This window comes from Amycolatopsis sp. NPDC005232 (genome assembly GCF_040607795.1).
Classification (GTDB): domain Bacteria; phylum Actinomycetota; class Actinomycetes; order Mycobacteriales; family Pseudonocardiaceae; genus Amycolatopsis.
Window position 1 is genome coordinate 57,672 of record NZ_JBEXHL010000010.1, and the last position, 57,671, is coordinate 115,342.

Genomic DNA, 57,671 nt, shown 5'->3' on the forward strand with positions numbered 1-57,671 from the left:
CGCGGGTGACGGTGAACGGGTGCCAGTCGAGGTACCCGTCGAGGCCCTCGTAGAGCCCGGCTTTCGCACTGTACGGCTTGCCGACCAGCTGTTCCTCGCCGCTCGCGCCGAACACCTTGAGCGTGGCGACGAGCCCGTTCTGCTTCATGGCCTTGCTCACGGCGATGGCGGCACCGATCGACCCGGCGCCGAGGGTGTTGTGGGCGTCGCCGTGGCCGGCGCCGTAGGTGGGGCCGTAGGCGTCGTAGTTGTAGACGAGCGGGTCGTGCGTCGAGACGCCGGTCTTCTGCGAAAGGCCTGGTAGCGCGTCGTATTCGGCGTTGAAGCCGAGGATGGGCTTGCCGGAGCCGTAGGTGGCCACGAACGCGGCGGGGAAGCCGCCGGCGCCCCATTCGATCGTGAAGCCGTTGCGCCGCAGCAGCTCCGCCGAGTCGAGTGCGGAGTTCCACTCGCGCAGCGACAGCTCGGCGTGGGACCAGACCTTGTCCGACAGGCCGGTCACCGCGCTCGCGTTGTCCCGGAGCCAGTTCAGCGCGGTCGTTTTGCCGGGGCTGTCCTGCGCCACGCCCGTGGGCGCGGTGTACGTGGCCGGGTCGACGCCGATCTTCTCGTCGTAGCCCAACGTTGCACCGAGTACCGGATCGGCGGTGTACATGGCCGCCAGCGTGGCCGCCCCCGTGACCCCGAACGCCTGTAGCGCTCGGCGGCGTCTCATCTGGTAGTCCGAACCCATGACTGTTCCCCTCTTTGACTTGTGCGACGAGCCAAAGAGATCTGACCGGCAAGCGACCCCGGCGACAATGGTCCGGACAAAAGAAATGCCCGGCCGGGCGCAGTTGCGCGCCCGGCCGGACATCACCGAGGGATCAGCGGAACAAACCCGAACCCAATGTGTGGCTGTTGAAGAAGCTCCAGATCACGTCCTGGGCCTTCACCGTCTGCGTAGCCGAGCCCGGGCCGCTGTCCACGAGCTCGCCGGGCCAGGTGTGGCCGGCGCCGAGGATGCGGTAGTGGGTGACCGAGGCGTTGACGGCGCAGTTCTGCCACGAGAACTGGATCACGTCGGAGCCGATCGGGGTCTCGACGGGCGTCGCGGCGCAGTGGTTGTGGTTCGCCCAGTTCTGGGCCCAGTCCATGAGGTAGGGGATGGGCTCGCTGTGGCTGGTGCCGCCGTTGTACTCGATCGTTGGGTCGGCGGTGCCGTGGAAGTCGACGATCGGGGCGGGGACGCTCGACGAGCAGCCCACCGTGGTGCCCGGGTAGAACGCGCCGGCGATCGTTGCGAAGGCGGCGATGCGCATCGGCAGCTGGCAGGCCAGCAGCGACACGAAGCCGGCGCCGTTGGACTTGCCGGTGGCGAAGATGCGCAGCGGGTCCACGCACAGCGTCGCCTGCAGGTGGTCGAGCAGGTCGCCGACGAAGCGGACGTCGTCGACGCCTTCCGCGGCGTACGGGGCGCTCTGCCAGGCGCGCTGGTCGTCGAGACCCTTGGCGCCCACCGGGTAGACGGCGATGGTGTCGAGTCCGTCGATGCCGGAGAACTCTTCGATGTCGCTGCCGTCGCCCTTGCGGCCGTGGAACGCCATGACCACGGGCTTCGGGTGGCCGGGCTGGTAGTTCGCGGGCAGGTGGATCAGGTAGTCGCGGGAAAGCCCGCCGGAGGTGATGGTCTGCGTGACCGTCTGCCCGAGCGGCAGCGAGGTCGACTGCGCGGTGCAGCCCATCGAAACCTTGGGGTAGTTGCGCACGGAGGGGGTCGCGGACGCGGTCTGCGGCACGACCGCCGTGGCGGTCAGCGCAAGCGCGGCGACAGCGGCGAGCTTGGCGAATCTCATTCAGAGCACCTCGTCGAGGAAGGACCGGAGCCGGTCACTGCGGGGGGACTCGAAGAACTCGGTGGGGTGGGCGGCTTCCACGAGCCGTCCTTGGTCGAGGAACACGACCTGCTCGGCGACCTCACGGGCGAAGCGCATCTCGTGCGTCACCACGATCATCGTCATGCCGCGGGAAGCCAGGTCGCGCATCACGGCGAGCACGCCTTTCACGAGCTCGGGGTCGAGTGCGGACGTCGCTTCGTCGAACAACATCACCTCGGGGTTCATCGCCAGCGACCGCGCGATGGCCACGCGCTGCTGCTGGCCGCCCGAGAGCTGGGAGGGCCGGCGGTTCTCGTACGCCGCGAGCCCGACCGCCGCGAGGTTCGCCCGTGCGGTCTCCACAGCTTCGTCGCGAGACACGCCGAGCACCTGCTGCTGGGCGAGCGTCACGTTGTCGAGCACCGTGTGGTGCGGGAACAGGTGGAAGTTCTGGAACACCATGCCGACGCGGGTCCGGATGCGGTCGACGTCGGCGCCCTTGTCGGTGATGGCCTGGTCGCCGATGAAGATGCGCCCGGCCGTCGGGATCTCCAGCAGGTTGGTGCAGCGCAGCAGCGTCGACTTGCCGGAGCCCGACGGGCCGATGATGCACGTGGTGGTGCCGCCCGGGGCTTCGAGCACGATGTCGTGCAGCACCGGGGTGTTGCCGAAGGTCTTGTCGATGTGCTCGTAGCGGACGGTCGTCCCGGTGGTTCGGGCGGTCGACGACGAAGCTGTCGCCGCGGTGCTCGACTGCGTCATACCAGTGCCTCCTCGGTGCGCACGGCCGCCGGCGCGGTCGCCGCGGCGGGCCGGCCTTCGCGCATCCGCTTGTCCCACTTGTTCACCACGTAGGTGAGCGGCACCGTGATCGCGAGGTAGAACAGGCCAGCGGCGACCAGCGGTGAAAGCGAAGCGTTGTTGGTGGACGTGTCCTGGGCGATCGCGAACATCTCCCGCTGCCCGGCGGCGAGGCCGAGCAGGTAGACCAGTGCCGTGCTCTTGATGACCAGGATGAACTGGCCGGTGAGCGCCGGCAGCACGCGGCGGAAACCGATCGGGATCACGATGAGCCGCATGGTCTTCGTGTGCGACATCCCGAGGCTGCGCGACGCTTCGACGATGCCCTTGTCGACGCTCTGGAAGCCCGAGCGGAAGATCTCCGCCATGTAAGCGCCTTCCATGAGCCCGATCGCGAGCGCCGCGTAGCCGTAGGTCCAGTTGCCGAACATCGTGATCCCGGCCAGCGGCAGACCCTGGCCGATGAGGTAGATGCTCAGAATGTGGGGCAGGCCGCGCAGGATGTCGACGTACCAGCGGCACGGCAGGCGCAGCACCCGGAAGCGCGACATCAGGCCGCTGGCCAGGAAGATGCCGACCACGAGGCCGATCGCGCTCGCGAGCACGGTGAGGAACAGCGTGTTCAGCAGCCCCTCCTTCAGCAGCGTGGGGAGCGTGCTGCCGATGAGGTCGAGGTCGAAGAACGTGTCCCAGATTTGTTTCAGACCGTCCATGGCACTGTCCTTTCAGGACCCGTCGGCAGCGGTGACGCCGGGGCGCTGCTGCATGCCGGGGTAGGCCTTGAGCATGTCCGACGGGATCGCGACGCCCTTGGGGTTCCACTTGTCGAACAGCTTCGTGTACGTGCCGTCGGCGATCACGGCCTTGAGCGCGTCGTCGAGCGCTTTCTTCAGCTCGGGCTTGTCCTTGGCCACGGGGAACGCGGTCATGCCGCTGGTGATCGCCGGCGAGGCCTGGTAGTCGGGGTGCTTCTCCAGGAGGTCGTTCGTGGTCGCGACACCGGTGAACAGCCCGTCGACCTGGCCGGCCGTGAGCGCGTTGGAGCTGGCCGCGATGTTCGGGAACTCCTTGACCGTCACGGTCGGCACGCGCTTCTTCACGAGCGGGATCAGCTCGCTGCCGCGGGTGATCGCGATGGTCTTGCCGCCCGAGGCGTCCACAGTGGCCAGCGCCGCGCTCTTGCGGGAGATCAGCTGCGCCTGCCCGTAGTTCACCGCGGTGGTGAAGTCGGTGACCTCCTGGCGCGGCGGTGTGACGAGCGTGCCGAACGCGGCGGAGTCGTACTTGTGGTTGCGGATGTTGGGCAGCATGCTTGCGAAGTCGGTCGCCGTGTAGTCGGCGGTCAAGTTCATCTTCTGCGCCATCGCCTGCGTGAGTTCGATGAGGAAGCCGGTGGGCTTGCCGCCGTCGATGAACGACGTCGGCTTGTCGTCGGAGCGGAAGGCGAAGTGGACCTTGCCGGGGGTGGCGGTGCCGAGCGGGTTGGCGGCCTGGTCGTCGCTGCCACCGCAGGCGGTCAGCGTGAGGCCGGCCGCGAGCACGAGGGTGGCCACTCCGAGACGGCGTCGGGTCGGGGCGGTCATGGCGTCTCCTGGGGAATGCGGGTGAGGGTGGGGGCGGTCTGGCGTTCCGGCAGGTCGAGGAACTCCTGCAGGAAGCCGCTGATGCGCTCGACGGTGGCTTCCACCAGCCGAGCACCGATGTCGACGGACGACTTCGTGGCGTCGCCGAGCGTGCCGGTCTTGCTCAGGTCGTGATAGGACTGTGGAAAGTGGATCCCCGGCCGCGAGCGGCTGAGCTTGCCCGCCTGGTCGAGGTCGTCGAAGGTGGAGCTGCCGGGGGTGAGCCGCTCGGGGAGCACGAGGTCCGGGTCGGCGAACATCGCCTGTGAGGTCTCGATTTCGCTGGAGTGGCCGCCGATCCGGCTTTCGGACAGCTTCGACACGAGGTCCGAGACCACGGGCGTGATCCCGCTCCACGCGATGTGCAGGTCGGGCAGGTCGGTGCGCAGCCGCGTGACGGCGACCTCGACCGTCGCGTTGTTGCCGCCGTGGCCGGTGAGCACGTAGACCTTGCGCCAGCCGTGGCGGTGCAGGCTGGTGACGAGCTCCACGATCACCTGCTGCAGCGTGATCGGCGACAGCGTGAGCGTGCCGGGGAAGGCCATGTGGTGCTCGGAGACCCCGACGGGGATCACCGGCGTCACCACGACCTTCGGCGAAAGGTGTTGCGCCACAAGGTCTGCGACGACCTCGGCCCGGGTGGTGTCGGTGCGCTGCGCGAGCCCGTGGCCGTGCTGCTCGGTGGCTCCGAGCGGCACGATCGCCACGGGGGCGTGCGGGCGCAAGTCGTCGATCTCGGGCCAGGTGAGGTCGGCGAGGCGGTGTGAACGTGGTGCGATCGGCATGGTGTCTTTCCGGGTCATTCGGCCCGCCCGAGCTGGCGGGCCACTTCGGTGCGGAGTTGTTCGAGGTGGTGGCGGGTGTGTTCCTCCGCGGCGGCCGCGTCGCCGGAGCGCACGGCGTCGAAGATGGCGAGGTGCTCCTCGTAGTCGCGCCGGCGGTCCTCGATGAGGGCGCGCAGGGCTTTCTGCTCCCGGCCACGCGCGGCGAGCAGTGAATCGACGACCTCGAAGAGCACCTGGTTGCCCGAACCGCCGGCGAGTTCGCGGTGGAAATTCAGGTGCGGCCGGTGGTCGGTTTTGTCGCGCTTGGCCGTGTCGAGCGCGAGTTCCAGGCGCTGCAGGCTTTCCTCGCTGCGGTTGACCGCGGTCAGCGCCGCGATGCCAGGTTCGATCGTGAGCCTCGCGTCGACGAGCTGGAGGATCAGCTCGTCCTTCATCGGCGCGGAGTTCGGGTTCGGCATGAGCGTGCGGTGGATGCCGTCGCCCACGTAGATGCCCGAGCCGTGCCGCATGCGCACCGCGTCGGTGGTCTGCAGCCGGCGCAGCGCTTCCCGGATCGTCGGCGTGGTCACGGAGAACCGCTCGGCCAGCACGCGCACGGTCGGCAGGCTGTCGCCCGGCGCCAGTCGCTCGTCGGCGATCAGCTCCAGCAGCCCGTCCACGAGCTGTTCGGACAGCCCGTGTTTCGGGTGCGCTTCGGTCATCGGTGACTCCGTTCTGCGAGTGAATTGACTAAATCACTTGCTCAATTTGAAGTCAAGGATTTCGCGACGAACGTGCATAAGCGCAGGTCCGGAAGGTTTGGGGTGATCTTCGAGTGTTCGGGCTACGCCGTGCCGGCAGTGGCGAGGCGGCGCGCGGCGACGTCCTTCGCGGTGCGTTCGAAGGCCTTCAGGTCCGGTGTCGGGGTGCCCGCGGCGCGGCCCAGCAGAAGCGTCGTACTGGCCTGGCCGACGACCGGGACGGCCACCACGGCGTCGCCGATCCGGCTCGCGGCGCTCTCGCCGACGACCACCACGAGCTGGCCGAGCGCGACGCGGTCGACGATCTCGTCGAGCGACACCGGCGGGCACGTCGCGCGGTAGGCGTCGACCCGGCGCAGCTCCTCGATGGGGACGGCCGCGCGCGTCGCGAGGGGGTGGGACGCGGGCAGGAGGGCGACCGGGGATTCGACGGCCAGCTCCGTGGTCGTGAGGCCGGTGGCGTCGGAGGACGCGCAGAGCAGCGCGACGTCGGCGGTGCCTTCGCGCAGCGCTTGGGTCTGGTCGGTGGTGAACAGCAGCTCGACCGGCGCGGTGGCGGGGCGGTGCGCGTAGGCCTCGAGCAGGTCGGACAGCAGGCCCGCGCCGGTGCCGGAGCGCACAGCGACCACGAGCCGTGCCGGCCGGGCCGCGCGTTGGGCTCGCCGCACCGCGGTGTCCACAGCGGCCAGTGCCGAGCGGCTTTCGGCGAGGAAGACCTCGCCGGCTTCGGTGAGGGAGACGTGGCGGCTCGTGCGGTCGAACAGCCGCACACCGATGCGCCGCTCGAGCCGGGCGATCGCGCGCGACAGCGGCGGTGCCGCGATGCCCAGCCGTTCGGCAGCGCGGGCGAAGTGCAGCTCCTCGGCCACCGCGACGAAGTAGGCGAGCTCGCGCGTCTCCAAGCGATCCATACCTCCAGGGTAATGATCGTCGCCGGGACGGTCATCGTTCCGTGGGTCACGGTGGCGTTCTGTGGAGTCGTCTCCCAGAGAAAGGCCATTTCCATGAGTGACGAACGCGCGGTCCAGGAGGTCCTGGCCCGCTATGTCCGCGCGACCGACCGGCGAGACGGCGCCGCGCAGGGCGCGCTGTTCACCGACGACGCCGAGGTCCGGATCCACGTCCGGACCGGTCCCGACTCGTACGACCAGGTTGGCGAACCGCTGATCGGTGGCGCCGGTGTGCGGTACGCGGTGGAGCAGTTCATGCCGCCGCACCCCGAAGGCGCCACCGGGCACCACGTGACGGCGGATCACCTGATCGAGCTCGATGGCGACCGTGCGCACCTGTCGGCGCAGTTCGTGGTGTTCGAGACGCTGCCCGAGTACGTCGTGCGGCCGATCGAGTCGGGCTACTACGACACCGAGCTGCGCCGCGTCGGCGGCGAGTGGAAGATCTCGCGCCATGACGTGCTGAACGACTTCCTCCCGACGGGGCTGCAGTCGTGAAAGCCGTGGTGCACCAACGGTTCGGTGGTCCGGAGGTGCTGGAGCTCGCGGAGCTGCCGGACCCGAAGATGAACCTCGACGGGGTACTGGTGCGGGTGAAGGCCGCGGCCTTGAACCCCGCGGATCTCGGGCTGCAGGCGGGCGCGCTGGCCGAGGCCCAGGAGACGTACTTTCCCGCGGTGCCAGGGTGGGACGTCGCCGGCGTCGTGGAACGCGCGGGGCCGACGGCGCCCGAGTTCTCGCCGGGCGACGAGGTGATCGGGTTCATCCGCGGAGAGGTCGCGCACCGCAACGGCGGGTATGCGGAGAAGGTGGCCGTGGACGTGCGAACGTTGGTGCGCAAGCCCTCTCGGCTGTCGTGGGCCGAGGCGGCCGGGTTGCCGCTCGGTGGGCTGACGGCGTTGCAGGCGGTTCGGGCTCTCGGGTTGTCCTCGGGCGAGACGTTGCTGGTGCACGCGGCCGCGGGTGGCGTGGGTTCGCTCGCGGTGCAGCTGGCGGTTTCGCGTGGGGTGCGGGTGATCGGGACGGCTTCGGAGGCCAATCACGAGTACCTGCGGTCATTGGGTGTGTTGCCGGTTTCTTATGGTTCGGGTCTTGCTTCGCGGGTTCGTGCGTTGGTTCCTTCCGGGGTCGACGCGGTGCTCGACACCGTCGGGCGGGGTGCACTCTCGTCCACTCCGGACTTGGCGGCTCCAGCCGTGCGGGTGGCGTCGATCGCGGAGTTTTCCGTCCCCGGCACGGTTCCGGTGTTCGCCCGCCTCGACCAGCGGGACCTGCTGGCGCTGGTCGAACTGGCCGAGGCCGGCACGCTCTCGGTGCGCGTGGCGCGGACTTTCCCGCTGGCACAGGCGGCCGACGCGCAGCGGTTGCTGGCGGAGGGTCATGCGCCGGGGAAGGTCGTGTTGGTGCCCTAGCTTGTGAGGAGTTGTTCGGGAATCGTCCACAAGCGACTCGCGGTTTCGGGGTCGAGGGCTTCGGGTGCGACGTCGCAGCGTTCCGGGGTGTTGTCGCGGGCCGGGTCGAATGGTTCGGCTTCGGTGGGGCTCCCCTGGGGCCATGATGCCGGCGTTGTTGACGAGGATGTGGAGGACGGCCCGGCGCCCGGTGAGATCGACGCCGTCGAGCACCTCGGCGGCGGTGGAGTCCCGTGTGAACGGGGTGGTGATGGGCAGTGTCGGTTCCGTTCCGTTATTCGGAGGTTCCTCCGGCTGGCTTGTGTCGAGGGTGACCGGAGGAGTCTCCGATTTGCAGTAGAGGTCGTTCTCGGTGGGCTCGCTGACGGCTCTCGTCGAGTTGTCCACAGTGGTGCCGGATTCGGGCGCGCCTGTGGATAACTCGGCTGTGCCAAGGGGTTTTGTCGGTGGGTGCCGATAGACTGGACATGGGCACGCCCCCTGGGAGGGCGGGGCTGTGTTCGGGCGGAAGCGCGAGCTGTCAGTCGCGGCCCCAGTGGTGAGGTCCGTCGGCGGCGGGGTGGAGGTGCGGGTCGGCAACTTGCGACCCCAGTCGTGAGGCCCCTCGGCGGCCGGGGTGGAGGCGCGGGTGGGCGAGCGGGCGCGAAGGCACCGCGGCAGGAGCTGCGCAAGCGGCGGCGCCACCTCGGGCGGGGGCACCAGGGAGAACCCGCTTCCTGAAGCGGTGATCGCTCAGTCGGGTTCGGTGGGGGCGTGGTTCACTCGGCGCCGGAACTCAGGAAGCGAGTCGAACCATGGTGACCATCACCGCGCGGGGCTGGAGTGTTCACGTCGGGGACACCGAGGTGGTCTTCGGGCGCACGCTGCGGCCCGGCGAGGGCGAGGCGGACCTGCCGCGGGTGTGGGCCGGGCGGGGGCTCGGGCTGCGCGACGAGGACGTGCCTGCGTTCGTGGCGGCGCTGGGTGAGGTGATGGCCACGTCGCAGTTCTGGCACGCTCGGGGCTCCGGCGCGGGGCGCGGGAGCGAGCAGATCTGGTCGGTTCCCCTGACGCGTAACGGGTTCACGTACGTCACCGGACCGTGTGGACGGTGGAACAACACCGCGGGGCACCGGCCGGCGGAGACGTTCTCGGTGGCGCTGGCCGACGTGCGCGGGTTGCGGATCCGGCTGGCGGCGCACCTGCACACGGGGTGAGCGATCACGCCCGGCGCTTGACCAGGAAAACCGCGTGCCGGATGTGGCCGTCGACCGGGCCGGGCTGGTCGGTCAGCCGGTATCCGGCCCGCTCGTACATCGCGATGTTGCGCTTGCTCGAGGCGCCCGTGAAGAGCTCGAAGCGGGCTGCCGATGCGGGCGCCTGGCTCTCCACGTGCTCCAGCAGCCGCCGGCCGAGGCCGCGCCCGGTGAGGTCGGGCGCGACCATCAGGCGGCCCACCTCCCAGGCGCCGCCCTCGAGCCGCCCGCGGACCGCGCCGACCAGGCGCGGGCCCTGCCGCAGAACCCACACCCGCCAGGTGCGGATCCCCTCGCGGACCTCGTCGAGGGTCTCGTGCAGCGCGGGGATCTCCAGGGTGTTGTTGAGCAGGGCTTCCTGCACCCAGCAGCACCGTTGCAGCACGAGCAGTTCGGCGGCGTCGTCGGCGGTCGCTTCGAGCAGGCGGATGTCCACGGTGCCTGTCTAGCGCCCGGGAGGCCGGCGGCGCAATCGAGTTCAGCCGGTGGTCTTCGCCGTGACCGACACCGGCGCCCCGGCGCCGTTGCCCGTCACCGCCGCGATGGTGAACGTGTACGCGGTGCTGGGGGTCAGGCCGTCGATCACGCGCGTCATGCCCTTGGCCGTCGGCTGGCTCACCAGAGCGTCGCGGCCGACGGCGGTGATCGTGCGGCCGTCGGAGACCGTGATGCGGTACGCGAGAACCGGGGTCGCGCCCGTGTTCTTGGGCGGGGTCCAGTGCAGGCTCACGGCGTCGGCGGCCGGGAGGGCCTTCGCGCCGGTCGGGGCCGCGGCGAGTGAATCGGCGGGTGCGCCGACGGTCACCGGAGCCGATGGCAGCGACGCGAAGCCCGCGCCGAGCGCGTTGCGGGCCGCGACTGTGACCGTGTACGCGCGGCCGTCCGTGAGGCCTGGCACCGTCGCATAGCCGGTCCGCAGGAAGTCCGCCGCCGTGACGGTCGTGGTGACCCGATGCGTGCCGTCCGTCGTGGTGAGGACGTAGGCGGTCACGGGTGAGCCGTTCTCTGCGACGGTCGGGTTCCAGGTGACGTACAGCCTCCCCGCCACGGCGAACGTACCCACTCGTGAAGGTGCGTCTGGCGCGGAACGACCGTCGACCGGTCGTTGCAGCACCCACCGGTACGCGGGCTCGATCCCCGCCGCGGACACGATCGACGCGGGCGCCGCGGCCGGAGTGCTCAGCAGGTGGTTGCCGGTCGTGATCACGCCCTTGTTGGTGCCGTCGCGATCGCCCTGTTCCCAGTAGTTGCCCTGGATGAGCGTCGGGTCGTTGTTGCCGAGCGCGTCGCGGTAGTCGACGTGCGGGGTGCCGACGTCGAAGTACGCGGCGCCGTAGAGGACGTTGCCCGAAATGGTCTCGTAGGTGTTGCCGTTGTCGGTGTACACGGCCTTGCCCAGGCCCCACTGGCCGTGGATCACGTTGCCGGTCACCTTTTCGCCGTCGGTGAGCGACGTGCCGGTGATGCCCTGGGTGTAGATGCCGCCGCCGTCGTCGAGGGCGAGCATGTAGTCGTGGATCGCGTTGTCCGCGATCACGTTGTCGTGCGAGACGTTCGGCGTCGCCGGCTGCATGATCTTGTCGGGCCAGCCGCCCCAGCCCACCGAGATGGCGGAGTAGGCGACGTGGTCGATCTCGTTGTGCGCGATGGTGTCGTGCTGCGTGTAGCCGTTGACGATCGGCACGCCGCCGTGGAACTCGCGCGGCAGGCCGTAGAGGTGGTTGTCGGTGACCTGCACGCCACTGGTCACCTCACCTCCTTGCGGCTGGTCGACGCCGCCCACCTCGACGCCATTGCCGGAGATGTCGGTGAAGACGTTCGCCCGCACCGTCGCGTCCTGCGCGCCGTCGCCGAGGTCGAGGCCGGCGGCGCCGAGGTGGGTGAACACGTCGTCGCTGAACTCGACGCGCCGGCTCCGCGACACCGAGACGTTGCCGGGTTCCTTCGTCCAGCTCGCGTACGGGCAGGTGCCGCCGGCCACGAACCCGCACAGGCCTTGGGTGGCATACGCGCCCACGCCGGTGTTCGTGTAGCCCGCCTGGATTTCGGAGAAGCCCTCCGGTGACGACGGCGTGAGCCAGGTCGCGTAGGAGAACTGTATCCCGCGGAAGGCGACGTCCTGGATCGGCGCGGTGGCGGTGCCCCGGCCGTCGACGAGCTTCTCCAGCGCCGGGACCTCGACGTCGGCGTGCCGGAGGTCCTCGTGCGCTCGCGGAAGGTAGTAGATCGTGCGGGCGGAGCGGTCGAGGTACCACTCGCCGGGGGTGTCGAGGAGCTCGCGGGCGTTGTCCACAAAGGACGGTTGACGGCCGTTGGTGAGATCACCCGGGCCGACCATGTTCACGGTGCGGCCGGGGATGTCGGGGAACTCGACGCGCCGGGTGGAGTTGTCCCAGCACGGCTGGGCCATGGTGATCGTGGTGCCGGTCGCCGACGCGATGGGGCAGCGGGGTTCGGTCCACTGGCCGAGGCCGTTGCGCTGGACGTTCCACAGCGCTTCGCCCGCGGTGTAGACGAGTTCGATGTCGCTCGGGTCGTGCCAGTGGGCAAGCGTGTCGGTGGACGCCGTGTACCCGGTGTCGGTGGCGGTGAGCTTGACGGGGAGCTGGCCTTGCGCGCGTTGTTCGCGGACGCCGTCGATGTAGAGCTGTCTCGTGTTGTCCATGCCGGCGGGTTCAGGCGCGGCGAAGAGACCGGCGTGACCGGGCACGGGGCGCCAGCCGGTGACCTGACGGCCGCCGCTGAGCACGGTGCGCCCGGAGCCCTGCCAGATGATGCGGTGGCCGCCGGTGCCGGAGTCGCGGGCGTCGAGGGTGAGCGGCCTGTCGAGGCGGAAAACGCCGGGGGCCAGGTGAATCGTGAGGTCGGTGGTGAGGTGGGGTGCGCGGTCCCGGGCCAGCTGCTGGGCTCGGGCCACCGTGCGGATCGGGTGGGCGGCCGTGCCCGGCGCGCTGTCGGAACCGCCGGGCGCGACGTACACGTCCTGCCGGCCGGGCTGCGCCACGGCAGCGGTTCCCGGGCCCAGCAAGGCGGCGCCGAGGAGAAGCGTGGCGGCGAGAGTGGTGGTGTGGCGGGTCATCGTGGCCTCCGTCGAGCTGGGTGATGTACCGAGCCGTGGGCAGGGCAAAACATAGGATCTCTGCGCGGTGATTGTCGAGGGCTTTTGGTGAGGCTCTTTCTGAATGAACTCGACTGGCCTACTGGTCCTTGACCGATTCCGAGGTAATTCCCATATGTGAAAGGGTGTTCGTGTGCGTGAACTGGTGGTGTTGTAGTGGGAAAACTTCACCAATTCGCACTCGTGTCGAGCGTTTGGCTGGCTCAGTCATCGGATGAATCGTTGACGCTCGACTGCGGCGGGCGTACAACGGTAAACGCTTTCAACCCGGTGCGGCCGCGGGGCCGCCGGGATCCGGAAGGGGTCGTCCGGCATGAACCGAGTTACCAAGGTGAGAGTTCTGGCCGCTGTCATGGCGGTTCTGGCGGGTGGGGTCGTCGCGGCGCCCGAGGCCGTCGCGGCTTACCGGCCACCCGTCGCGGCCACGCCACCGATGGGCTGGAGCAGCTGGAGTTCGCTGCGCACGGCCATCAACGAGCAGGCCATCGAAGCCCAGGCCAAGGTGATGCACGATTCGCTCGCGCGTTACGGCTACGACTACGTCAACATCGATGCCGGCTGGTCCGACCACGTCGACGAGTACGGCCGCAACGCCGCCAACGCCACCCGCTTCCCGAACGGCATCGCGGCCGTCGCGAAGTACGTGCACGGGCTAGGCCTGAAGTTCGGCATCTACCTCGTCCCCGGCGTCCCCGGAGCGGCGGTCGCCGCGAACTCGGCGATCAAGGGAAGTTCGTACCACGTTGGCGATATCGCCGACCCGAGCGTGCCCGGCAACACCGCCGACGACGGGTCCGCACGCATCGACTTCAGCAAGCCCGGCGCCGACGCATACGTTCGCTCGCAGGCCGACTTGCTCGCTTCCTGGGGTGTCGACTACATCAAGATGGACTTCGTCGGGCCCGGCGGCGGCAACGTCGTGGCGGACAACCGCCCGGACGTCCAGCACTGGCAGGCGGCTTTGCGCGCCACCGGTCGGCCGGTCCACTTGGAACTGTCCAATTCGCTCAGTTTCGCCGACGTCGACACGTGGCAGCGCTACAGCAACGGCTGGCGCATCGAGGGTGACATCGAGTGCTACAGCCATTGCGTCGGGCTGACCAACTGGGACGTGCGGGTGAAGCAGCGGTTCACCGACGTGCCGAAGTGGGTGCCCCACGCCGGCCCCGGGCACTGGAACGACCTCGATTCCGTCGAGGTCGGCAACGGTGCCAGTGACGGGCTTTCCGCCGACGAGAAGCAGAGCGTGGTCACGCTGTGGTCCATCGAGGCCGCGCCGCTGCTGCTGGGCACGGACCTGACGAAGCTCGACCCGGCCGACCTCCCGCTCATCACCAACCGCGAGGTGATCGCCGTGGACCAGGCCGGCCGCCCCGCCCACCCGGTCTCGCAGGCGACGCCGCAGCAGACGTGGGTGAGCTCCGACGGCCACGGCGGCTACACCGTCGCGCTCTTCAACCTGGGCAGCACGTCCGCGACGGTCACCGCGAACTGGAGTGACCTCGGTGTCCGTGGGCCGGCGTTGGTCCGGGATCTCTGGGCCCACCGCAACCTGGGTGTCGCGCGGGGTTCGTTCTCGGCGACGTTGGCTCCGCACGCGTCGAGGTTGGTGAAGGTCGTGCCGTTCTGATCGGTGCCGGGTTCGGGCAGGATGGACGCCATGGGGGATTCTGAAGACAGAGTGACGGCGGCTGTGGTGGAGGCGATTGTCGAGCGGGCGCCGCGGGTCGCGGCCGCTGTTCCGGTGGCGGCAGCGGCCGCGCTGGGGCGGTGGCGGCCGGACCGTCGCGTACGGCCCGGGATTCCGGATCCCGAGGCGATTCGGGCCCTGCGGGAGCTGCCGGGCTGGCTGGTGGAACGTTTGCACGGGGCGCTGGAGCTCACCGTGCGCTCGTTGCCGCCTGTGGTGGGGGCCGCGGTGGGGCTGGGCGACGGCGTGGGCGGGACGTTCGCCTTCGCGTCCTTGACCACCGAGGCCGAAGCGTTGCGTGAGGCTCGCTTCTTCGAGGCGCGGTGGCCGGGTGCGGCCGAGGTGATCGCCGGCCTGGTGTCGCGGTTGGTCGGGGACGAGGCCGTCGCCGGGTTGCTGGGTGCCGATGCGGTGGGAGACGAAGAGGCAGTCGCCGCGGCGCACGGGGCGGCGTATCTCGCGGTGGCCGTGGTGACGGCGGCCGCGGTGCTGGGCGACGCGGGGTGCGACAAGGTCGCGGCGCAGGTCGGGCTCGGGCTGGGCGTGGCGTCGGCTCTCCTGCCGAGCCGGAGCATGCCCGTGGTGTACAAGGAAGCGGTGCTCGCCAAGAAACGCGTCGAGTACCGGTTGCCGGCCTTCGGCTCCATGCAAGTGGCGGTGCGCGAACACGTGTTCGCGCTGGCCGAGGGATCGCTCCCCGAGCCTGGGGAATTCGCCGACAACGGACTGGTCGAAGTCGCCGACGGTGGGGTGCTCGTGCGGACCGGGAGGGAAACCGGGGTGCTGGAAGTCCGGATGCGGGTGCTCGCCGAACCGCCGGTGAAGATCGACACGCAGGGCTGGCACGAGGTCGTGGAGGTCAGCTGGCCGGCTCGCCTCGGCGACGCGACCTTCGTGGGACCGAAGCACTACAACCACCGCCGGATCGCGACGCCGCCGCGGCCGGGTGACCTGCGGGTGCGGGTGTTCGCCTACGGCCGCGACGACGTCGAGACCGAGACCTACGAGCTGGTCGTCTGGGAAGCGCCGCCGGCGCCGTCTGTGGTCCACGCACGAGCCGACCGGCTGGGCCACCGGCTGCGCGGCGAGCCGGAGCCCGCGGTGGCCGACCTGCCCGAGGCGGCGTATCGGTGGATCCGCCAGAGCGCGCTGTCGGAGGCGGCCACCGTGACCGTTGTCGTCGGGTTGACGCTGCGGGAGGTGTTGCAGGCGTTCGGCGCGGACATTCAGGAGCCGGAACCGATCGAAGACCTGCTCGACTGCGACCTCGAGTTCGGCCCGTGGGTAACGGTGTCCGAAGTGGACGGATTCGTGCTGGCCGTCGAGGAGAACGGCGTTCGCGGCGTGCAGCGCGAGGTGCTGACCGAACTGTCGCGACGAGGGCGCGCCGCGAGCATGTTCTGGAACGTCAACGCCGTCACGAGGCTCTCCTTCGCTCGCGACGGCGAACTCCTCGCTTCGGCGGAACTCGGGCTGCCGCTCGGCGCTGATCCGGAAGTGGCCGCCGCCGTCGAGGGGCTGGACTTCGACGACTGGCAGGACCGGTATGCGAAGGGCCTGGTGGCCGTCGAGCGGTTCACCGGCCGGGGGCTCACGGTGGACGACTTCGACGAGATCCAGGAGGCCGGCATGGGTTATCCCTTGGCGGACCTGTGATAGCCGGGCGGGTCACGCCGCCGGGGTGAGGCGACACTGGAGCGCATGAACTTCGAAGCACTCCGTGCCTTCGTCGCGGTCGCGGAGGAGGGGCAGTTCCGGCTGGCCGCCGGGCGGCTGGGGATCAGCCAGCAGGCCGTGTCGAAGCGGGTGGCGGGGCTCGAGGGCGAGCTGGGTGTCGTGCTGTTCGAGCGCGTCGCGGCCGGAGCGTCGCTGACGGTGGACGGGCGGACGTTCCTGCCGCGCGCGAAGGCGGTGCTGAGCGCGGTCGCCGACGCGGTGGAATCGGTGCAGCGGGAGACGCGGCCGTTGCGCGTGGACGTGCTCGGGCGCCGGCTGGCGGCCGCCGAACTGTTCCGGGAGTTCCACCGCGAGCACCGCGAGGTGCCGATGGAGATGCTCACTTCCAGCGGCGCGGCCGAGACGTTGCGGGAGCTGCGCGCGGGCGCGGTCGACGCCGGGTTCACGTACCTGCGTGAGCCGCCGGAGGGGCTGAAGCACGTGTACGCGTACCTCGAGCCGTTGCAGATCGTGGTCGGGCCGGGGCACCCGCTGGCCGGGCGGCGCGAGGTGCGCCTGGCCGAGGTCGCCGAGCATCACGCTTGGGTGCCCGGCATCCGGCGCGGCAGCGAGTGGGAGGGGTTCTACGCAGAGCTGTCGGCGGAGTTCGGCGTGAACGTCGACCCGGACGGGCCGAACTTCGGGCTCGAAGCGCTGCTCGACACGCTGGCGGAGTCGCGCACGCTGTTCACGTTCGTCGGAGAGAAGATCCGCATCGCGTGGCCCGAGCGGCACGATCTGCAGCGCATTCCGGTGGTCGAGCCGGTGCCGTGTTACCCGTGGTCACTGGTGTGGCGCCCGGAGACCGGTCACCGCGGGCTGGCCGAGCTGGTCGCGTTCGTGCGGCGCGGGTGGGCGAGTCCGGCCGGCGCGAACTGGGTGCCGGAGCACGTGCGCCGCGAGCTGGTCAGGGTCGCGCGATCATCGTGAAGCCGGTGCCGAACGGGTCCGTCACGGTCGCCATCCGCCCGTACGGCGTCCCCGCCACTGAAGCGACTTCGCCGCCTGCGTCGCGAACCTTGGTGGCCGAGGTGTCGGCGTCGGCTACTTCGAAGGTGGTGGCCCAGGCCGAGGGCGGGGCGTCGCGGAGGTTGAAGATGCCGCCGACCTCGTGGCCGTCGGGGCGGCGCAGGAAGGTGAAGTCGGCGTCGGGAAGGTCGTCGTTGCCGTCGAGCGTGAAGCCGAAGACGGTGCAGTAGAACTTGCGCGCGCCGGCCGCGGCAGGGGTGATGAGGTCGTTGCGCACGAGCGTGTCGGGCTCGTTGACCAGGCGGGCGCCGGGGAACGCGCGCCCTTGCCACAGACCGAAGCGTGCGCCGGACGGGTCCACGGCGAGGGCGGCGCGGCCGCGGTCCCCGACGTCGTGCGGTTCGCGCAGCAGCGTGCCGCCGGCCGCGGTGACGGCTTCGGCGGTGCCGGCGCAGTCGTCCGTCGCGAGGTGGACCTGCCAGCCGGGCGTAGGGTCGGCCGCGTGGTGCAGGCCGGCGACGGGGAGGCCGCGCAGGAGGCAGTCGCCGCCGTCGAAGTCCCAGCCGAAGACGGCGCCGTAGAAGGCCCGCGCGCGGTCGAGGTCGGGCACGGCCAGGTCGATCCAGGTCGGCGTGCCGAGTGGCTGGTTGGTCTCGACGGGGCTCATCGGAATCCTTTCGACGTCGTGGTGTCCGAACGGTAGAACCCCATCCGGCCAGTTTCCGGCCTGATTTGCCCGGTTCGCGGATACTCTGTCGTCCTCGAAGCGGAAGGAGTCCCCTCATGGCAGAGCTGGTGCGTACCGACGACGGGGTCGACCTCGTGCTGCGCCGCACGTTCGCGACGTCGCCCGAAGACGTGTGGGCCGACGTGACGCAGCCGCACCGCACGGCGCTGTGGTTCGGGCCGTGGCAAGGCGAAGGCGCGCCCGGGAAGACGATCCGGGTGCAGCTCGCGTTCGAGGAAGGCAAGCCGTGGATCGACATGCGCGTCGACGCGTGTGAGGCACCGCGGCGGCTGGCGTTGCTGGGGATGGCGGACGCCGGCGGGTGGCCGATGGAGCTGCTCGTGTCCGAAGTGGAGGACGGGACCGAGCTGCGCCTGGTGCACCACCTGACGAGCACCGACGGCATCGGGGAGATCGGGCCCGGCTGGGAGTACTACCTCGACCTGCTGGTCGCCGCGCGCGACGACTCGGCGCGGCCGACGTTCGACGAGTACTACCCGGCTCTGAAGGAGTCGTTCGAGGCGCTGCGGGAATAATTCCGGGGCGGGCGGACTCAGATTGTGGGAACGGGTGGCAGATCGCCGGGCCGCCACCGCATTCTGGAGTGTCGCTCCGTCTACGAAATGGCAGGCAGGATGAGCTCGTCGCCGCTCGACAACCCGGTGTGGGCAGCGCTGACCGGACCGCACGCGCATTTGGCCGAGCAGAAGGGGCAGGTCCTGCGCTATCCCGCGGACGTCGCGCCGTTCGTGGCCCTGCCGGAGCAGCCGGACGAGCACGTCTGGCGTGACGTCGCCGACCTCGCCGGGCCCGGAGCCACGGCCGTGATCGCCGGCGCGACGGGTCCCGCGCCCGCGGGCTGGACCGTGCTCGGGGAAACGCCGGGCGTGCAGCTCGAGGGCACCGGCCTGACGGTGGCGCCCGACGCGGAAGCCGTCCGCCTCACCGAAGCCGACGTGCCCGAGATGCTCGACCTCGTCGCCCGCACGCAGCCCGGCCCGTTCCTGCCGCGCACCATCTCACTGGGCACCTACCTGGGCATCCGCCGCGACGGCGCCCTCATCGCGATGGCCGGCGAACGCTTCCACCCGCCGGGCTGGACGGAGATCAGCGCGGTCTGCACCGACCCGGCGTTCCGCGGCCAGGGCTTGGCGGCGCGGCTGATCCGCGCGGTCGCGGCGGGCATTCGTGAGCGTGGCGAGCTGCCGTTCCTGCACGCCGCCGCGTCGAACGTCGGCGCGATCCGGCTGTACGAGCACCTGGGCTTCCGGCTGAACCGGACGTTGGTGTTCCTCGCGGTGCAGGTGCCCGAAGCGGACAAGCGCTAGTTTCCGGCGACTGGCGAGAATCCGGTGGAACACGGCGATCCAGCCGGTTCCGGGCGGTGAAACGCGAGGTCTAGCGTCAGGGCCGTGAGCAAAGTCTTCCTGTCGATCCACGTGCTGGCGGCGATCCTCGCCGTCGGGCCCGTGGCCGTGGCCGCCAGTATGTTCCCCGCCGCGCTGAAGCGGGGTGATCGCCCGACGTTGGCGTTGCTGCACCGCATCTGCCGCGTGTACGCGTGGGTGTCGATCGCCGTGCCGGTGTTCGGCTTCGCCGTCGCCGGGACGATGAAGGTGACGGGCCAGACGTGGGTCCTCGTCTCCATCGCGCTGACGGCGGTGGCCGCGGTGGTGCTGCTGGTGTTCGTGCTGCCGGGTCAGCGGGCCGCGCTGGGGGGACCCTCGGGCGACGGTGCGGTGCCGGCCGAGTCTGCTGAGTCTTCGGTGGCGACCGCGTTGGACACCCGCGTCGCCGGGCGGCTGGCCATGACGACGGGGGTGTTCAACCTGCTGTGGGCCGTGGTCACGGTGCTGATGATCGTGCGGCCGGGATCGTCTACCGGGGTGTGAGACTCCCCAGCACGTCGGCGAGGTCCGCGGCGCGCACCAACGGGCCGACGTGGCCGGCGTCCAGCGAATGGACGTCGAACGGGTTGGCCGGCGTGAGCGCGTCGGCCTCCTCGATGAACCGGTCCTGCAACGCGAGCGGCAGGCTTTCGTCGCGGGTGAGCCGCACGTAGGTGTGGGGCACCCGGCCCCACGTGGCGGCGTCGGCCCGGTCGTTGCCGGCGTCGAGGGACTCGTCCGGGTCCATGCCGGAGAGGAACGACAGCAGTTCGGCGTCGGTCCCGTCGGCGAGCATCGCCTGTTTCAGGGCGGCGAGGTGCGCGGGGTCGGCGGACCGCCAGTTCATGCGGATCACGCCGAGCTGCGCGGGATCGCCGACCATGACCTTCGCCGCTTCGGCCAGGGCCGTCGACACGTACGCCGGGTTCCGCAGGTAGCCGGCGGGGGTGTCGTCCACGCAGCACCAGGCCGACACGTAGACGGTCCGGTCCAGTAGTTCCGGCACGGCGTTGGCGACGCTCGTGACGGTGAGCCCGCCACGGCTGTGGCCGACGAGGATCACTGGACCGTGGTCGTGCGCCCGCCGCACGACGTTCGTCACCGCCGCCACCACGTCGGCGTGGGTGACCCCCGCGAGTCGTGACGGCTCGGTGGCGAACGTCGCCAGGTCCTGCGCCTGGTACGCCGCCGAGAACCCGGCCGCGCCGTGGCCGGGCAGGTCGACCGCGAGCGAGCGGTGGCCGCGCAGCCCGAGCTCGCGCTGCAGCACGGAGAAGCAGCGGCTGGTCGCGTTGGAACCGTGGACGAGGACGAAGGTGGGCGCCATCTCGGCGATTCTGCCCGAATCGGTCAGGCCACCGTGGCGGTTTTGCTCTGTCCGCGGAGGATGTCAGGCCGTGGCGATGCTGCCTCCGCCGTCGACGCGCAGGATCTGGCCGGTGATGAACCCCGCGTCCTCGGAGAGCAGGAAGCAGATGGCGTGGGCGATTTCCGCCGGACGCCCGAGCCGGCCGACCGGCAGCTTCTCCAGGAACCGGGCTTCGCCTTCGGACCCGGCGGGGGTGCCACGACGGAACAGCTCGGTCTCCGTCGGCCCGGGCGCGACAGCGTTGACGGTGATGCCACTGGTCCCGAGCTCCCCGGCCCAGATGGCGGTGGCGGTCTCGAGCGCCGCCTTCGAACCCGCGTACGTGGTGCGGTTCGCGGTGCCGAGCGTGACCATGCTGGTGACGTTCACGATCCGGCCGCGCCCGGCGGCGAGCATCCCCGGCAGCACGGCCTGGGTCACCTGCACCGCAGTGCGGAAGTTCAGGTCGTAGGCGTGGGCGACGTCGTCGAGGTCGATCGACCCGAGCGGCGCCAGCTTGGCGAAGCCGACGTTGTTCACCACTGCGTCGACGGGGCCTTCCGCGAGGACCTTCTCGAGCGTCGCGGCGGTGGCGTCGCGGTCGCCGAGGTCGACGGCGTGGAAGCTGCCGGGGAATTCGGCCGGCGCGGTGCGCGCCAGGCCGATCGGGTGGTGGCCCTCGGCGGCCAGCCGGTCGACGACCGTCCGGCCGATGCCCTTGGACGCCCCGGTGATCAGCACTCGCATGACTGGTGACTCCTCTTGTCTTGCTCGGTTGCACCATGACGGTAATGTTCTGGGTGAGCCGTGAGAAATGTCCTTCGTGTTATGGCGGCATGCCGCGGCGAACATGGCGGGAGGTCCTCATGACGACGATGCAGCAGCTCAAGGTGCTCCTGGCCGTGGCCGACCACGGCGGCTTCACGGCTGCGGGCGAGCGCCTCGGCATGGCGCAGCCCGCCGTGAGCCGCTCGGTCGCCGCGCTGGAAGCCGAGCTCGGCGCACCGCTGCTCACCCGCCAGCGCACGGGCGTCACCCTCACCGAAGCCGGCGAACGCGCTGTCCGGCGAGCGCGCGAGGCCGTGCGGCAGGTCGATCTGCTGCGCGCGGAGGTCGCCGAGGTGGCCGGGCAGATCACCGGGACGCTGCGGATCGCCAGCCTGCCGACCGCCACGGGGACCCGCCTGCCCGCCGAGCTGCGGGCGTTCACCGAACGCCACCCGCTCGTCGCGGTGCGGCTCATCGAGGGCAGCGACCAGGAGGTGCGGGACTGGCTCGACCTGGGCGTCGCCGACGCCGCCGTGGTCACCCTGCCCGCGCCCGGCCTGCGGACGGTGCTGCTCGACAGCCACGAGATGTGCGCCGTGCTGCCGGCCGGCCATCGGCTGGCGGAGCGCGAGGCCGTGTCCTACGCGGATCTCGCCGAGGAGCCGTTCGTCCGCCCGACCGGCGGCTGCGCGCAGGTGTTCGCGGCGGCCGCGGAGCAAGCCGGGGTTCACCTGGAGGCGACGTTCGAGGCCCGCGAGATGTCGGCAGTGCTGGAGATGGTGCGGGCGCGGCTGGGCGTGAGCATCCTGCCGTCGGTCGGCGTGCCGCGTCTCGACGGCACCGTGCTGCGGCCGTTGGTGCCACGGACGCCGCGGACCGTCGCGGTGGCCGTGAGCGCGAGCGCGTCGCCGGCCGCGCGGGCGTTCCTGGAGCAGCTGCAAACCGGAGCCGATCAGGGTTGAGGTCCATTGTGGAGGGTCTCTGTTCAGGCCGCCTTTAGGGGCGCTTAGGGGTCGTTGGGCGGCTTCCGGGCGGGCTAGCTTGGTGCGTCGGGGGACCCGGTCGGCGTGACCTCGTCCCGTTGTGACAGACGGAAAGGCGGTGGGACGACATGGTCGCCCACGCGGAAGACGCCTGGTTTCGGCGGTTCCACGCGGCGCCGGAGGCTCGGGCGCGGTTGGTGTGCCTGCCGCACGCCGGCGGGTCTGCCAGCTTCTACTTCCCGGTTTCGCGGGCGCTGGCGCCGGACGTCGAGGTGCTCGCCGTGCAGTACCCCGGGCGGCAGGACCGGCGGCACGAGCCGTTCCTGACCACGATCGACGCCATGGCCGAAGCCGTCGCCGAGCTGTTGGCGGACAAGACGGACCGGCCGCTGGCGCTGTTCGGGCACAGCATGGGCGCGATGGTCGCCTACGAGGTGGCACGGCGGCTGGAATCGGCGGGCAGCTCGGTCGACACGCTGTTCGTGTCCGGGCGGCGCGCGCCTTCGCGGCAGCGCGACGAGAGCGTGCACACGCGCACCGACGAAGGCGTGCTCGACGAGCTGCGCCGCCTGAGCGGGACCGAGATGGACCTGCTCGGCGACGAGGACGTCGTGCGCATGATCCTTCCCGTGGTGCGCAACGACTACCGCGCCGTGGAGACCTACCGGCACGTGCCGGGCACTCTGCTCGCCGCGCCGGTGGTCGCGTTCACCGGCACCGACGACCCGGTCGCGTCCGTGGCCGAGGTCCGCTCGTGGGCCGACCACTCGGCGGCGGGCTTCGAGCTGGTGACGCTGCAGGGCGGGCACTTCTTCCTGACCCGCCACCAAGACGTGATTCTCCGGTATCTGGCTGATCGGCTCGTCGACAAGGGGCGTGTACATGTCTGAGGCACTGGCCGTAGAGGGAGCGTTCGGCAACCGGCTCGTGGAGCTGCGCGAGATCAAGGAGGCAGCTCGGCGCGGTCCCGACGACGCGGCCACCGTCCGGCAGCACGAGCGCGGCAAGCTGACTGCTCACGAGCGCATCGAGCTGCTGCTCGACCCCGGCAGCTTCACCGAGCTGGAGGCCCTGCGGCGCCACCGCGCGACGGGCTTCGGGCTCGAACACCGCCGGCCGTATTCGGACGGCGTGGTGTGCGGGTGGGGGACCGTGCACGGGCGCACGGTTTTCGTGTACGCGCACGACTTCCGCATCTTCGGCGGCGCGCTCGGCGAGGCGCACGCGCAGAAGATCCACAAGGTGATGGACCTCGCCGCGGCCGCGGGCGCGCCGCTCGTGTCGCTGAACGACGGCGCGGGTGCGCGGATCCAGGAGGGCGTGACCGCGCTCGCCGGCTACGGCGGCATCTTCCAGCGCAACACCCGCTGTTCGGGTGTGATCCCGCAGATCTCCGTGATGCTCGGCCCGTGCGCGGGCGGCGCGGCGTACTCGCCGGCCTTGACGGACTTCGTGTTCATGGTCCGCGAGACGTCGCAGATGTTCATCACCGGCCCCGACGTGGTGCAGGCCGTGACGGGCGAGGAGATCACGCAGAACGGCCTCGGCGGCGCCGACGTGCACGCCGGGACCTCGGGCGTGGCCGCGTTCGTGTACGACGACGAGCAGTCGTGCATCGAGGATGTGCGGTACCTGCTGTCCTTGTTGCCCGCCAACAACAACGAGGCCCCGCCGGTCGAGCCGACCACCGACCCGATCGACCGCCGGACGGACCGGCTGCTCGACCTCGTGCCGACCGACTCGGCCCGCGCCTACGACATGTGCGCCGTGATCGAGGAGATCGTGGACGACGGCGAGTTCCTCCAGGTGCACGCCGGCTGGGCGACGAACGTGGTGTGCGCGTTCGCCCGGCTCGACGGTCACGTGGTCGGCATCGTGGCCAACCAGCCGGCGACGCTCGCGGGCGTGCTCGACATCGAGGCCAGCGAGAAGGCCGCGCGGTTCGTGCAGACGTGCGACGCGTTCAACATCCCGCTCGTGACGCTGGTCGACGTGCCCGGCTTCCTGCCCGGCGTGGACCAGGAGCACGGTGGCATCATCCGGCACGGCGCCAAGCTGCTCTACGCCTACTGCAACGCCACGGTGCCGCGCGTGCAGCTCATCCTGCGCAAGGCCTACGGCGGCGCGTACATCGTGATGGACTCGCGCTCGATCGGCACCGACGTGTCGCTGGCGTGGCCGACGAACGAGATCGCCGTGATGGGCGCCGAGGGCGCGGCCAACGTGATCTTCCGCCGCGAGATCAAGGCGGCCGACGACCCGGAGACCGTGCGGCGGCTCAAGATCAAGGAGTACAAGACCGAACTCATGCACCCGTACTACGCCGCCGAGCGCGGCCTGGTCGACGACGTGATCGAGCCCGCCCGGACGCGCGAGGTGCTGATCCGCGCGCTGACCATGCTGCGCACCAAGCACGTCGACATCCCGGCGCGCAAGCACGGAAACCCGCCGGTGTGATGGGCGCGCCGGTGGTGCGGGTCGTGCGGGGCAACCCGACGGACAAGGAACTCGCGGCGTTGGTGGCTGTGCTGGCTGCGGTGCAGGCGCCGGCCGAGCCTGTGGCCGAGGTGACGGTGCCGCGGCCGCGCCGGCCGGTGCGGTTCGTGCCGGCGACGAGTTGGCAAGGGGTGCGCTGAGAGCGGTGCCGGGAGCCGCATCTGTGCCACGAGGTGGTGGCGCGGGTGCGGCTTTTTCCTGTGCGGTGGATGGGTAAGTGCGCGCGGGTGCGGCTGTCTGACGTGAGCGGTGTGCGTGACGCGCGGGCGGTACAGGTGCGGTTGCGTTCTGCGACATAGAGGACTGAGCACTCGCGGTGGTCCTTTTTCGGCCGGGACGCGTGGGCTCGCGACCTGGCGAGGGCGTGCCCAAGACGCCTCGCGAGTCAAGAGCAGGCACCAGCGGTGAGGGCCGCGCAGGTTTGCGGCTCAGTGCAACGAAAGCAGCGCTGAGCCGCACCCGTCTTCGCGGGCGCACCGAAACGAGGTGTGCTCTCCACAGCGTGGCGAGCACACCGTCCACAATGGTCGATATCCGAACAGGGCCGGCAGGCGAAAGATCCATACCCCCAAGCTACCGACCCCACTCGAACATGCGCACGATATCGATCGAGTGAATCAAGCGCGCACGGCGGTACTGTCCAAATAGGTCAGCACCGCGCGGATCCGGCGGTTCTCGTCCCGGCTGGCTTCGAGGCCCAGCTTCGCGAAGATGTTGCTGATGTGGTTCTCCACGGCGCCCTGGGTCACCACCAGCGTCTTCGCGATGGCGGCGTTCGACAGGCCCTGCGCCATCAAGCCCAGGACCTCGGTCTCGCGCGCGGTCAAGGCGTCCAGGGGATCGCGGCTGCGGGAGAGCATCTGGGCGACCACGTCGGGGTCGATGGCGGAGCCGCCGCCGGCCACGCGGCGGACGGATTCCAGGAAGTCGGCGACGTCGGCGACGCGTTCTTTCAGCAGGTAGCCCACGCCGGAGGTGCCTTCGGCGATGAGGTCGACCGCGTAGCTGCCCTCGACGTATTGCGAGACCACCAGGACCGGCAGGCCCGGGATCTCCTGCCGGGCGGCGATCGCCGCACGGATGCCCTCGTCGGTGAAGGTCGGGGGCATGCGGACGTCGGCGATGACGAGGTCGGGGCGGTGCTCGCGGATGGCGACGAGCATGGCGTCCGGGTTGTCGACGGCGGCGGCCGTGGTGATGCCGACGTCGGCGAGCAGGCTTTGCACGCCCGCGCGCAGGAGCACGGAATCCTCGGCGATCACGACACGCATGAAACGACTCCTTACTGTGCCGATCGTTACCAATCCGACCACAGTCACGGCCGAATGGCTTCGTAGTAACGGTTACCTGCCGCGTAGGGGTCGACCTACTTTTGGCCGGATTAGTAACAGCATCACCAGCGGACGGGGAGATCGGCGCGCACGACAGTCGGCCCACCCATGGGGCTGACCACGGTGAGCACGCCGTCGATCGTGGCGGCGCGGTCGGCGAGGCCGGCCAGGCCGCCGCCGGGGCGCACCGAGGCGCCGCCGCGGCCGTTGTCCATGATTTCGACGACCACGGTGTCGTCGTCGCGGCTCACGCGCACCGAGACACGGTCGGCGCCGGCGTGTTTGGTGATGTTCGTGAGCACCTCGCTCACGATGAAGTACGTCGTGGTCTCCACCGGCGCCGGCGGGCGCGGGTCCACGGAGACCTCGACGTCGACCGGGATCGGCATGCGGGCGGTCAGCGACGACAGGGCGGCGTCGAGGCCACGGTCCTGCAGCACCGGCGGGTAGATCCCGCGGGCGAGGTCACGCAGCTCGGACACGGCCAGCTTGGCGTCGGCGTGCGCGGCGCCGATGAGCTCGCGCACGGCCGCGGAATCGTCGGAATCGAGCTTCAGCTGCGCCCGTCCGAGGCTCATCGCGACGGCCACGAGCCGCTGCTGCGCGCCGTCGTGCAGGTCGCGTTCGATGCGCTTGCGCTCGGCCTCGACGGCATCGACGCCGCGCGCCCGCGAGTGCTGCAGGTGCTGCGTGCGCTCCTCCAGCTGCGCCGTGCGGTCCGGCCCCAGCATCGACAGCGTGAACTCGGCGTGCAGCGCCCCGATCCGGGGCACCACGAAGATCCCGAACGGCGGCACCGCCACCGACACGATGCCCGCCACGAACTCGACGATCCCCAGCGGCATCGCCACGAGCACGAACACCAGCTCACGCCACGTCACCGGGTCGACCAGCCGCGCCTGCCACACGGCCAGCAGGCCGTTGCCGTGGGGCTGCTTGCGCCGCGGCTGGGCCACCTCGACGCCCAGCAACGTCCGCACCGACCGCCGTTCCAGGTCCGCGAAGCCGCGCATCACGCCCGTCGCGATCAGCGACAGGGGGATGCCCACCCACAGCATCGTCGTCGCGACCCCGACGATCATCGACACGAGGACGACCACGAACGCGAAGATCCGGATCGGGAAGTTCGCGATGAGGAACCCGATCGTGCGGATCGCGTGGGGCCGCCGCGTCACCGGCATCGCGCGATCCGCTCGAACTCGGGCACGAGGTCGTCGAGAGTCGGCGTCGCCAGCATCTCGTCGCGGACTTCCAGGGCGCAGCTGCGGAACGAGGGTTCTTCCAGGAGTCTCAGCAGTCCTGTTCGGACATTGCCCGGCGTGACGTCCTCCAGGTCCACCAGCAACCCGTTGCCCCGCTTCACCTGCGCGACGGCCGAGCCCCGCTCGCTCCACGTGGTGCCGGGGATCACGAGCTGCGGCACACCGTTGACCACGGCGTTGCCGATCGTCGCCCCGCCGCCCTGGTGGATGATGGCCGAACAGCTCGCGAGCAGCTCGTTCATGGGTACGAAGTCGACGGCGCGCACGTTGTCCGGCACCTTCCGCACAGACGCCAGCTGGTTCGCGTTGAGCGTCGCGATCACCTCGACGTCGAGGTCCGCGAGGCCGTCGAGCAGGTCGGACACCGACGTCTCCTCGACGCCCAGCACCTGCCGGTTGGAGATGCCGAGTGTGAGCATCACGCGGGGGCGCGCCGGCTCCTCGAGCACCCAACGCGGGATGGCCATCGGCTTGTTCTGCGGGATGAACCGCGCCGGCAGGTAGTCGACGTCGACGCCGTCGTAACGCAGGTAGGACGGGTGGCAGTCGATGGTCTTCACGCCGTGGCGCAGGGTTTCGTCGTAGTCCGCACCGAAGCGCGCCACCGCGCCCGACATCCACTCCACGAACGGATCCGGCGCGTCGGAACGGAGATCGCGGTACTGCGCGTTGATGCGGGCCGTCTGGTCCATCGCGTACATCATCCGCAGGTGCGGCACCCCGATGGCGTGCGCGACGATCGGCGCGGCGTAGATCATCGGGTCCCACACCACGAGGTCCGGCTGCCACTGCCGCGCGAAGCGCACGAGCTCGTCGAGCAGCGAATCGGGCGTGGTCCAGCGGAACACGTCGACCCAGTGCTCGTAGACGTTGCGCACGTACTCCTCGGTGTACCGCTCGGGCCGGCTCTCGGAGATGCGGAAATCGCCCTGCATGGCGTTGTTTCCCTCGACCTGCAACTGGCGATGGCGCGCGATGTCGAGCTCGGTGCCGAACCACATCGCGTCGAGGCCGGTCTCGGCGAACGAGGCCACCTCGCGCGGGTTGCACTGGCCGACGAACCGCACCTCGTGGCCCGCGGCCGCGAGCGCCCAGCCGACCGGCGCCATGCTGTAGACGTGCGTCCTCGTCGGGAAGACCATCAACATGACTCGCATGGGACGCACTCTCCGAACTGGCTCGACCTGCTGGCGGGAAAAACGTTAGTGCGGACAACTCGCGCGGCCGACCCGGCAACGCGCCGCTAGGGGTCGCGCACCCCTAGCGCCCTTCCCTCGAAAAGCCCGCCGGACTAGAGAGGACAGGGCGGACTTAGACCGGCTTTAGACGCCCCTTAGGGGCTGGTGACGACGGCGCCCCGGCGGCTAGACATGAACGTGGGTCCGGCGGCAACCACCCGCCGGCCGAGGGATACGAACGAGGTGATGAGCATGGCCGTGGCGCCCACCGCGAAGGGCTGGGTTCCCTTCGGCGAGCACCGCACGTGGTACCGGGTCACCGGTGTCGTGGGCGGCGAGCTGCCCGCCGTCGTCGTGGTCCATGGGGGACCGGGCAGCACACACGACTACCTGCTGAACCTCTGCTCGCTCGCCGAGCACAGGTTTCCTGTGGTGCACTACGACCAGCTCGGCAGCGGCGGTTCCACGCGGCTGCCGGACAAGGGCGCGGACTTCTGGACGCCCGAGCTGTTCGGCGACGAGCTCGACAACCTGGTGCACCGGCTGGGCATCGAGGACAACTACGTCCTGTATGGACAGTCGTGGGGCGGCCTGGTCGTCGCCCGTCACGCGGCGCAGCGGCCCGAGGGATTGCGCGGGCTCGTGATCGCCAACTCGCCTGCCTCCTACGAGCTCTGGCGCTCCGAAATGGACGTGCTCCGGGACCGGCTCCCGCCCGGTGTCGACGAGCAGCTGCGAGCGCACGAAGCGGCCGGCACCACGGACACGCAGGAGTACTTCGACGCCATGCGCGTGTTCTACGACCGCCACGTCTGCCGCGTGCTCCCGTGGCCGGGCGACTACCTGGCCTCGTTCATGGAGATGGCGGACAACAACACCGTCTACTCCGTGATGAACGGGCCGAGCGAGTTCACCGTCACCGGCACGCTCAGGGACTACTCCGTGGTCGACGACCTCGACGACATCGAGGTGCCGACGTTGCTCATCTCCGGCCGGCACGACGAAGCCACACCCAAGACCGTCCAGCCCTACTTCGACCGGATCCACGACGTGCGCTGGGAGATCTTCGAAGAGTCCAGTCATGTTCCGCACCTCGAGGAACCCGGACGGTTCCACGAGGTCCTGCTGAGCTTCCTGCGGGAAGTCCACCCCGCCGCCAATGCCGAAAGTGAGGCAACCAGCCATGGATGAGGCCAGAGGATCGGCGGTGGTCTTCCCCGGGATGAGCCCCTGCCGCTTCGCCGACTTCGGCAAGTTCCTGCTCATCAACCCGTTCGCCCGCCGCCTGATCGGAGAAGCCAACGACCGGCTCGGCTATTCGCTGGTCGACCGCTTCCGCGAGACCGAGGGGGACTACTCCGAGTACGCGCAGGTCGGGTTCATGCTCACGTGCCTCGCGCTCGCCGAGTGGGCCGAGCAGGAGTACGACATCAGCCCCGACTACTGCACCGGCCCGAGCTTCGGCGAGAAGCCGGCCAGTGTGTATGCCGGAGCGCTGACGTTCCCCGACGCAGTGTGGATGACGGCGGAGCTCGCCCGCTGTCTCACCGAGTTCTTCGCCACGGAGTACACCGACGTGGTCACGCACTCGTTCGTGCGCACGCCCGAGGAGAAGCTCCTGGACGCGCTGAACGACCTCGAAGGACGCGGCGAGTGGTCCGACATCTCGTGCTACATCGACCACGACTTCTACATGGTCTCGTTGCGTGAGCGGAACCTCGACTGGCTCAAGCAAACGGTGCGCAGCATGGGCGGATTGTCGTTGTACACCATGCGTCCGCCCCTGCACTCCCGTGCTTTCGCCGCGCTGCGCCGGAAAGCGGAGGACGAGGTCATCGGCGGTCTGGACTTCCACGATCCGCTGCTCCCGATCGTCGCCGACCAGGACGGGTCGATCCTGCGGTCCGGGGAGCAGGTGCGCACGATGCTGCTCGACAGCATCGTCAAGCCGCTGCGGTGGCCGCACGTCGTCTCCTCCCTGGAACAGCTGGGCGTGCGCAAGCTCTGGGTGGCCGGCCCGGACACGCTGTTCGGGCGCGTCCGCGCGACCACGAGCCGCTTCGAGGTGGTGACGATCAACCCGCGGCTGGCCCTGCAGCCCCGGAGGCGGGGCGCAGGACCTTCGCGGGTCAGCTAGCCGGCTGCAGCTCGGCCAGCGTCGCCCAGAGCCGGCCCGGGTTCTCGAAGGTCTCGAGGTTGAGGGCGTCGTCCTCGAAACGCACGTTGTAGTTCTGCTCCAGCACGGCGAGCAGTTCCACGGTCGCGAGTGAGTCGAGGCCGTACTCGCGCAGCGGGGTCTCGGTGGTGAGTGCCTCCTCGGCGGGGAGGAACGGGAGGAACGTGCGAAGGGTCTCGTCGAAAGAGCTGTCCCACATGGCTACTCCGGATGGCTAGATCGGTATCTACCAGGCAGGAAAACCGACCGCCCGGTTCGGTTTTGGACTCTACCTCGCGTCGTCGTTCCGGATCGACGCATCGCGACCCCTAATCACGCGGAGGACGACGATGGACACGAGCTTCACCGGCGGGCTGCACTCGCGCTTCCTGCGTGGCCTGGCCCTTTCCGAGAACGGCACCGCCGTCCGGGTCGGCGACCAGGAGCTGACCTACGGCCGGCTTCACGAGCAGGCGCTGCTGTGGGGCGGCGCGCTGGACGAAGCGGGCGCGCGCACCGTAGGGGTGCTGGCGGGCAAGGGAATCAGTGCGTACGCGGGGATCCTGGCCGGGCTCTACGCGGGTGCCACGGTGGTGCCAATGCGGCCGGACTTCCCGGCGGCCCGCACCGCGCAGATGGTCGAGGCGGCGGGGGTCGACGCGCTGGTGGTCGACGACCGCGGCCAGGGGCTGCTGGCGGACGTGCTCGGTCAGCGGCGGGTTCCCGTGCTCACCCTGGAGACGCGGGCGCAGGGTTTGGTCGAGCCGCGGCAGGTGCGGCCGGAGGATTCCGCGTACATCCTGTTCACGTCCGGATCCACCGGCCGGCCCAAGGGCGTGCGCATCGGCCACGGTTCGACCGAGCACTACTTCGGCCTGCTCGACGCCCGCTACGACTTCACGCCCGACGACGTCTTCTCCCAGACGTTCGACCTGAACTTCGACTGCGCGATGTTCGATCTGTTCTGTGCCTGGGGCGCGGGGGCGCCGGCAGCGGTGTTGCCCGGTCGCGCCTACCGCGACCTGCCGGCGTTCGCCGCGGAGAGCGGGCTGACCGTGTGGTTCTCCACGCCGAGCGCGATCGACCTGGTGCGCCGCACGGGTGGGCTCACGCCGGGTGCGTTGCCGGGCCTGCGGTGGAGCTTCTTCGCGGGCGAGGCACTCACCGTGCGCGACACGGCGGACTGGCGCGCGGCGGCGGTGAACTCGCTCGCCGAGAACCTCTACGGCCCCACCGAACTCACGATCACCGTCGCCGGTTACCGTTGGGACGACGAGGAAACGCCGCGGATCGCCGTGAACGGGGTGGTGCCGATCGGGGCCGTGCACGAGGGGCACAAGCACCTGCTGCTGGGCGAGGGTGACGTCGAGGAAGCCGAAGAAGGTGAGCTGGCCATCGCGGGCCCGCAGCTGACGCCGGGTTACCTCGACCCGGCCGACGAGCGCGGCCGGTTCCTCGACCGCGAGGGCTGTCGCTTCTACCGCACAGGCGACCGCGTCCGGCGCCTCGGCGGCGGCGACCTGGCCTACCTGGGCCGCCTCGACTCCCAGGTGCAGGTGCTCGGCTGGCGCATCGAGCTCACCGAGGTCGAGCACGCGTTGCGCGCGACCGGCGTCCGCGACGCCGTGGCCCTGGGCGTGCGCGGCGACGCCGGTCTGGAGCTGTTCGTGTTCTACACCGGCGGCGAGCGCCCGGCGATCGAGCTCGTGCGCGCGCTGCGCAAGGTCCTGCCGGAGGGAGTGATCCCGCGCCACTACCGCCACGTCGACGAGTTCCCGCTGAACTCCAACCGGAAGATCGACCGGAAGGCGCTCGCGGTCGAAGCCGAAGTGCTGCTCACGCCGGTAGGCTGAGCTGCGTGGCGAAGTACGTGATCGGGCCGGAGGTCGCGTTGCGGCTGGCCGAGGAGCGGGCCGTGGTGGGCCATCAGTTGCTGGCGCCCACGCTCATCCGGTCGCACGCGCTTTCTCTGCTCTACGGGCAGGTGCGCGAGGGGAAGCTGACCAAGAAGGACGCCGCCGCGCGGCTCGACCGCGTGCGGGCGTTGAAGATCCGGTTGCTCGGTGATCGGGTGCTGCAGGCGACCGCGTGGCAGGTCGCCGAGGAGCTCGGGTGGGCCGACACGTTCGTGGCCGAGTACGTGGCGTTGACGCGGTTGCACGGCGACGCCTTCGTGACGCTCGACGAGCAGCTCGCCCGTGACCTCGACGGGGTCGTGCCGGTCGCGGGGTTCGAAGCACTGAGCTGAAGCCCGTCTTAAACGGCCTGCTGCGCCTGGGTTTCCGGGCGGGGCAGGCCGTTTTCGCGTGCGCGCTTAGGGGCGGTTAGGGGTGTGGCCACGCGCGCCGCCGCGGCTAGTTTTCCCGGGGTCGAGGGGCGGATCGAGGCCCCGGTTCTCGAGTTCTGGTGGGAGCAGTCGTGAACGGTACTTCGCTCGTCCATTCCCTGCTCGACGAGGCGGTGGCCGACGCACCCGGGTCGACGGCGGTGCGCGACCGGGCCGGCGCGTGGACCTACGCCGAGCTGGCCGCGTGGAGCCACGCGGTGGAGGTGGTGCTCGCCCGGCGCGGGGTGCGGCGCGGTGACCGTGTGGTCGTGCAGCTGCCCACCACGCGTGAGCTGGTCGCGTTGTTCTTCGGCACCACTCGCCGCGGCGCGGTGTTCGTGCCCGTGAACCCGGCGATGAAGGCGTTCCACTTCGATTCGGTGGTGGGCAACGCCGAGCCGGTGCTCGTGGTCACGCCGGAAGAAATAATTCCACTGTGGACCGAGGTCGAAGCGGCCTACGGCGAACGCGTCGAGGCCACGGACGTCGACCCCGACGACGTCGCCGTGCTCATCTACACCTCCGGCAGCACCGCGGCGCCGAAGGGCGTGATCGGCCCGCACCGCCAGGTCACCTTCGCCGCCGGCGCGATCCAGGCCGTGCTCGGCTACCGCGGCGACGACGTGGTGTTCTGCCGCTTCCCGATGTCCTGGGACTACGGCCTCTACAAGGTCCTGCTCTCGACGCTCGGGCGCAGCGAGATCGTGCTCGCCGACGTGGAGTCCGACCTGCGGCTGCTGCGGCGGATGCGCGAGGTCGGCGCGACGATCGTGCCCATCGTGCCCTCGCTCGCCACGATGATCGCCACGCTCGCCGGACGCGAGACCGAACCGGCCGCGCCCGTGCGTCTGTTCACCAACACCGGCGCCGCGCTGCCAGAGAGCACGATCGCGCAGCTGCGCGCCGCGTTCCCCGGCACCCGCGTGGTGCGCCAGTTCGGCCAGACGGAGTGCAAGCGCATCACGATCATGCCGCCCGGCGAGGACGACCAGCGCCCCGGCGCGTCCGGGCTGCCGCTGCCGGGCACGTCCGTGCTCATCCTCGCCGCGGACGGCACGGAGCTGCCCGCCGGCGACATCGGCGAGATCGTGGCCGCCGGCCCGCACGTGATGCCGGGTTACTGGCGCGCGCCGGAGCTGTCCGCCCGCGCGTTCCGCCGCGACGAGGCCACCGGCGAGCTGCGCCTGCACACCGGCGACTACGGCCGCCTCGACGCCGACGGGTACCTCTACTTCGAAGGCCGCCGCGACGACATGTTCAAGCGCAAGGGCATCCGGATGTCCACTTTGGAGATCGAGGCCGCGGCCATGGACATCCTCGGTGTCCGCGCGGCCGGCGCGATCCCGCCGAGCGACACGCGCGATCTCGCCATCTGCGTCGAGAGCGACCTGCCGCCCACCACCGTGCTGCGGGAGCTGGCGAAGCGGCTCGAACCGCAGAAGGTCCCGTCCCTGTGTCACGTCGTCGACGAGTTCCCGCTCACGGCGCACGGCAAGAACGCCACGAAGGAACTGGCCCTGCTCGTGGAAGGCGCGCGCAAATGACCCAGCAGTTCGCCGAACGCTTCGGCACCCCCACCTACGTTTACGACCTCGACGTCGTCGCACGGTCCCGCGACCAGCTCTTCGGCCTGCTGCCCGAGGGCTTCCAGGTCTTCTACGCGCTGAAAGCCAACCCGCACCCGGAAATCGCCCGCGAGCTGCACAACGGTGGCTGCCGCGCAGAGATCAGCTCCACCGGTGAGCTGGCCAACGCGCTGCAGGCGGGCTTCGACCCGAGCGAGATCCTCTACACCGGCCCCGGCAAGACCGGCGCCGAGCTGGAGCAGGCGATCGCGACCGGCGTGCGGCTGTTCTCCGTCGAGTCGCTCACCGATCTGCAGCACGTCGGTGCGGCGGCGGAGAAGCACGGCGTGGTCGCTTCGGTCCTGCTGCGCGTGAACACCACGCAGGGCAGCGCGTCGACCGGCATCCGCATGATGGGCCGGCCTTCGCAGTTCGGCATCGACGCCGAGACGCTGCCCTCGCTCATGCCCGCGTTCAAGGCTGTGGCCGGCACGCGCGTGGCCGGTGCGCACTTCTTCACCATGAGCAACGCCAAGGACGAGGACAGCCTGCTCGGTGAGTACGAGTTCGTGCTGCAGTCGGCCGCGCAGCTGCACCAGGAAGCGGGCCTGCCGCTGGAGCTGCTCGACATCGGCGGCGGCTTCTCCTCGCCGTACGCGGTCCCGGGCCCCCGCACCGACTACCCGAAGCTGCGGGCGGGGCTGGAACAGCTGCTGGACCTGTACCTGCCGGAATGGCGGACGGGGGAGGTCGAGCTGGCCTGCGAGTCGGGCCGGTACCTCTCCGGCAGCTGTGGCTCGCTGCTCGCCGGGGTCGTGAACGTCAAGGAGAGCCGCGGCAGCAAGTTCGTGATCCTCGACGCGGGCATCAACGTCGTCGGCGGGCTGTCCGGCATCGGCCGGCTGCTGCCCGCGGCCGTCGGCATCGAAGACACCGATCCCAACGGCGAGACCGGCAGCCTCGTCGGTCCACTGTGTACTCCCGGCGACTCGCTCGCGAAGGCCGCGCGCCTGCCCGAGCTGGCGCCCGGCGACGTGGTGACCGTGCCGAACGTCGGCGCGTACGGCGTGACCGCCAGCCTGATCAGCTTCCTCGGCCGGCCGGCGCCGACGGAGGTCGTGGTGCGCGGTGACGAGGTCGTGTCCGTGTCGCGGCTGGACTACCAGCGTGCGTACGAGGTTTCGCCGTGAGCGAGGAGATGAACGCCTACCGCGGCGGCGTCGTCACGGAACCGCCGCGCACGGTGATCGTGAGCAGCATGGCGTCGGACTCGCACACGTGGAACCTCGTGTACCTGGAGCTGCTGGTCGGCGAGCTCGGCTTCGACGTGGTGAACCTCGGCGCGTGCGTGCCCGACGAGCTGCTGGAGTCCGAATGCCTCAGCCGGCTCCCGACGTTGCTCGTGCTCAGCAGCGTCAACGGCCACGGCTACCAGGACGGCCTGCGCGTGATCCAGCGCTTGCGATCCTTCCCTGAGCTGCGTGCGCTGCCGGTGGTGATCGGCGGCAAGCTCGGCGTCGGCGGACCGCTGACCGAGGAGGAGACGGCGCGGCTGCTGCTCGCCGGCTTCGACGCGGTCTTCGACGACCAGCAGAACAACGCGTCCTTCCGCCGGTTCGCCGCGACGTTGACCGCCGGTGCCGCCCAGCTCCCCGTGCGGGTGGAGGGGGTGTGAGCTTCGAAGAGTTCGTGGCGAGCAGGCACGCGGCCGGGCAGCTGGTCGTGCAGCCCCGCATGGGGTTCGCCGACCCGGTCGTGATGCGCGCCGGACTGGCGGCGACCAAGAACGCCGCCGCCACGACCGTCGGCACCGTCACGCTCGACAGCTACACCCGCGTCTGCGACACCGATTCCGTCGCGCACGCACTGGCCCACGGCATCGCGCTCAACGGTTACCCCATCGTCAACCACCCGGCCGAGGTCACTCGCGCGATGCTCGACGGCCTCGAAGGCCCGGACTTCCCGGTGCAGGTGCGCCACGGTTCGGCGCGGCCCGCGGACATCTTCCGGGCGATGCTCGCCGCCGGCCTGCACGCCACCGAGGGCGGGCCGGTGTCGTACTGCCTGCCCTACAGCCGCACGCCGCTGGACGAGTCCGTACGCAACTGGTCCGCCTGCTGCGAACTGCTGGCCGACGCCGAGCTGCCGGGCGGACGCGCGCACCTGGAGACGTTCGGCGGCTGCATGATGGGCCAGCTCTGCCCGCCGAGCGAGCTCGTGGCGTTGAGCGCGTTGGAGGCGTTGTTCTTCTACCGCAAGGGGTTGCGCAGCATCTCGGTGAGCTACGCGCAGCAGACCAACTTGCGCCAGGACCAGGAAGCCGTCGCGGCGCTGCGCCGGCTGTGCACGGAGTTGCTGCCCGGCGCGTCGTGGCACGTGGTGATCTACGCCTACATGGGCCTGTTCCCGCGCACGCCGGAAGGCTCGCTGAGCCTGCTCGGCACGGCGGCCGAGCTGGCGCTGAGCACCGGCTCGGAGCGGCTGATCGTGAAGACCGTCGCCGAGGCCCACCGGATCCCGACCGTCGCGGAAAACGTCCAGGCGCTCGAACACGCCGGTGCCGTGCGAGCCACCGAGAAGGTCACCGTGGAAGCGGACAACCAGGTCTACCGCGAGGCCTACGCGCTGGTCGACGCCGTGCTCAACAGCCACGAAGATCTCGGCCGCGCGATCGTCGTCGCGTTCAAGCGCGGTCTGCTCGACGTGCCGTTCTGCCTGCACCCGGACAACGCCGGGCAGGCCCGCAGCTACCTCGACCCGGCCGGCCGGCTCTGCTGGTCCGACCTCGGTTCCCTGCCGCTGCGCCGCGTCGTCGAGCGCGGTCACGGCGGTGCGATCACCTCGTCGACCTTGATGTCGGCGCTCTCGTACGTCCAGCACACCCACGACGCCCAGGCATTGGAACAGCCGATGACCGCGATTGGAGGGGATTCGCGATGAGTACGCGCCGGACCGTCCGGGCCTACCCGTTCGACATGCAGGAGATCTCCGTTTCCGAGCTGTACCACACGTTGCAGCGCGAAGAGCCGATGAGCCGGGTGCAGATGCCCTTCGGGGAACCGGCGTGGCTCGCCACCAAGTACGCCGACGTGAAGCTCGTGATGACCGACCAGCGCTTCAGCCGGGAGCTGGCGCAGGGCCTCGACCAGCCGCGGATGCGCCGCCAGCAGATGGGCGACGGCATCATGGGCATGGACCCGCCCGACCACTCGCGCCTGCGCCGCCTGGTGTCGAAGGCCTTCACCGCGCGCCGGCTCGAGCAGATGCGCGAAGGCGTGCAGACGCTCGTGAACGACCTGCTCGACGGCATGGTCGCGCGCGGCGACTCGGCCGACGTCGTCGAGGAGCTCGCGCGTCCGCTGCCCGTCACGGTGATCTGCGACCTGCTCGGCGTGCCGCAGGAAGACCACAAGATCTTCCGCGAGTGGACGCAGGCTCTGGTCAGCGACGCCACGGCCAAGGGCGACGTGCTCGACGTCTACGGCGACCAGCTCGACAACTACGTCGCCGGGCTCGTGGCGCAGCGGCGCGAGGAACCGACCGACGACCTGCTCGGCGCGCTGGTCTACGCGCGCGACGCCGGCGACAAGCTCACCGAGAACGAGCTGATCTCCATCGCGGGCGCGGGTCTGCTCACCGGTGGTGTGGAGACGGTGTCCACGGCGCTGCCGAGCTTCCTGTTCACCCTGCTGACGCAGCCGGACCTGCTCGCGCAGCTGCGGGCGGACCCGGCGCTGATGCCGACCGCCGTCGAGGAACTGCTGCGGTACGTCCCGATCAACACCGCGGCGATGTTCGCCCGCTACGCCACCGAAGACGTGCGCTTCGGCGACGTCGTGGTGCGCGCGGGCGACCCGGTGCTGCCGGCGCTGCACGCGGCGAACCGCGACCCGGAGGTGTTCGCGAACCCGGACACCGTCGACCTCACCCGCAGCCCCAACCCGCACGTGGCGTTCGGGCACGGCCCGCACCACTGCATCGGCGCGCAGCTCGCGCGTCTGGAACTCCAGGAAGCGCTCAAGGCGATTCTCGCGCGCTTCCCGGAAATGCAGCTCGCGGACGGTCGCGAAGGCGTGAAGTGGGAATATGGCGTGATCGTGCGCGGGCCTTCGCTCCTGCGCATCGCGTGGTGATTTCCCTGCCCCTAGCGGCTTTTTCTGGGGATCCGGGGCGGCGCTGAGCCGACTTACGATCCGTTCGACGACCATGAATGCTGCCTTGCTACAGCGGTGGAGTGCGTTATGCGTGAGTTAGACAAGAATCCGGAATCCGGTTTCGGCCAGCGGCTGACGCACTTGCCGCCGGGCGATCGGGCGGCGTTCGTCGCGGACGTGGTGCACAGCGCCACGCGGGCCGCGCTGCGGGCCGTCCTGCCGGAGGTGCCGGCCGTCCTCGACCCGGAGAAGGCGTTCTCCGACCACGGGTTCGACTCGCTGGCGGCGGTGGAGCTGCACGCGCAGCTCACCGACGCCACCGGGCTCGACCTGCCGGTGACGCTCGCGTTCGACCACCCGACCCCGGCCGCGGTCGCGCGGTTCCTGCACGCGCGGGTGTTCGGGGAGGAGACTGTCGACAGTGGACTGATCGCCCGGGGCCGCGACGACGACGAGCCGGTGGCCATCGTCGGCATCGGCTGCCGCTACCCGGGTGGCGCGGCTTCGCCCGAGCAGCTGTGGCAGCTGGTCGCGGACGAGGTGCACACGATCAGCGGCTTCCCGACCGACCGCGGCTGGGACCTCGACAGCCTGTATGACCCGGACCCAGACCGTCCGGGCAGCAGCTACGTCGCCTCCGGCGGCTTCCTGCCCGACGCCGGTGAGTTCGACGCCGGGTTCTTCGGCATCGCGCCGCGCGAGGCGTCGGCGATGGATCCGCAGCAGCGGCTCGTGCTGGAGACGGCGTGGGAAGCGCTGGAGCGCGCGAAGATCGACCCGTCCACGCTGCGCGGCACGCCCGCCGGCGTGTTCATCGGCGCCGAGGCCCAGGAGTACGGCCCGCGCCTGCACGAAGCTCCCGACGGCCTCGACGGCTACCTGCTCACCGGCAACGCGCCGAGCGTCGTCTCCGGGCGCGTCGCCTACTCGCTGGGTCTCGAAGGCCCGACGCTGACGGTCGACACCGCGTGCTCGGGTTCGCTGGTGGCGCTGCACCTCGCCGTGCAGGCACTGCGTCGCGGAGAGACGCACCTCGCTCTTGCCGGCGGTGTCGCCGTGATGGGCGCGCCCGGCACGTTCACCGCCTTCAGCCGCCAGCGTGGCCTCGCCGAGGACGGGCGGTGCAAGGCGTTCGCCGCGGCGGCCGACGGCACCGGGTTCGCCGAGGGCGTCGGTGTGCTCGTGCTGGAACGGCTCTCCGACGCCGTGGCCAACGGGCACACTGTGCTCGCCGTGGTCCGCGGTTCGGCCATCAACTCCGACGGTGCGTCCAACGGGCTCACCGCGCCCAACGGCCCTTCGCAGCAGCGCGTGATCACGCGAGCGCTGGCCGACGCCGGACTGACTCCGTCCGAAGTGGACGCGGTCGAAGCGCACGGCACCGGCACGCGGCTCGGGGACCCGATCGAGGCGCAGGCGCTGCTGGCCACCTACGGGCGGGAGCGCGAGACGCCGCTGCTGCTCGGTTCGATCAAGTCCAACATCGGCCACACGCAGGCCGCCGCCGGTGTGGCCGGCGTGATCAAGATGGTCGAGGCCATGCGCCGCGGCGTGCTGCCGAAGACGCTGCACGTCGACGCGCCGACCCCGCACGTCGACTGGACCGCCGGTGCCGTCGAGCTGCTCACCGAGACGCGCGAGTGGCCGGTGGTCGAGCGTCCGCGTCGCGCGGGGGTGTCGTCGTTCGGTGTCAGTGGCACCAACGCGCACGTCATCATCGAGCAGGCTCCAGTGCTGGTCGCCGAGGAAACGCCGGCCGAGCAGCTGCCGGTGGTGCCACTCGTGGTGTCCGCGCGCGATGAGGACGCACTGCGCGCGCAGGCCGCCAAGCTGGTGTCCACTGTGGATACCGAGAGTCTGGCCGACCTCGGCTTCTCCCTCGCCACCACGCGCGCCGCGCACGACCACCGCGCCGTTGTCGTCGCCGAGAACGCCGCCGACGCCGTCCGCGGGCTCACCGCGCTGGCCGCGGGGGAGCAGGACGCCGCCGTCGTCACCGGCGAGCGCACGCCGGGCAAGCTCGCGATGCTGTTCACCGGCCAGGGCTCGCAGCGCCTCGCGATGGGCCGCGAGCTCTACCTCGCCTACCCCGTGTTCGCCGAGGTCTTCGACGAGGCCATCGACAACCTCGACGTGCAGATGGACCAGCCGCTGCGCGACGTCCTCTTCGGCGACGACGCCGAGGAGCTCAACCACACGCAGTACGCACAGTGCGCCCTGTTCGCCGTCGAGGTCGCGCTCGCGCGGCTGCTGGAGTCGTGGGGCGTCAAGCCCGACATCCTGCTGGGCCACTCCATCGGCGAGCTCGCCGCCGCGCACATCGCCGGTGTCTGGTCGCTCGCCGACGCGTGCATGGTCGTCGCCGCGCGCGGTCGCCTCATGCAGGCGCTGCCCGAGGGCGGGGCGATGGTCGCGCTCGCCGCGACCGAGGACGAGGTTCAGTCGCTGCTCAACGACCGCGTGAGCATCGCGGCCGTCAACGGTCCGTCGTCCGTCGTGGTCTCCGGTGAGCGCACCGCCGTCGAGGACGTCGCCGCCGTGTTCCGGCTGCAGGGCCGCAAGACGAGCGAGCTGCGCGTGTCGCACGCGTTCCACTCGCCGCTGATGGAGCCGATGCTGGCCGAGTTCCGCGAGATCCTCGAGGTGGTGGACTACGCACCCCCGACGATCCCGGTGGTGTCCAACGTGACCGGACGCCTCGCGAAGCCTGAGGAGCTGTGTTCGCCGGGCTACTGGCTGTGGCACGTGCGCCGCGCGGTGCGGTTCGCAGATGGCGTGGCGGCGCTGGCCGAAGCGGGCGTGACGACCGCGGTCGAGGTCGGTCCCGACGCCGTCCTTTCGGCGATGGCCGCCACCGGTCCGCACGCCGGCACCATCGCCTTCACCGCCGCGCAGCGTCGCGACCACGCCGAGGTCACGACCCTCGCCGGTGCGCTCGGCAAGCTGCACACGCGCGGGGTGGCGGTCGACTGGTCCGCTTTCTTCGGCCCGGCCCGCCGCGTCGACCTGCCGACGTATGCGTTCCAGCGCAAGCACTTCTGGCTCACCGCTCCCGTTTCGCACGGCGACGCGGCCGACCTCGGTCAGCTCGCGTCGAGCCACCCGCTGCTGGCCGCGGAGATCGGCCTCGCGGGTGACGGGCTCGTGTTCACCGGCCGCGTCGGCCTGCGGACGCATCCGTGGCTGGCCGACCACACCATCGCCGGCACCACGGTGCTGCCCGGCACGGCGTTCGTCGAGATGGCGCTGCACGCCGGCGAGCAGGCCGGTTGCGGCGTGCTCGACGAGCTGACGCTGCAGGCGCCGCTCGCGCTGCCGGAGACCGGCGGCGTCGCGCTGCAGGTCGTCGTCGGCCCGGAAGACGACGGCCGCCGCACCATCGAGTTCCACTCGCGTCCCGACCACGACGCCGACGCCGCCTGGACCCGCCACGCCGTGGGTGTCCTCGCGACCGGCCCGGTCGTCGAGCCGGCGAGCTTGACCGAGTGGCCGCCCGCCGGGGCCGAGGTCGTCGCCACCGCCGAGCTGTACGGCGAGCTGGCCGAGCAGGGTTACGGCTACGGCCCGCTGTTCCAGGGCCTGCGCACGGCGTGGCGGCAAGACGACGTCGTGTACGCCGAGGTCGCGCTGCCCGCCGAGAAGGAAGCCGCGTTCGGGATCCACCCGGCGCTGCTCGACGCCGTGCTGCACGCCACCGACTTCGCCCCGGGCGAGGCGCGGGAGGCCGACGAGATCCGGCTGCCGTTCGCGTGGACCGGCGTGCGGCTGCACGCGTCGGGCGCGACCGAGGTGCGGGTGCGCATCACGTCGCCCGCCACCGGCGGTGTCACGCTGGAGATCACCGATCCGGCCGGCGCGCCCGTGCTGTCGGTCGAGTCGTTCCGCTCGCGGGCCGTTCGCGGCGCCGACCTCGGCGCGCAGGCGCGGGACCTGCTCTACACCGTGGAGTGGACGCCGGTCACCTCCGACGCCGAGCTGCCCACGCTGGCCGCCCTCGGCTCGGTCGCCGGGCTCGACGTGCCGGTGGCGGACGCGCTGGTGTCGCTCGTGGACGTTCCGCAGGCGGTGCTGCTGCCGGTTTCGGTGCGGGGCAAGAACGTTGCCACCGCCGCCAAGCAGGCCACGCACCGCGTGCTCGCCGTGCTGCGGCAGTGGCTGGAGAACGAGCGCTACGAGTCTTCACGCCTGGTCGTGCTGACTCGCGGTGAACTGGCCGACTCGGCGGTGCGGGGCCTGGTCCGTTCGGCGCAGGCCGAGCACCCGGGCCGCGTGGTGCTGATCGAAGGCGCGGTCACGTCCGCGACGCTGGCCGCCGCGCTCGGCTCGGGTGAGCCGGAGCTGCGGATCGAGGGCAGCGCGGTGCACGCGGCCCGCCTGGTGCGGCTCACCGCCGACGCCGAGCGGCCGACGTGGTCGGGCGAGGGCACGGTGCTCATCACCGGCGGCACGGGTGGCCTGGGCGCGCAGGTCGCGCACCACCTCGTGGCGAACCACGGCGTGCGCAGCCTCCTGCTGGTCAGCCGCCGCGGTGCCGACGCTCCGGGCGCGGCCGAGCTGGTCGCGGACCTGACGGAGCTGGGCGCGAGCGTGACCGTGGCCGCCGCGGACGTGAGCAAGAAACGCTCGCTGTCCGCCGCGCTGAAGAAGGCCGAGCAGCCGCTGTCCGCCGTCGTGCACACGGCCGGCGTGCTGGACAACGCCATGATCGGCTCGCTGACCGAAGAGCGGCTCGACGCTGTGCTGGCGCCGAAGGTCGACGCGGCCTGGCACCTGCACGAGCTGGTCGGTGACGTCTCCGCGTTCGTCCTGTTCTCGTCCTCGGCGGGCGTCGCCGACGGTGCGGGCCAGGCGAACTACGCGGCGGGCAACACCTTCCTCGACGCGCTGGCCGAGTACCGCTGCACCGAAGGCAAGATGGCCACGTCGCTTGCGTGGGGCCTGTGGGCGCCGGACGCGGGCGAAGCCCTTGGCATGGGCGCCACACTGTCCGAAGTGGACCGCAACCGCATCGCGCGACTCGGTCTCGCGCCGCTGACGGTGACCGAAAGCCTGGCCGCGCTCGACGCGGCACTGGCCTCGGGCGCGCCGGCCGTGGTGCCGACGCGCATCGACCGCTCCGCGCTGCGGGCCCGGGGCGAGGACGTCCCGGCCGTGCTGCGGGGCCTGGCACCGGCCGGCCGTCGCCGGGCTGCCGCCGCGGTCGTGTCGGGTGAGCTCACGCCGGAGCAGCAGTTCGCCGGCCGGTTCGCGCACCTCGGCGAGGCCGACCGCGACCGCGCGGTGCTCGACCTCGTGCGCACGCACGTCGCGGCCGTGCTCGGCCACGACAGCGCGGACGCCATCAACCCGGCCCGGCCGTTCGGCGAGATCGGGTTCGACTCGCTGGCCGCGGTGGAGCTGCGCAACATCCTCGACTCCGTCACCGGCATGCGCCTGCCCGCCACCCTCGTCTTCGACTACCCGACGCCGCGCGCGCTTGCGGAGTACCTCGTGGGCCGGCTGGCCGGACTCGCGCCGGCGCGGCCGATCGCGCCGGTCACCACGGTGAATCCGGAGGAGCCGATCGCGATCGTCGGCATCGCGTGCCGCTACCCGGGTGGCGTGACCACGCCGGAGGATCTGTGGCGGCTCGTCGCCGAGGGCGAGGAGGCACTGACCCCGTTCCCGGCCGACCGCGGCTGGAACGTCGACGCGCTGTACGACCCGGAGCCCGGCAAACCCGGCCACTCCTACGTCAAGCACGGCGCCTTCCTCCACGACGCCGCCGAGTTCGACGCAGACTTCTTCGAGATCAGCCCGCGTGAGGCCGCCGCCATGGACCCGCAGCAGCGGCTGCTGCTCGAGGTGTCGTGGGAGGCGTTCGAACGGGCGGGCATCGACCCGGTTTCCCTGCGCGGCAGTGCGACCGGCGTGTTCGCCGGCGTGATGTACCACGACTGGGGCACCCGCCTCGGCACGGTGTCCGACGACATCGCCGGGTACCTCGGCAACGGCAGCCTCGCCAGCGTCGTCTCCGGCCGCGTGTCCTACGCGCTGGGGCTGGAGGGCCCGACGGTCACGGTCGACACGGCCTGCTCGTCTTCGCTGGTCGCCCTGCACTGGGCGGCGCAGGCGCTGCGCCGCGGCGAGTGCACGCTGGCACTGGCCGGCGGTGTCACGGTGATGTCCACTCCGGACACCTTCGTCGACTTCTCCCGCCAGCGCGGGCTTTCCGCCGACGGCCGCTGCCGCTCGTTCGCCGACGCGGCCGACGGCACCGGCTGGGGCGAGGGCGCGGGCATGCTGCTCGTCGAGCGTCTGTCCGACGCCCGCCGCAACGGGCACCCGGTCCTCGCGCTGCTGCGCGGATCTGCCGTGAACCACGACGGCGCGTCCAACGGCCTCACCGCGCCCAACGGTCCCTCGCAGCAGCGCGTGATCACTCGCGCGCTGGCCGACGCGGGCCTCACGCCGTCCGAAGTGGACGCCGTCGAAGGCCACGGCACCGGCACCACGCTCGGCGACCCGATCGAGGCGCAGGCGCTGCTGGCCACCTACGGCCAGGAGCGCGAAGAGCCGCTGTGGCTGGGCTCGATCAAGTCCAACATCGGCCACACGCAGGCCGCGGCCGGTGTCGCGGGCATCATCAAGATGGTCCTGGCGATGCAGCACGAGCAGCTGCCGCGCACGCTGCACGTCGACCGTCCGTCCACCGTGGTCGACTGGGCCGCGGGCGCGGTGCGGCTGCTCACGCAGCAGCAGGACTGGGCGGCCAACGGCCACCCGCGTCGCGCGGCTGTGTCGTCGTTCGGCATCAGTGGCACCAACGCCCACGTGATCCTGGAGCAGGCTCCCGAGATCGAGCGCGAGCAGCCGGCGGAGACGCAGGCCGTCGTGCCGGTCGCGCTGTCCGGCCGGTCCGCCGCCGCGGTGCGCGGGCAGGCGGCGCGGCTGCGGACGTGGCTGGCCGAGCACGAGAACGCCGGAGTCGCGGAGATCGCGCGATCGGTGGCCGCGACCAGGGCTTCGCTGGAGCACCGCGTGGTGGTCGTCGCCGCGACCGCGGCCGAGCTGGCCGACGGGCTCGACGCCGTCGCCACCGGTGCGGTCGAGCCGGACCAGGTCGCGGACGGGAAGCTCGCCTTCCTGTTCTCCGGCCAGGGTGCGCAGCGCGTGGGCATGGGCCGTGAGCTGTCCGAGGCCTACCCGGTGTTCGCCGAAGCCTTCGACGCGGTGTGTGCCGCCGTCGACCGGCACACCGACGTGCCGCTGCGCGACGTCGTCTTCGGCACCACCACGCTCGCCGACCGCGGGCTGCTCGACCAGACGCAGTACACGCAGGCCGGCCTCTTCGCCGTCGAGGTCGCGCTGTTCCGGCTCGCCGAGTCCTGGGGGATCGTTCCCGACGCGCTCGCCGGCCACTCCATCGGCGAGCTGGCCGCCGCACACGTCGCCGGGGTGTTCTCGCTCGACGACGCTGCCAAGCTGGTCGCCGCCCGCGGTCGTCTGATGGGCGCGCTGTCGGAGCGGCCGGGCGCGATGGTCGCGTTCGCCGCGCCGGAGGACACCGTGCGTGAGCTGCTGGCCGGGCACGACGACGTGAGCATCGCCGCCGTCAACGGGCCCGCCGCCGTGGTGATCTCGGGTGACGCCGACGTGGTCGCGGAGATCGAAAGCCTGGCCGGCGACATCCAGACGCGCCGGTTGCGCGTGAGCCACGCGTTCCACTCGCCGCTGATGGACCCGATGCTCGACGAGTTCGCCGCGGTCGCCGCCGGGCTCACCTACGCGGCGCCCCGGATCCCGATCGTCTCCACCGTCACCGGCCGCGCGGCCACCGACGAGGAGCTGCGCTCGCCGGAGTACTGGGTCACGCACGTCCGCGAGACCGTGCGCTTCGGCGCGGCGGTCGAAACGCTGGCCGGCAGCGGCGTCCGGACGTTCCTCGAGCTCGGGCCCGACAGCGTGCTGTCGGTGCTCGGCCCGCAGAGCGCCGAGGACAGCCACGGCAACGCGGTGTTCGTTCCGTTCGGCCGGCGTGACCAGGACGAGGTCCGGACGGCGCTGACCGCCGTCGGCCGTCTGCACACCAGGGGCGCGGCCAAGCTCGGCCCGCTGCTCGGCGACGGCCCGGTGCGGCTCGACCTGCCGACGTACGCCTTCCAGCACAAGCGTTACTGGCTCGACGCCACGCCGTCCGGCGACGTCACGGCCGTCGGCCAGCAGCCGCTGGCGCACCCGATGCTGGGCGCGGTCGTGCCGCTGTCCGGTTCGGACACGACGGTGCTCACCGGGCGGCTCTCGGCAGCGTCGGTGCCGTGGCTGGCCGACCACGTGGTCAAGGGCGCGATCCTCGTGCCCGGCACCGGCCTGCTGGAGCTGGCCGCGACGGCCGGCGACCAGGTCGGCCTGCCGGTGGTGGAGGAGCTGACGCTGCAGGCGCCACTCGTCCTGCCGCCCGACGGCGCGGTCGCGCTGCAGGTCGTGGTCGGCCCGACCGCCGACGATCGTCGTCCGGTCAGCGTGTTCTCCCGCCCGGCCGACACCGACGGCGAGTGGACGCAGCACGCGCTCGGCACGCTCTCGGCCGTCAGCCGGCCCGAACCCGCCGGGCTCACCGAGTGGCCGCCGCCGGGGGCGAGCGTGATCCCGGTCGAAGGCGCCTACGAGCTGCTCGCCGACCGCGGTTACGGCTACGGCCCGGCGTTCCAGGGCCTCAACGCCGCGTGGCGCCGGGGCAACGAGGTGTTCGCCGAGGTCGCGCTGCCGGAACCGGCCGCGGCCACGGCCGGCGCCTACGGCCTGCACCCCGCACTGCTCGACACCGCGATGCACGCCGACCTGCTCGGCGACCCCAGTGGCGCGACGCTGCTGCCGTTCGTCTGGAACGGCGTGACGCTGCACGCCGTCGGCGCCGCGGTGCTGCGCGTGCGGATCATCCGCCTGGACGGCGACGAGCTCTCGGCCATCGAAGTCGCCGACAGCGAGGGACGGCCGGTCGCGACGATCGAGTCGCTGGTGTCGCGGCCGGTGCAGAGGGAGCTCTCGGTCGCACCGGACACTGTGGACGGTTCGCTGCTGAAGATCGCCTGGCAGCCCGTCTCCGCGCCCCCCGCCGAGACCACCGTCGTGGCCGTCGGCCGCGGCCGGGTCGGCGTGGCCGCCACCTACGCCGGGTTCGCGGACCTGATCGGGGCCGTCGACCGCGGTGAGCCGGTGCCGGAGCTGGTGACGCTGTCGGTGCCGGAACGCGCCGGCGACGTGCCGGAGGTGTCCCGCGAGAACGCGGCTTGGCTGCTGGCGGAAATTCAGGCATGGCTGGCCGAATCGAGGTTCGCGGGCACGAAGCTCGCGGTTGTCACGCACTCCGCGACGGCCGCCGGCGGAGCAGGAGTGGACGTCACCGAAGGCGCGCTCTGGGGCCTGGCTCGCGCCGCGCAGGCCGAACACCCGGGCCGGGTGTTCCTCGTGGACGCCGACACCGCGACCACACCCGAGGACATCGCGGCCGCGGTCGCGTCGGGGGAGCCGGAGTCCGCGGTTCGCGCGGGTTCGGTGCTCGTGCCGCGGTACGCACGCACCGAGACCACCGGGGTCTCCCCGTTCGGCGAAGGAACGGTGCTGGTCACCGGCGGCACCGGCGGGCTCGGCGGCCTGCTGGCGCGCTACCTCGTCGCCGAGCACGGCGTGCGCGACCTGGTGCTCACCGGCCGCCGCGGCCTCGACGCCCCGGGTGCCGCGCAGCTGGCCGACGACCTCACGGACCTCGGCGCCACGGTCACGGTCGCGGCGTGCGACGTCGCCGACCGCGCGGCTGTCGCGGAGCTGCTCGACGCGTTGCCGCGGCTGTCCGCCGTGGTCCACGCGGCGGGCACGGCCGACAGCGGGGTCTTCGACTCGCTCACCCCGGACCAGCTGCACTCCGTGCTCAAGCCCAAGGTCGACGCCGCCTGGCACCTGCACGAGCTGACCGCTTCCCGTGAGCTGTCCGCGTTCGTGCTGTTCTCCTCCGCCGGTGGCCAGGTGCTGCCCGCGGGTCAGGCGAACTACGCTGCGGCCAACGCGTTCCTCGACGGTCTCGCGCAGTACCGCCACGCGGCGGGCCTGCCCGCGACCGCGCTGGCGTGGGGTCTGTGGGCCGAGAACACCGGCCTCGGCGGCGACCTCGCCGAAGCCGACCTCGCCCGCATGGCCCGGCTCGGCCTGCCCGCGGTCACCGCGGAGCAGGGGCTGGCGCTGTTCGACGCCGCGGTGGCCACGGAAGACGCCGTGGTCGCGCCGCTGCGCGTTGACATTTCGGCGCTCAAGGCGCGCACGGACGAGCTGCCGGCTCTGCTGCGCGGCTTCGTCCCGCCGAAGGCCCGCCGCGTGGCCAAAACCAAGGCCGCGAGCGGGGACAACGCGCTGGCGAACGAACTGGCCACCCTGGTCGAGAGCGAACGCGACCGCGTGCTGCTGGACCTCGTCCGCACGCAGGTCGCCACCGTCCTCGGTTACGCGGACAAGTCCGAAGTGGACGGAACCCGCGCGTTCAAGGAGCTCGGGTTCGACTCGCTGGCGGCGGTGGAGCTGCGCAACCTGCTCGGCACCGCCACGGGCCTGTCGCTCCCGGCGACGCTCATCTTCGACCACCCGACCGCCAAAGCCGTCGCCGACTTCGTGAAGGGCAAGCTGCTCGGCGCGGCCACCAAGAAGCCGACCATGCGCACCAACGCCACCAGTGTTTCCATGCAGGAACCCATCGCCATCGTCGGCATGGCCTGCCGTTACCCCGGTGGCGTGCGGTCGCCCGAGGACCTGTGGCGGCTGCTCGTCGACGAGGTCGACGCGGTCAGCGGCTTCCCGACCAACCGCGGCTGGGACACCGAAGGCATCTACGACCCCGAACGCGGTAAGCGCGGCAAGACCTACGCCAACCAGGGCGGGTTCCTGCACGACGCCGCCGAGTTCGACCCGGCGTTCTTCGGCATCGGCCCGCGTGAGGCCATGGCGATGGACCCGCAGCAGCGCCTGCTGCTGGAGGCGGCGTGGGAGGCCATCGAACGCGCCGGCATCGACCCGACGGCGCTGCGTGGCAGCCTGACCGGCGTCTTCACCGGCGCCATGTACGACGACTACGGCAGCCGCGCCCCCGGCGCGCCCGCCGACGTCGCCGCCTACATCCCCAACGGCAGCTCGGGCGCGGTCGTCTCCGGCCGCATCTCCTACCTGCTGGGGCTCGAGGGCCCGTGCATGACGGTGGACACGGCGTGCTCGTCTTCGCTGGTCACGCTGCACCTCGCGGTGCAGGCGCTGCGGGCGGGCGAGTGCGGACTGGCGCTGGCCGGCGGCGTGACGGTGCTTTCGCAGTCGGACCTGTTCGTCGACTCCAGCCGTCAGGGCGTGCTTTCGCCCAACGGCCGCTCGAAGTCCTTCTCCGCCGCGTCCGACGGCGTCGGCTGGGCCGAGGGCGCGGGCTTGCTCCTGCTGGAACGGCTCTCCGACGCGCAGCGCAACGGCCACGAGGTGCTCGCCGTGGTCCGTTCGAGCGCGGTGAACCAGGACGGCGCGTCCAACGGGCTCACCGCCCCGAACGGCCCTTCGCAGGAACGCGTGATCCACGCGGCGCTCGCCGCCGGTGGACTGCGTCCGTCCGAAGTGGACGCCGTCGAGGCGCACGGTTCGGGCACGAAGCTGGGTGACCCCATCGAGGCACAGGCCCTGCTGGCCACCTACGGCCAGGACCGGCCCGAGGGGCACCCGCTGTACCTGGGTTCGGTGAAGTCGAACATCGGCCACGCGCAGGCCTCCGGTGGTGCGGCCGGCGTGATGAAGGTCGTGCAGGCACTGCGGCACAACCTGCTGCCGCGGACGCTGCACGTCGACGCGCCGTCGCCGGTCGTCGACTGGACGACGGGGGACATCGAGCTGCTGACCAAGGCTCGGCCGTGGCTGCCGAACGGGCGACCGCGGCGTGCCGGTGTCTCGTCCTTCGGCATCAGCGGGACCAACGCGCACATCATCATCGAGGAGGCGCCGCCGTCCACTGTGGAGGCTCCGCGGGCCAGTGCTCCGGCGCTGCCGGTGGTGCCGCTGCCGCTCGCGGGTTCGGTGGGTCAGGCGCTGGCCGACCAGGCCGCGCGGCTGGCCGAGCACCTGCGCGCCGACCCGGAGCTGAACCTGACCGACGTCGCGTACTCGCTCGCCACCGGCCGCGCGGCGCTCGACCACCGCGCGGTGGTGCTGGCCGCCGACCGCGAGGCCGCGCTGAAGGCACTCGACGGACTCGCCACCGGCGGGACCCCGGCGGGCACCGTGACCGGCACGATCAGCGCGGCCGACCTGACCGCGTTCCTGTTCACCGGCCAGGGCGCGCAGCAGCCGGGCATGGGCCGCGGGCTGTACGAGGCCTTCGGAGTGTTCGCCGGCGCGTTCGACGAGATCTGCGGCCTGTTCGACGGCGACATTCGCAGTCTCTCCGAGACGGACGTACCGCTCAAGCAGGTGATCTGGGCCGAGAAGGGCTCCGACGACGGGAAGCTGCTCAACCAGACCGCGTACACGCAGTGCGCGCTGTTCGCGATCGAGGTCGCGCTCTACCGCCTGATCGAGTCGTGGGGCGCCGCGCCCGACTACGTGGCCGGGCACTCGATCGGCGAGCTCGCCGCGGCCCACGTGGCCGGGGTGCTTTCGCTGGCCGACGCCTGCACGCTGGTCGCCGCTCGCGGCCGGCTCATGCAGGCGCTGCCGAGCGGAGGTGCGATGGCCGCGATCGCCGCCACGGAAGACGAGGTGCGAGCCGCGCTGCCGTCCGACGTCGACGTCGCCGCGGTCAACGGCCCGCGCTCGGTCGTGATCTCCGGGCCGGAAGCATCGGTGCGGGCGGCCATGACCGTGTTCGCGGACGCCGGCCGCCGCACGAAGCAGCTGGTCGTGTCGCACGCGTTCCACTCGGCACTGATGGAGCCGATGCTGGCGGAGTTCACGAAGGTCGCCGAAAGCCTCACCTACTCCGCGCCGGCGATCCCGGTGGTGTCGAACGTGACCGGGCAGATCGCCACGGCCGCCGAGCTGTGCTCGCCCGCCTACTGGGTGGGGCACGTCCGGGAAGCCGTGCGGTTCGCCGACGGGGTCACGACGTTGCTGGGCGCCGGCGTCACGAGGTTCGTGGAGCTGGGCCCGGACGCGGTGCTCACGGGCATGGCCCGCGAGAGCGACACCGCGGCGGCAGAGCGGCCGGACCGCGTGGTGCAGGTGCCGGCGATGCGGCGTGGCCGCGACGAGGTGACCACGCTGTTCACCGCGCTCGGCACGCTGTATTCGCGCGGCGCCAGCCTCGACTGGCGGGCGCTGTTCGCCGGCCGCGGCGCGTCCACTGTGGACCTGCCGACGTACGCGTTCCAGAACAAGTCCTACTGGCTCGACGCGACCAAGGGCACCGGCGACGTGGGTTCGCTGGGCGCCAAGTCCGCCGCGCACCCGCTGCTGGGCGCGCTGGTGGAGCTGCCCGACGGTGGCGCCGTGCTCACCGGCCGCCTGTCCACGGCGACGCAGCCGTGGCTGGCCGACCACGTGGTGATGGGCCGCACGATGCTGCCCGGCACAGCGTACGTCGAGCTGGCCGCGCACGCCGGGGACCAGGTCGGAGCCGCGGTGCTGGAGGAGCTGACCCAGCAGGCGCCACTGCTGCTGCCCGAGGACGGCGTGAATCTGCGCGTGGTCGTCGGCGCTCCGGACGTGAGTGGCCGCCGCGAGTTCTCGGTGCACTCGCGGGCCGCCGAACGCGGCGCCTGGACGCAGCATGCGGCGGGCACGCTCACCACCGGGACACCGGCCGCGGAGTTCGACCTGGGGGCCTGGCCGCCGGCGGGCGCGGAGGCCGTGGACCTGACCGGGCTGTACGACGACCTCGCGGGCCTGGGCTTCGGCTACGGCCCGACATTCCGGAACCTGCGCGCGGTCTGGCTGCACGAAGGTGACGTGTTCGCCGAGGTCGCGCTGCCGGAGGGCACGGCGGCCGGCGAGTTCGGCCTCCACCCGGGGCTGCTCGACTCCGCGCTGGGCGCGACGGACTTCCTCGTGCCGGGCGGGCCGAAGGCGCTGACGGAGACGACGATCCCGTTCGCGTGGAACACCGTCTCGCTGTTCGCGGCCGGCGCGACGGCGCTGCGGGTGCGGGTGCGCAAGACGGAGAGCGGTTCCGAGCTGGCGCTCGCCGATGCGGCCGGTGCGGCGGTCGCGTGGATCGAGTCGCTGGTCACGCGGCCGGTGTCGGAGAGCCAGCTCGGCGCGAAGGTGCCGGACTCGCTCTACCTCATCGACTGGGTGCCCGCGTCGGGCGTGCGGCTGGCGCCTTCGATCGACGGCTGGGCCGTGCTCGGCGCCGACGACAGCTCTTCTGACGAACTCGGTCTCGGCCTGCCGGTCCACACCGAGCCGGTGACGGCCGACGTGCTGGTGCTGCCGGTTGCGGCCGAGGACGGCGACGTGCCGGCCCGCGTCCACGCGACCGTGCAGAAAACGTTGGCGCTGCTGCAGAACTGGCTCGGCCGGTTCGACGACGGCAAGCTCCTGGTCGTCACCCGCGGCGCGGTCGAGGCGGACACGCCGGACCTCGCGCAGGCGCCGGTCTGGGGCCTGGTGCGGGCCGCGCAGGCGGAGAACCCGGGCCGGATCCAGCTGGTCGACGTGGACGGCAAGTCCGAGTCCGCGCAGGCGCTGCCCGCGGTGGCGGCTTCGGGTGAGCCCGAGGCGGTCGTCCGCGCCGGTGAGGTGCGCGTGCCGAGGTTGGTGCGCGTGACCGAGATCGGCGAACCGCTCGAGTGGAACCCGGACGGCACGGTGCTCATCACCGGTGGCGCCGGTCTGCTCGGCGGGCTGCTGGCCCGGCACCTGGTCGCTCGTGGTGCCCGGGACCTCGTCCTCACGAGCCGGCGGGGCCTCGACGCCCGGGGTGCTCGGGAGCTGGTCGAGGAACTCGCCGGGCAAGGCGCGAAGGTCACCGTGGCCTCGTGCGACGTCACCGACCGCGCCGAGCTGGCGGGGCTGCTGGAGACGCTGCCGAAGCTCACCGCCGTGGTCCACGCGGCGGGGCAGATGGACAGCGCGGTGCTCGGTGCCCTCACTCCGGAGCAGGTCGAGACCGTGCTGCGGCCGAAGGTCGACGCGGCCTGGCACCTGCACGAGCTCACGGCGTCACGTGACCTGGCCGCGTTCGTCCTCTACTCGTCGGCAGGCGGCCTGTTGCTGGCCGCGGGGCAGGCCAACTACGCGGCGGGCAACGTGTTCCTCGACGCGCTGGCCGAGCACCGCGCGGCGCAGGGCCTGCCGGCGACCTCCCTGGCTTGGGGTCCCTGGGTTGGCACCGACGGCGAGGTCGACCTGGCGCACATCGCCCGGTACGGCGTCGCGGAGTTGACCGCGGAAGACGGGCTCGCGTTGTTCGACGCCGCGCTCGCGGTCCGGCAGCCGGCACTCGTGCCGGTGGAGCTGGCCGACCTGAAGGAAGCCGACCGCGTGGCCCCGCTCCTGCGTGGCCTGGTGGTGGCGCCGTCCCGGCGAGCGGCGACGGCCGCGGTGACCACCGCACCGGAAGCCGGTTTCGTCGATCGGGTCGCCGCGCTGCCGGCGAGCGAGCGGGAAGCGGCCGCGCTGCAGCTGGTCTGCGAGCACGCGGCGGCGGTCCTGGGTTACGACGACGCGTCTGCAGTGGGAGTCGAGAAGGGCTTCACAGACCTCGGCATCGACTCGCTGGCGGCGCTGGAACTGCGCAACCGGCTCGGGGCGGCGACGGGGCTGCGGCTGCCGGCGACGCTGATCTTCGACTACCCGAGCCCGCTCCCGCTGGCCCGTCACCTGCTGGCGGAGCTGCTGCCGGAGTCCGAACAGGACAGTGCAGTCGAGGAGAACGACGAAGCGGCATCCGCAGTCGCGGCGATGGACCTGGCCGACCTGGTCCGCTCCGCGATGGGTGGCGACCAGACCGACGAACGAGGTGAGTCCCGGTGACCCAGTCCCCGTCGACCGAGCAGATTGTCGCCGCGCTGCGGCAGTCCATGACGGACAACGAACGGCTCAAGGCGGACAACAAGAAGCTCTCCGCCCAGCTGCACGAGCCGATCGCGATCATCGGCATGGGCTGCCGCTACCCCGGCGGTGTCACGACTCCGGACGAGTTGTGGCAGCTGGTCGCCGGCGGTGTCGACGCGATCGGCGAGTTCCCGGCCGACCGCGGCTGGGACACCGCGTCGATCCACGACCCCAGTGGTGCCCGGCCCGGCACGACGTACTCGAACGAAGGCGGGTTCCTGCACGAAGCCGCTGACTTCGAGCCGGAGTTCTTCGGGATCTCGCCGCGCGAGGCGCTCACGCTCGACCCGCAGCAGCGCGTGCTGCTGGAGACGGCGTGGGAAGCCGTGGAGCGCGCCGGGATCGTGCCGGCGACGCTGCGCGGCACCAGCACCGGCGTGTTCACCGGCGTGATGTACCACGACTACGGCGCGGGCACCAGCGACGGCAGCCTCATCTCCGGGCGTGTCTCGTACACGCTCGGGCTTGAGGGCCCGTCGGTGTCGGTGGACACGGCGTGCTCGTCTTCGCTGGTCGCCATGCACCTCGCGGCGCAGGCACTGCGGAGCGGTGAGTGTTCGCTGGCGCTGGCGGGCGGCGTGACGGTGATGGTGACGCCGGACATGTTCGTGTACTTCAGCGAGCAGCACGGGTTGTCCTCCGACGGGCGCTGCAAGGCGTTCGGCAGCGGCGCCGACGGCGTCGGCTGCTCGGAGGGCGCCGGGATGCTGCTGCTGGAGCGGCTTTCGGACGCCCGCCACAACGGTCACCACGTGCTCGCCGTGCTGCGCGGCAGCGCGGTGAACTCCGACGGCGCGTCGAGCGGCATCACGGTGCCCAACGGACCGGCGCAGCAGCGCGTGATCCGCGCGGCGCTGGCCGACGGTGGCCTTGAGCTGTCCGATGTGGACTTCGTCGAGGCACACGGCACCGGCACGAAGCTGGGTGACCCGATCGAGGCGCAGGCGCTGATCGCGACGTACGGCAAGGTGACGACGCCCGACCGGCCGCTGTACGTCGGCTCGTTCAAGTCGAACGTCGGGCACACGCAGGCCGCGGCCGGCGTCGGTGGCGTGATCAAGGTGGTGGAGGCGCTGCAGCGTGGTGTCCTGCCGCGCACGCTGCACGCCGAGGAGCCGTCACCGCACGTCGACTGGTCCGACGGCACGGTCGCGTTGCTCGCGGACGAGCGGGCGTGGCCGGAGACCGGACGGGCGCGGCGGGCCGCGGTGTCGTCGTTCGGCATCAGTGGCACCAACGCGCACGTGATCGTGGAGCAGGGTGACCCGGCTCCGGAGCCTACGGCCGAGGGCAGGCCCGTGACGTGGCTGTTCTCGGCCACCGGGTCCGACGCGCTGCGGGCGCAGGCGGGCCGGCTGGCGGAGGTTTCGGGCTCGGCGGCGGACGTCGGGCTGTCGTTGGTGACCACGCGGACGTTGGCCGAGTACCGGGCCGGTGTCGTGGCGGCCGATCACGTCGGTGCGGTGCGGGCGTTGACGGAGTACGCCGCAGGGCGCGCGCCGGCCGGAGTTGTCGAAGGTGTCGCGGCGCCGGGGAAGACGGCGTTCCTGTTCACCGGCCAGGGCGCGCAGCGGGCCGGGATGGGGCTGGAGCTGGCGTCGGCGTATCCCGTCTTCGCCGCCGCGCTGGACGAGGTCGCCGCCGAGCTGGACCCGCACCTGGACACGCCGCTGTGCGAACTGCTGGCGGACGCGGCGAAGCTCGACGAGACCGGCTACACACAGCCGGCGCTGTTCGCGGTCGAGGTCGCGGTGTTCCGGCTCCTGGAAGCGTGGGGGGTGCGGGCAGACCGGCTGGTCGGGCATTCGATCGGCGAGCTGGCGGCCGCGCACTGTGCCGGGGTGTTTTCGCTGGCCGACGCCTGTCGACTGGTCGCCGCGCGGGCGCGGCTGATGCAGGCGCTCCCACCCGGCGGCGCGATGGTCGCGGTGCAGGCGACGGACGACGAGGTCCGGCCGCTGCTCACCGACGGCGTCGGGATCGCCGCGGTGAACGGGCCCGATTCGGTCGTGCTGTCCGGGGTCGAGGACGCGGTGCTGGCGGTCGCGGAGAAGTTCGCGCGGAAGTCGCGGTTGCGGGTGTCGCACGCGTTCCACTCGCCGTTGATGGAGCCGATGCTGGCCGAGTTCGCCGCGGTGGCGGCGAAGGTGAGCTTCTCGGCGCCGACGATTCCGGTCGTCTCCACGGCGGGCGGCGATCTGTCCACTCCGGACTACTGGGTGCGGCAGGTGCGTGAAGCAGTGCGGTTCGCTGACGCCCTGCGCGCGGTGCTGGACGACGGCGTGAGCACGTTCGTCGAGGTCGGGCCGAGCGCGGTCCTCACGGCGATGGGGCAGAGCTGCCTGGCCGGCGACGAGCGGGCGACGTTCGTGCCGGTGCTGCGCAAGGACCGGCCGGAGGCCGAAAGCGCGGCCACGGCGGTCGCGACGCTGTTCACGGCCGGCGTGCCCGTCGACTTCGAGGCGTTCTATGCCGGGGCCCACTGCGTGGAGCTGCCGACGTATGCGTTCCAGCGCAAGCGTTATTGGCTCGACAACCAGACCGGCGCCCGCGTGCGTGGCGTGGCCGAGGTCGGCCAGCGCGAGGCGGGACACCCGTTGCTGGGTGCTGTCGTGGTCGCGGCGGACTCGGGTGGGGCGGTCCTCACGGGCAAGCTTTCGCTGAGCGCGCAGCCGTGGCTGGGCGACCACGTGGTGCAGGGCGCGGCGTTGTTCCCGGGCACGGCGTTCGTGGAGCTGGCCGTGCGGGCCGGCGACGAGGTCGGGTGCGCCCGGCTCGACGAGCTGACGCTGGCCGCGCCGCTGATCCTGCCCGAGCAGGGCGGCGTGCGGCTGCAGGTCACGGTCGGTGCGGAAGCCGAAGACGGCACGCGGTCGCTGGGGATCTACTCGCAAGCCGACGGCGCAGACGAGTGGGTTCAGCACGGCAGCGGGCGTCTTTCGTCCACTGTGGACGCCTCGCCGGAAGCCGCCGAGTGGCCGCCGGCGGGGGCGGTCGAGATCGACGTGACCGGCCGCTACGACGAACTCGCGGCCCAGGGCTTCGACTA

General features: G+C 71.3%; 41 protein-coding genes (2 of these 41 cut by a window edge). 24 read left to right on the plus strand and 17 right to left on the minus strand.

All coding sequences use genetic code 11. The features are described 5' to 3' along the window. The 8 genes from ABZU76_RS20485 to ABZU76_RS20520 form a co-directional block, all read right to left on the minus strand. Positions 1–733, minus strand: the 5' end (the start) of a protein-coding gene (locus tag ABZU76_RS20485; protein WP_354871712.1) for a hypothetical protein. It extends 968 nt beyond the left edge of the window; the window shows 733 of its 1,701 coding nt (coding positions 1–733); it begins with the start codon at positions 731–733; its stop codon lies off the left edge, out of view. A gap of 133 nt (positions 734–866) precedes the next feature. Next, a complete protein-coding gene (locus ABZU76_RS20490; RefSeq protein WP_354871714.1) occupies positions 867–1,835 on the minus strand; it encodes a PHB depolymerase family esterase in 969 nt (322 codons plus the stop codon). Beyond that, positions 1,836–2,618, minus strand: coding sequence for an amino acid ABC transporter ATP-binding protein (locus ABZU76_RS20495; protein WP_354871716.1), 783 nt, complete (start codon positions 2,616–2,618; stop codon positions 1,836–1,838). Further along, positions 2,615–3,370 (minus strand): amino acid ABC transporter permease, encoded by a 756-nt coding sequence (locus ABZU76_RS20500; protein ID WP_354871719.1) that lies wholly within the window; start codon positions 3,368–3,370, stop codon positions 2,615–2,617. The genes ABZU76_RS20495 and ABZU76_RS20500 overlap by 4 nt, the downstream gene beginning before the upstream one ends. 12 nt (positions 3,371–3,382) lie before the next feature. Beyond that, entirely contained in the window at positions 3,383–4,240 is an 858-nt protein-coding gene (locus ABZU76_RS20505; RefSeq protein ID WP_354871722.1) for a transporter substrate-binding domain-containing protein, read from the minus strand. After that, positions 4,237–5,064 (minus strand): creatininase family protein, encoded by an 828-nt coding sequence (locus tag ABZU76_RS20510; RefSeq protein ID WP_354871725.1) that lies wholly within the window; start codon positions 5,062–5,064, stop codon positions 4,237–4,239. Before ABZU76_RS20510 ends, ABZU76_RS20505 begins: the two co-directional genes overlap by 4 nt. A gap of 14 nt (positions 5,065–5,078) precedes the next feature. Continuing rightward, a complete protein-coding gene (locus ABZU76_RS20515) occupies positions 5,079–5,765 on the minus strand; it encodes an FCD domain-containing protein (protein WP_354871726.1) in 687 nt (228 codons plus the stop codon). A gap of 122 nt (positions 5,766–5,887) precedes the next feature. Further along, positions 5,888–6,715 (minus strand): LysR family transcriptional regulator, encoded by an 828-nt coding sequence (locus ABZU76_RS20520; RefSeq protein WP_354871729.1) that lies wholly within the window; start codon positions 6,713–6,715, stop codon positions 5,888–5,890. Positions 6,716–6,808: 93 nt separating this feature from the next. On the opposite strand from ABZU76_RS20520, the gene ABZU76_RS20525 reads away from it, so the two are divergent. The 3 genes from ABZU76_RS20525 (at position 6,809) to ABZU76_RS20535 (ending at position 9,362) form a co-directional block, all read left to right on the plus strand. Next, a complete protein-coding gene (locus ABZU76_RS20525; RefSeq protein WP_354871732.1) occupies positions 6,809–7,252 on the plus strand; it encodes a nuclear transport factor 2 family protein in 444 nt (147 codons plus the stop codon). Further along, on the plus strand, positions 7,249–8,166 hold the full coding sequence (locus tag ABZU76_RS20530; protein ID WP_354871735.1) for an NADP-dependent oxidoreductase: 918 nt from the start codon (positions 7,249–7,251) through the stop codon (positions 8,164–8,166). Before ABZU76_RS20525 ends, ABZU76_RS20530 begins: the two co-directional genes overlap by 4 nt. Positions 8,167–8,960: 794 nt before the next feature. Beyond that, positions 8,961–9,362, plus strand: a complete 402-nt coding sequence (locus ABZU76_RS20535) for a hypothetical protein (RefSeq protein WP_354871738.1) — start codon at positions 8,961–8,963, stop codon at positions 9,360–9,362. A 4-nt stretch (positions 9,363–9,366) separates the two neighbouring features. On the opposite strand, the gene ABZU76_RS20540 is transcribed toward ABZU76_RS20535, so the two are convergent. Together ABZU76_RS20540 and ABZU76_RS20545 are read right to left on the minus strand one after the other, a co-directional pair. Beyond that, a complete protein-coding gene (locus ABZU76_RS20540; RefSeq protein ID WP_354871740.1) occupies positions 9,367–9,837 on the minus strand; it encodes a GNAT family N-acetyltransferase in 471 nt (156 codons plus the stop codon). Between the two features lie 42 nt (positions 9,838–9,879). Further along, entirely contained in the window at positions 9,880–12,480 is a 2,601-nt protein-coding gene (locus tag ABZU76_RS20545; protein WP_354871743.1) for a fibronectin type III domain-containing protein, read from the minus strand. Positions 12,481–12,832: 352 nt separating this feature from the next. Here ABZU76_RS20545 and ABZU76_RS20550 point away from each other — a divergent pair, with 352 nt between their 5' ends. Genes ABZU76_RS20550 through ABZU76_RS20560 form a run of 3 tightly spaced genes read left to right on the plus strand, consistent with a single transcriptional unit; the run spans position 12,833 to position 16,855 of the window. Beyond that, on the plus strand, positions 12,833–14,149 hold the full coding sequence (locus ABZU76_RS20550; RefSeq protein ID WP_354871746.1) for a glycoside hydrolase family 27 protein: 1,317 nt from the start codon (positions 12,833–12,835) through the stop codon (positions 14,147–14,149). Between the two features lie 30 nt (positions 14,150–14,179). Next, positions 14,180–15,865, plus strand: a complete 1,686-nt coding sequence (locus ABZU76_RS20555) for a DUF6461 domain-containing protein (RefSeq protein WP_354871749.1) — start codon at positions 14,180–14,182, stop codon at positions 15,863–15,865. Between the two features lie 45 nt (positions 15,866–15,910). After that, positions 15,911–16,855 (plus strand): LysR family transcriptional regulator, encoded by a 945-nt coding sequence (locus ABZU76_RS20560; protein ID WP_354871751.1) that lies wholly within the window; start codon positions 15,911–15,913, stop codon positions 16,853–16,855. Here the strand turns inward: ABZU76_RS20560 and ABZU76_RS20565 are convergent. Beyond that, positions 16,833–17,561 carry a VOC family protein gene (locus ABZU76_RS20565; protein WP_354871754.1) on the minus strand — a complete coding sequence of 243 codons (729 nt, stop codon included), beginning with the start codon at positions 17,559–17,561 and terminating at the stop codon, positions 16,833–16,835. The genes ABZU76_RS20560 and ABZU76_RS20565 overlap by 23 nt on opposite strands. Before the next feature lie 116 nt (positions 17,562–17,677). Between ABZU76_RS20565 and ABZU76_RS20570 the strand changes: the two genes are divergently transcribed. The 3 genes from ABZU76_RS20570 to ABZU76_RS20580 all read left to right on the plus strand — a co-directional run bounded on the left by ABZU76_RS20570 (position 17,678) and on the right by ABZU76_RS20580 (position 19,513). Further along, the gene (locus ABZU76_RS20570) at positions 17,678–18,157 is read left to right on the plus strand and encodes an SRPBCC family protein (RefSeq protein WP_354871757.1); all 480 of its coding nucleotides are present in this window, start codon (positions 17,678–17,680) and stop codon (positions 18,155–18,157) included. An 87-nt stretch (positions 18,158–18,244) separates the two neighbouring features. Further along, entirely contained in the window at positions 18,245–18,949 is a 705-nt protein-coding gene (locus ABZU76_RS20575) for a GNAT family N-acetyltransferase (RefSeq protein ID WP_354871759.1), read from the plus strand. Positions 18,950–19,033: 84 nt separating this feature from the next. Then, positions 19,034–19,513, plus strand: coding sequence for a hypothetical protein (locus tag ABZU76_RS20580; protein WP_354871762.1), 480 nt, complete (start codon positions 19,034–19,036; stop codon positions 19,511–19,513). Here the strand turns inward: ABZU76_RS20580 and ABZU76_RS20585 are convergent. Both ABZU76_RS20585 and ABZU76_RS20590 read right to left on the minus strand, forming a co-directional pair. After that, a complete protein-coding gene (locus tag ABZU76_RS20585) occupies positions 19,500–20,336 on the minus strand; it encodes an alpha/beta fold hydrolase (RefSeq protein WP_354871764.1) in 837 nt (278 codons plus the stop codon). The two genes, ABZU76_RS20580 and ABZU76_RS20585, sit on opposite strands and share 14 nt — an antisense overlap. A 63-nt stretch (positions 20,337–20,399) precedes the next feature. Continuing rightward, positions 20,400–21,104 (minus strand): SDR family oxidoreductase, encoded by a 705-nt coding sequence (locus ABZU76_RS20590; protein ID WP_354871767.1) that lies wholly within the window; start codon positions 21,102–21,104, stop codon positions 20,400–20,402. A 119-nt stretch (positions 21,105–21,223) separates the two neighbouring features. Here ABZU76_RS20590 and ABZU76_RS20595 point away from each other — a divergent pair, with 119 nt between their 5' ends. The 4 genes from ABZU76_RS20595 to ABZU76_RS20610 all read left to right on the plus strand — a co-directional run bounded on the left by ABZU76_RS20595 (position 21,224) and on the right by ABZU76_RS20610 (position 24,744). Further along, on the plus strand, positions 21,224–22,087 hold the full coding sequence (locus tag ABZU76_RS20595) for a LysR family transcriptional regulator (RefSeq protein ID WP_354871769.1): 864 nt from the start codon (positions 21,224–21,226) through the stop codon (positions 22,085–22,087). 149 nt (positions 22,088–22,236) lie between these two features. Continuing rightward, positions 22,237–22,998 (plus strand): alpha/beta fold hydrolase, encoded by a 762-nt coding sequence (locus ABZU76_RS20600; protein ID WP_354871771.1) that lies wholly within the window; start codon positions 22,237–22,239, stop codon positions 22,996–22,998. After that, positions 22,964–24,565, plus strand: a complete 1,602-nt coding sequence (locus ABZU76_RS20605; protein ID WP_220247044.1) for an acyl-CoA carboxylase subunit beta — start codon at positions 22,964–22,966, stop codon at positions 24,563–24,565. The genes ABZU76_RS20600 and ABZU76_RS20605 overlap by 35 nt, the downstream gene beginning before the upstream one ends. After that, entirely contained in the window at positions 24,565–24,744 is a 180-nt protein-coding gene (locus ABZU76_RS20610) for an acyl-CoA carboxylase epsilon subunit (protein ID WP_354871773.1), read from the plus strand. Before ABZU76_RS20605 ends, ABZU76_RS20610 begins: the two co-directional genes overlap by 1 nt. A 477-nt stretch (positions 24,745–25,221) precedes the next feature. Here the strand turns inward: ABZU76_RS20610 and ABZU76_RS20615 are convergent, their stop codons facing one another. From ABZU76_RS20615 to ABZU76_RS20625, 3 genes are all read right to left on the minus strand, one after another. Then, complete coding sequence (locus ABZU76_RS20615; protein ID WP_220243499.1) at positions 25,222–25,875, minus strand: response regulator transcription factor; 654 nt, start codon at positions 25,873–25,875, stop codon at positions 25,222–25,224. Positions 25,876–25,997: 122 nt separating this feature from the next. After that, positions 25,998–27,116, minus strand: coding sequence for a sensor domain-containing protein (locus ABZU76_RS20620; protein ID WP_354871775.1), 1,119 nt, complete (start codon positions 27,114–27,116; stop codon positions 25,998–26,000). Then, positions 27,107–28,354: a nucleotide disphospho-sugar-binding domain-containing protein gene (locus ABZU76_RS20625; RefSeq protein WP_354871778.1), complete on the minus strand. Its 1,248-nt coding sequence runs from the start codon at positions 28,352–28,354 to the stop codon at positions 27,107–27,109. Before ABZU76_RS20625 ends, ABZU76_RS20620 begins: the two co-directional genes overlap by 10 nt. 273 nt (positions 28,355–28,627) lie before the next feature. Here ABZU76_RS20625 and ABZU76_RS20630 point away from each other — a divergent pair, with 273 nt between their 5' ends. Both ABZU76_RS20630 and ABZU76_RS20635 read left to right on the plus strand, forming a co-directional pair. Further along, positions 28,628–29,566, plus strand: coding sequence for a proline iminopeptidase-family hydrolase (locus tag ABZU76_RS20630; RefSeq protein WP_354871780.1), 939 nt, complete (start codon positions 28,628–28,630; stop codon positions 29,564–29,566). Further along, the gene (locus ABZU76_RS20635; protein ID WP_354871782.1) at positions 29,559–30,512 is read left to right on the plus strand and encodes an ACP S-malonyltransferase; all 954 of its coding nucleotides are present in this window, start codon (positions 29,559–29,561) and stop codon (positions 30,510–30,512) included. Before ABZU76_RS20630 ends, ABZU76_RS20635 begins: the two co-directional genes overlap by 8 nt. On the opposite strand, the gene ABZU76_RS20640 is transcribed toward ABZU76_RS20635, so the two are convergent. After that, positions 30,505–30,750 (minus strand): phosphopantetheine-binding protein, encoded by a 246-nt coding sequence (locus ABZU76_RS20640; protein WP_354871785.1) that lies wholly within the window; start codon positions 30,748–30,750, stop codon positions 30,505–30,507. The two genes, ABZU76_RS20635 and ABZU76_RS20640, sit on opposite strands and share 8 nt — an antisense overlap. Positions 30,751–30,880: 130 nt before the next feature. On the opposite strand from ABZU76_RS20640, the gene ABZU76_RS20645 reads away from it, so the two are divergent. From ABZU76_RS20645 to ABZU76_RS20685, 9 genes are all read left to right on the plus strand, one after another. Next, a complete protein-coding gene (locus tag ABZU76_RS20645) occupies positions 30,881–32,383 on the plus strand; it encodes an AMP-binding protein (protein WP_354871787.1) in 1,503 nt (500 codons plus the stop codon). Between the two features lie 5 nt (positions 32,384–32,388). Then, positions 32,389–32,778 carry a hypothetical protein gene (locus ABZU76_RS20650; protein WP_354871789.1) on the plus strand — a complete coding sequence of 130 codons (390 nt, stop codon included), beginning with the start codon at positions 32,389–32,391 and terminating at the stop codon, positions 32,776–32,778. A 170-nt stretch (positions 32,779–32,948) separates the two neighbouring features. After that, positions 32,949–34,400, plus strand: coding sequence for an AMP-binding protein (locus ABZU76_RS20655; protein ID WP_354871792.1), 1,452 nt, complete (start codon positions 32,949–32,951; stop codon positions 34,398–34,400). Beyond that, the gene (locus ABZU76_RS20660; protein WP_354871794.1) at positions 34,397–35,611 is read left to right on the plus strand and encodes a type III PLP-dependent enzyme; all 1,215 of its coding nucleotides are present in this window, start codon (positions 34,397–34,399) and stop codon (positions 35,609–35,611) included. Before ABZU76_RS20655 ends, ABZU76_RS20660 begins: the two co-directional genes overlap by 4 nt. Further along, positions 35,608–36,096 (plus strand): methylaspartate mutase, encoded by a 489-nt coding sequence (locus ABZU76_RS20665; RefSeq protein WP_354871797.1) that lies wholly within the window; start codon positions 35,608–35,610, stop codon positions 36,094–36,096. Before ABZU76_RS20660 ends, ABZU76_RS20665 begins: the two co-directional genes overlap by 4 nt. Beyond that, positions 36,093–37,361 (plus strand): methylaspartate mutase, encoded by a 1,269-nt coding sequence (locus ABZU76_RS20670; protein ID WP_354871799.1) that lies wholly within the window; start codon positions 36,093–36,095, stop codon positions 37,359–37,361. The genes ABZU76_RS20665 and ABZU76_RS20670 overlap by 4 nt, the downstream gene beginning before the upstream one ends. Beyond that, positions 37,358–38,554: a cytochrome P450 gene (locus ABZU76_RS20675; RefSeq protein WP_354871801.1), complete on the plus strand. Its 1,197-nt coding sequence runs from the start codon at positions 37,358–37,360 to the stop codon at positions 38,552–38,554. The genes ABZU76_RS20670 and ABZU76_RS20675 overlap by 4 nt, the downstream gene beginning before the upstream one ends. 108 nt (positions 38,555–38,662) lie before the next feature. Then, positions 38,663–54,541 (plus strand): type I polyketide synthase, encoded by a 15,879-nt coding sequence (locus tag ABZU76_RS20680; protein WP_354871803.1) that lies wholly within the window; start codon positions 38,663–38,665, stop codon positions 54,539–54,541. Beyond that, positions 54,538–57,671: the 5' portion of a type I polyketide synthase gene (locus ABZU76_RS20685; protein ID WP_354871806.1), read on the plus strand. Its footprint extends 2,170 nt past the window's final position; only the first 3,134 of its 5,304 coding nucleotides appear in the window; the start codon lies at positions 54,538–54,540; the stop codon falls past the right edge of the window. The genes ABZU76_RS20680 and ABZU76_RS20685 overlap by 4 nt, the downstream gene beginning before the upstream one ends.

Coding starts and splice junctions, on each gene's coding strand:
- ABZU76_RS20490 (WP_354871714.1), bottom strand. CDS start 1,835: ATGAGATTCGCCAAGCTCGCCGCTGTCGCCGCGCTTGCGCTGACCGCC.
- ABZU76_RS20495 (WP_354871716.1), bottom strand. CDS start 2,618: ATGACGCAGTCGAGCACCGCGGCGACAGCTTCGTCGTCGACCGCCCGA.
- ABZU76_RS20500 (WP_354871719.1), bottom strand. CDS start 3,370: ATGGACGGTCTGAAACAAATCTGGGACACGTTCTTCGACCTCGACCTC.
- ABZU76_RS20505 (WP_354871722.1), bottom strand. CDS start 4,240: ATGACCGCCCCGACCCGACGCCGTCTCGGAGTGGCCACCCTCGTGCTC.
- ABZU76_RS20510 (WP_354871725.1), bottom strand. CDS start 5,064: ATGCCGATCGCACCACGTTCACACCGCCTCGCCGACCTCACCTGGCCC.
- ABZU76_RS20515 (WP_354871726.1), bottom strand. CDS start 5,765: ATGACCGAAGCGCACCCGAAACACGGGCTGTCCGAACAGCTCGTGGAC.
- ABZU76_RS20520 (WP_354871729.1), bottom strand. CDS start 6,715: ATGGATCGCTTGGAGACGCGCGAGCTCGCCTACTTCGTCGCGGTGGCC.
- ABZU76_RS20525 (WP_354871732.1), top strand. CDS start 6,809: ATGAGTGACGAACGCGCGGTCCAGGAGGTCCTGGCCCGCTATGTCCGC.
- ABZU76_RS20535 (WP_354871738.1), top strand. CDS start 8,961: ATGGTGACCATCACCGCGCGGGGCTGGAGTGTTCACGTCGGGGACACC.
- ABZU76_RS20545 (WP_354871743.1), bottom strand. CDS start 12,480: ATGACCCGCCACACCACCACTCTCGCCGCCACGCTTCTCCTCGGCGCC.
- ABZU76_RS20550 (WP_354871746.1), top strand. CDS start 12,833: ATGAACCGAGTTACCAAGGTGAGAGTTCTGGCCGCTGTCATGGCGGTT.
- ABZU76_RS20555 (WP_354871749.1), top strand. CDS start 14,180: ATGGGGGATTCTGAAGACAGAGTGACGGCGGCTGTGGTGGAGGCGATT.
- ABZU76_RS20560 (WP_354871751.1), top strand. CDS start 15,911: ATGAACTTCGAAGCACTCCGTGCCTTCGTCGCGGTCGCGGAGGAGGGG.
- ABZU76_RS20565 (WP_354871754.1), bottom strand. CDS start 17,561: ATGAGCCCCGTCGAGACCAACCAGCCACTCGGCACGCCGACCTGGATC.
- ABZU76_RS20570 (WP_354871757.1), top strand. CDS start 17,678: ATGGCAGAGCTGGTGCGTACCGACGACGGGGTCGACCTCGTGCTGCGC.
- ABZU76_RS20575 (WP_354871759.1), top strand. CDS start 18,245: ATGGCAGGCAGGATGAGCTCGTCGCCGCTCGACAACCCGGTGTGGGCA.
- ABZU76_RS20585 (WP_354871764.1), bottom strand. CDS start 20,336: ATGGCGCCCACCTTCGTCCTCGTCCACGGTTCCAACGCGACCAGCCGC.
- ABZU76_RS20590 (WP_354871767.1), bottom strand. CDS start 21,104: ATGCGAGTGCTGATCACCGGGGCGTCCAAGGGCATCGGCCGGACGGTC.
- ABZU76_RS20595 (WP_354871769.1), top strand. CDS start 21,224: ATGACGACGATGCAGCAGCTCAAGGTGCTCCTGGCCGTGGCCGACCAC.
- ABZU76_RS20600 (WP_354871771.1), top strand. CDS start 22,237: ATGGTCGCCCACGCGGAAGACGCCTGGTTTCGGCGGTTCCACGCGGCG.
- ABZU76_RS20610 (WP_354871773.1), top strand. CDS start 24,565: ATGGGCGCGCCGGTGGTGCGGGTCGTGCGGGGCAACCCGACGGACAAG.
- ABZU76_RS20615 (WP_220243499.1), bottom strand. CDS start 25,875: ATGCGTGTCGTGATCGCCGAGGATTCCGTGCTCCTGCGCGCGGGCGTG.
- ABZU76_RS20620 (WP_354871775.1), bottom strand. CDS start 27,116: ATGCCGGTGACGCGGCGGCCCCACGCGATCCGCACGATCGGGTTCCTC.
- ABZU76_RS20625 (WP_354871778.1), bottom strand. CDS start 28,354: ATGCGAGTCATGTTGATGGTCTTCCCGACGAGGACGCACGTCTACAGC.
- ABZU76_RS20630 (WP_354871780.1), top strand. CDS start 28,628: ATGGCCGTGGCGCCCACCGCGAAGGGCTGGGTTCCCTTCGGCGAGCAC.
- ABZU76_RS20635 (WP_354871782.1), top strand. CDS start 29,559: ATGGATGAGGCCAGAGGATCGGCGGTGGTCTTCCCCGGGATGAGCCCC.
- ABZU76_RS20640 (WP_354871785.1), bottom strand. CDS start 30,750: ATGTGGGACAGCTCTTTCGACGAGACCCTTCGCACGTTCCTCCCGTTC.
- ABZU76_RS20645 (WP_354871787.1), top strand. CDS start 30,881: ATGGACACGAGCTTCACCGGCGGGCTGCACTCGCGCTTCCTGCGTGGC.
- ABZU76_RS20660 (WP_354871794.1), top strand. CDS start 34,397: ATGACCCAGCAGTTCGCCGAACGCTTCGGCACCCCCACCTACGTTTAC.
- ABZU76_RS20675 (WP_354871801.1), top strand. CDS start 37,358: ATGAGTACGCGCCGGACCGTCCGGGCCTACCCGTTCGACATGCAGGAG.
- ABZU76_RS20680 (WP_354871803.1), top strand. CDS start 38,663: ATGCGTGAGTTAGACAAGAATCCGGAATCCGGTTTCGGCCAGCGGCTG.